This is a genomic window from Blautia sp. HCP3S3_H10_2 (genome assembly GCF_052122375.1).
Classification (GTDB): domain Bacteria; phylum Bacillota; class Clostridia; order Lachnospirales; family Lachnospiraceae; genus Blautia_A.
In genome coordinates this window covers 57,672-108,440 of record NZ_JBQKCL010000016.1, presented here as the reverse complement: position 1 = coordinate 108,440, position 50,769 = coordinate 57,672, and the positions used below count along the sequence as shown (strand labels likewise).

Below are 50,769 nucleotides of genomic sequence, written 5' to 3'. Positions count from 1 at the left end.
CTCTCTGTATAATAAGATTTTTACTAACCTGCCAGTCAGTAGTCTTATTGTACTCTGAGGTATTTTCAATTTTCAACATCCACGCTTTTTATTATACAGGAAGCTCCTTTTTTATCTGAAATCCCATACTGCCGCACCGGAATGGTGCGGCAGTATTTTACCTTATTCTGTAACAATTATTTTTTCAAAATATGTCTTTACGGAAAAATCAACTTCACCTGTTTCAGAATCATCTGCTTCTTCGCCGTCATCAGATTCCTCTGCATCATCTTCTGCTATCAAACACAGTTTTCCATCATCTAGTAAATTGAACTTCATATTATCAAGACTGAAAAACATAGTTCCTGCCTCATCCTCTGTTACAGCCTTTAATACCAGTGCGTTTCCTTCCACGTCGCCCTGAAGTTCTACTTTTGTCTCTTCTCCGCTCTCTATTAAGATAATTTCAGCCTTTCCGTCTTCCACAGACATACTCATTTCAAATCCTGTAAAGTCAGCATTAACCGGCATCTGCATTCCAAATGCTTCCATCAGAGTACAGCTCCATTCTCCTTCAAAATCCTTCATAGTTGGATTTTCTACCGGTTTGCCCGGTACATAAGGCTCATACTCTTCCTTTTCCTGACTCAGGATCATTGTCGTTCCATCTGCTGTTAAGGTTATCTTACCGTCCTTGTACTCACATTCTTCTGTCTGATCATTATGAGTCATCAAAATTTTATCATTTTCTATTTTCCACTCTGATTCATCTACCTCAGGCTCTTCCCCATAAACAGAACTTGTTGTTTCCATTTTACCGTCTTCTTTAATGTCCACGGTCACTTCCATTCCTATTGCCCCCGGATGAAAGGATGCACCTTCGCCCATAGAAAGCTCATTTACATACCAGGTTCCAATAACATCCTTTTCTTCAAGGGCATAAACACTTACGCTCATAAAGCCTGCCATTAAGACTCCTACTGTTCCTGCCATCCACAACCTCATTTTTTTACTCATACAAACATCTCCTTTCTTTTTTAATGTACTCCCCGGACTCTTTTTACTTAATTTTGTGAGAAGATTTTTTGTTTATCTACATTATACGTGAACGCTCAGATATTTACACTAGCACTTCTAACAGTATGCATGTAATTTTTTTGGATAAATTAAAACCTGCTGAAAAGTTTTTAACTTTTCTCAGCAGGTTCATTAAAATACTTTCTGTTTTGGCGCATTCTCTCCAGATTTTCCAGAATTATATCTACACTGATTGGTTTGGCAATATGAGCGTTCATACCCGCCTTGATTGCCTTTTTGCGATCTTCCTCAAAAGCATTGGCAGTCATCGCAATGATTGGTATATTGGCGCATTTCGGATCATTCAATGTACGGATTTCCCGGGTTGCGGTATATCCCACATTTGCAGCCAGCCGTTCACAGCTTATGCGCTCTGCAGATGCAGCCCTTTATGAAATAAAACTTCACGGAAAAAACGGGTGTATGGCCTACAGGGAAGGTCTTCAGTCCGGAATCCGTAAACAACTGGGATTCGCATTTAAAGATATCTCTGAACACCTTCCGGGTGCATTTATCATATACAGAGCGGACAAAGACGATGACGAACTCTTTTATGCAAACCATGAGTTCCTTCATATGACCGGATATAAAGATATGGACGAGCTCTTCAGACTCACCAATAAGCGCTTCCGCAACCTGATCCTGAAAGATGAACAGAAACAGATAGAATCCAGCATCTGGGAACAGGTTGATAGTGATAATGAAAATGACTATATTCACTTTCACCTCCGAAAAGCTGACGGCTCCTATCTTTCTGTCCTCGATCACGGAAGGATCGTAGAAAGCCAGCAATATGGAAGGGTGTTCTATGTATTATTCATGGACTGGGAAGATATGCATATTCATTACAGTGATAAATTTTCCGGATAATAACAGACATACGACTGTTTTTCTCGAAAAGGCTTATTTTTCAACTATAATGGAATACTTTGTGCTGCACAAAGCGCCCCATACCCAATCTCCTCATTGGGATACCTCCCAAACGCCGGAAGTGGCTTCGCTCCTCTCCTCAGATATGCCTTCACTTTTTCCCCATATAAATAGGGATCATTTCCACGCACGATTCCCCATTCCATCAGTAAAGCTGCCGCCCCGGTTACAAATGGAGTCGAAAATGAAGTACCCGAAAACCGGGCATACCTACCACCAGCTCTTGGCGCAAGAATATCCACCCCAGGTGCCACCAGATCTGGTTTGGGATAAGGTAAAAGACTGCTGCCTCTTCCTGAAAAATCAGCGTAAGCGTTTAGCCGGGCATCATAAGCCCCTACACTGATCACTCTTCTGGAAGTAGCTGGAATTGTTAACGTTCCCTGGGCCCGTGGAAGGTAAAATGCAGTCCCGGGATTCAAAGTTTTGCTGCCGGGAAGCCAAAGCGAATAATTTCCATTTTTGATCTTTTCTGCTGTCAGAATAATTTTCCAAACGCCGCTGTCTACATAGCCATTTTCTACCAGAAAATCCACATAAATCTCCTGCGTCACATGATACGGTGCTGGTTTTCCATAATATACCAACAGCTTTGTATTCCCGAGCAGCCAGCGTTGCGCTCCCAGTATTTCATCCAATGGACCAACCCGCTCACCAGCTGGATTTTCTATATAAATTTCCATTTCATCTTCATAATCTTTCCACAATTGGACATTTAAGGCCGGCTCAAACGCACCTACTCCCAATTCAATTTCCTGCGTTTCCCCATTTGAAATTTTCCCGCCATAATGAAGGGCATCATTTCCATTATTTCCCATCCCCACGCAGAGTACTGTTTTCCCCATACTTGAAACTGAATCCAGATAAGTTTCCACCAGGGAATCCCCTCTGTGTGATCCATAATTATTCCCAAAACTCAGATTGATCACAATAGGACGTCTCATCTCCAGCGCCTGCCTTACCAGGTAATCTACCCCTTGCATCAGTTCCGTTGTCCGTGGAAAAGAATCCTCTCTTGGAATTCCCATTTTTACAACCAGAAGATCACTTTCATAAGCAACTCCACGGTTCCTTGCCCCTTTTGAAAAATCACTTCCGGCAGCTACCCCAAGTACAGCAGTTCCATGTCCACTTCTGTCTTCAGACGCAACAAGGCGCCGCCCCTCCTGTATCGGAAGAGACAACGCCTCATTGATTTCCTCATTCGTATATTCAGTTCCTGTCAGATAGCCATCTGGCGGATTGCCTGGAATGCCCTGATCCCACAGACGCAAAATCCTGGATTTTCCATCTGCTGTGAGAAATGCAGGATGCCGGTAATCCACGCCGGAATCCACAATTCCCACTAATATGCCCTTTCCACTCAGCTGCAGGTTTCCGGGCTCATCACGCTGCACCTGGTTAATGCAGCTTGCCTCTTTGGAAAAATAATCTTCAAAATATAACCTGGCAGGCTTTTCTATAAACTCGATCTGTGGCCTTTTTGAATATTCATCCAGCATACTTTCCGGAAGTGTAACAATTGCATATCCGCCAAGCAGCGGTACTACGGATATTCCAGATCCGCCAAGTATGGAATTTATCGTATTTTCGAATTCGCGAGATATAGAAATTGCATTTTTTCCTGTTTCATCAAGGATAGATGGTACAACATTATTTATAACATTTGAACCTCCCCCCAAAGATATATCTGCCTCTCTCTCTCCCACCATACTGTATTTTACTATCACATCCCACATACGTGTCTGCTGGTCATAACCAACATTCAGATTTTCTGATTTTTCCCGCTCTTCTGCTGTGGAATTCAGGGCAAGATTTAAAAGATTATCCAGTTTCTGATCTGGCATCTGTATTCTCCCTATAGCAATTTTCTATTTTATTTTATGCAATAGCCCGATTACAGAATTCAATCTTCTTGTTGACACACTTTCGGCTCTACCACATTTCCCTGTACAACGCCTCCCTGATTTTTCCCTTTTCGCATTCCTCTGACTACCTGCACATTTCCAAGAATCAGATAATCCATCTCTCTCTTGGAAATCTTTGCGAAATTTTTCCTGGAAACAAAATAGAAAGTAACTCCCATAAGTACCCACACGATCAATGCAGCAAATGACTGTGGTGCCATAAATGCCGGTGAACCAGGTACGATCAGAAGGAGCAGGATCAGCACGGAAATAATGCAGCCGCCCATGGCTACCGCCGGATGAATTCTGTTTGTATCTGTAGCGTCGCCGTATTTTTTCAAAAGAATATACGCACCTGCACAGGTAAAGAAATATCCAAAAGCAGTACCAACAGAACACATATCAACAACCCATCCGATTACTTCCCGTCCAAAGAACGGACAAATACAGCAAATGATCATTGTGAAAACAACACACACAGACGGTGTTTTATGCTCCGGATGAACCTTTTCAAAGGCAGATGGAAGCATCTTTGCTCTTGCCATGCCAAATAAGAGACGGCTGGACGTCATAAAGAATCCATTCATTCCTGTGAAAATACCCATACACACAGCCAGTGCTACGAAGCATACACCAATTTTTCCCATTGCCAGATCAAGAATTGCACCGGTATGCCATTTTACTAGTACTCCACTTTCATCTGTCATTGTCAAAACCTGCTGCCAGGGAATAACACAATCTGTTACAAGTGCCATTGCCCCATAAATCAAAGCGCCTACAATAAGAGCTGAAATAATCAACAGCTTGCATTTTTGTGGTGGAAAATCATATTCTTCTGCTGCCTGTGGAATACAATCAAATCCAACGTAGAGAAATGGTGCAAGTGCCAGAATTGAAACAAAACCGCTTCCCAGTGTTTTTCCCTCTGCGCCATAGGCAGGCTGAAGATTTGCCGCATCAAAATGACCAGTTACAATTACACCGGCTACCGATACAACTACAGCTGCACACATAATAAGAACCATGATCAGCTGAAGATTTCCAACTGATTTTGCACCTTTATAATTCATGATTCCAAAGAGAATAATGAAAAACAGAGACAATCCAACTTCGCCCATATATACATCATATCCGGCAATGGTGTACAGATAACCTCTGTTAAAGACTCCTGGGAAAATATAGGATGCCAGTACAGGAAGTGCCGTTGCATTCAGTGCTACGATTGACAGATAGCCAAGAGACAGCATCCATCCACATATATAAGAGGCTGTCCTTCCAAATCCTTTATAAGCATAAGCAAATTCTCCGCCCGCTACCGGGAACTTTGCAATCATATAAGAATAACTATAACCGACTACGATCATAAGTAATCCACCTGCCAGGAAGCCAAGGAACAAAGGAAGTGGTCCGCCTGCACGTTCAGTCCAGAGACCACCCTGTATGAAACAGCCCCATCCAATAATTGAGCCAACTGCTACAGCCCATATGGAACCAGGCCCCATAGATTTTTTTAATTTTGTCCTTTTCTTTTTTTCACCCATATGCAACCTCCTGATGCGTCATTCGTCATCATCTTCTCTTGTCTCTTCACTAATCGTATATGCCTCGGCAATATCTGAAACAAAAATCTTTCCGTCACCATAATGACCATATTTGCCGCTTTTCGCGCTGTTGATGATAATATCTACAACTTCATCCTTTTCTTTATCCCCGACTGTAATATATAACATACTTTTTGCCATTTCCTGATAAAGCACATCTCCTACCTGGATTCCTTTTTCTTTTCCCCTTCCGGAAATAGCCCATTTGGAAAAAGCATAATACCCTTCTGCTTCCAAAGCTTTGATAACATCCATAACCTTTTCCGGGCGGACAATCGCTGTGATCAACTTCATAAATTTCTCTCCCTTCTTCTCATCCATAAATCACCCAATCGCGCATATCTGCTTGTGCAGACATCCCTGTGAATGCAAAAAGAGCCCAGATACCTCGTATCCGGACTCCTTTGTCACTTTTTTATGGTACTATTATTATCCGTAAATTGCAAGTCTTTTTCTTTTATTTATTAGATTCATCCGATTTATTTTCCAGCCAGATACCGGTACATCTCATCTAACATTTCATCTGTAATTTCTACCGGGTTGTTGTATAGATTTGGATGTCTGCTAATGTGAACAAGTTCTGCTATCTGAGCATCATCCAGTTCTAAATCTTTCAGGTCACATCTCAGTCTCATTTTCTTCTTTAATTCAAAAACTGCGTCTGCCATCTCATCTGCATCTTTAAAGCCTAGCTTTTCGGCAAATTCCTGTACCCGTTCTTTGCCTTCTCCCTTTGCATTGATTCTTATAAAGTAATCCAGTGTAAGACCACAGGCCTCGCCATGAGGAATATGATAAATATTGGTCAGCGGAAAAGAGCATGCATGGGAAGAAGTTGTTTTGGGCAGAGTAAAAGCTAATCCGGCAATCAAAGATGCCTCACACATTTTTTCCCTTGCTTCTTCATCCTCAGGATTTTCATATACTCTGTAAAGATATTTAAATACCAGATCTGCTGCATGCATCGCAAGTACATCACAGATTGGCTGATGTCCTTTGCTCCAGTATCCTTCGATTGCATGGGAAAGAACATCAATTCCGGTTCCCGCAGTAATATGAGGGGGCATCGTATACGTCAGCTCCGGATCAATAATAGCTGCTTCCGGATAAAAGCCTTCTGACACGATAGGCGCCTTTTTCCCATTGGCATGATCTGAAAGTACAGACACACAGGTTACTTCGCTTCCGGTTCCTGCTGTGGTTGGAATTGCAATCAGAGGTAAATGCTCCTGTGGCATTGCCACTCCTGTTCCGTGATATTTACGGATGGAATCCGGGGTTAGAGCCACACTTGCAGCTGCTTTCGCACAGTCCATAGGGCTTCCGCCTCCAAGGGCGATTACAAAACCGATATTTTTCTGACGGATTACTTCTGCACAGGCATCTACCTCTGTAACGTCCGGATTCGGTGAAACATCTCCGAAGGACGCTACGATCAATCCGTCTGATTCTTTTATGAGCTTTTCTGCCAGACCGCTTTTAAAGAAAAACGGTCCGGCTACCAGAAGGCCTCGTTCACATCCAAGTTCTCTGGCTATTTTCTTAATTTCATGTACTCTGCCTTTGCCGAAATGAATTTTCACCGGCTGTAGATAATCCCAGTTCATAGGCTGCCTCCGTTTAGTCACAGAATTTCTCGTCCACCATAGTAAGTACTTCATCAAGGATCGGAAGATATTCTTCCAGTTCCTCTTTTGTGATGATCAGTGGCGGGCAGATTTCAATAAAGTTCTCACGTCCAAAGGTTGCAAATCCACGTTTCTTTAACTCTGCAAAAATCCAAGGCATTACAGGTCCAGGTACACCATATTCCTGCATTGGCTCTCTGGTTTCTTTGTTTTTCACCACTTCAAGTGCGCCAAACAAACCGATGCATCTTGCCTCACCAATACATTTATGTTTCTTTACCATTTCATCCATAAATGGTGCTACGATTTTATGCATTTCGGCTACATGACCTTCAATGTCATGTTCCTGGTAATATTTCATTGCAGCTACACCAGCAGCACATGCAAGAGTATGTCCACTGTAGGTAAGTCCGCACTGAAGAACATGGTCTTCAAAATATTCTGCCACTTTTTTGCTTACGATGCATCCGCCAAGCTGTACATAACCACAGGTAACACCTTTGGCAAATGTAATAATATCTGGTTTGATATCAAAGTTCATAAATGCGAACATTTTTCCGGTACGGTAAAATCCTGCCATAACCTCGTCACAGATTAAAAGGATTCCATATTTATCACACAAAGCACGTACACCTTCCATATATCCGTCTGGCGGAAGGATTACGCCGTTGGCACCTACAATAGATTCCATCAGGATTGCTGCAACATTTCCCGGGCCCTCATATCTGAGCTGCAGATCCAATGCATCCAGATATTTCTTTGTTACTTCAGCATCATCTACCCCTTTTGTATATCCGTCACGATACATCTGTGGGTTCATGAAGTGTACGAATCCGTTGGCACCACCGATTTCAGCAGCATATCTTCTCCAGTCACCTGATGCATTGGAAGCTCCCAGTGTAGCTCCATGATAACTTCTGTAGCAGGAAAAGATCTTGGTTCTTCCAGTTACCATACGTGCCATTTTGATCGCATTCTCATTGGATTCTGCGCCGCCATTTGTGAAGAAAACTCTTTTATAGGTATCTGCACCGGCAGCTTCTACCAGCATTTTTGCCAGTGTACTCTTTGGTTCTGATGCATAAGCCGGAGCCATAAAGCACATCTTGTCAGCCTGTTCTTTAATTGCTTCTACTATTTCAGGCAGCTCATGTCCAAGGTTTGAGCAGACCAGAAGGGATGCCATATCAGCATATTTTTTTCCATCATAATCGTAAAAATAAATTCCCTGGGCTCTTTCTACCGGTAAAGCATCAACTCCTGATTTTGACCATGACTGCATTACATAATCTTTGTGCATCTGTGCAATTTCTTTTCCTGTTAAGCTCATAGTAATTTCCTCCTCTTTATCTCTGCTTTCTAATTTCTCATTCCAGATTCAGGGTTTGTTTTGCGGTAAACAAACTTATTTTTAATGATAAAAGCAAGAAAGGCGCCCGGTTCACATTTGCTTGTGAACCAGACGCCTTTGTCTTATCTGAGTCATATATTACTCTTAACACAGGTAGCCCGCAATAGACATGTATCCAATTATTTTTGTGCTACAGCACAATTCCCGGGAGATTTGTATATCAATTGTCTACAATATCGCCTCTTCCCATCTCATACAAGAGAAATCCCAGATTCAGCTGAAAACGGACTTCAAAGCTGGATAAATCCTTTTCTAATATTTCTGACACTTTTCCAATCTTGTAGTTAACCGTATTTCGATGAACAATCAACTCCTGTGCAGTATCTTTAACACTGCAGTCATGCTTAAGATAGCACCTTAATACATTAACCAGATCCGTATGATTTATTTCATCATATTCATACAATGGAAATACGGTATCTCGCATATATTCCAGTACCACATCTTTATCGGTAAGTGTGAGCAACACTTTATAAATCCCCAGATTTTTGTAGAAAAGCAGTTTTCCGGAATCTGTTTTGATTTCTCCCGGAACATTGCAGGAAGTCAGCAGATCAGCCATCTTTTCTCCAAATCCATAGCTTTTATAGAGCTGCCGGATTCCGTTAACAGGCTTGCTTACACTTACAAAAACCTGTTCATTTCCATGGGTTACCAGGCATAATCTATCAAAAATCCGCTCCACTGTTTTCTGGCAGATTTCTGACGGATAATCACATAAGACCATCAGAATCTGTTTTTCCTGTGCACAGCATAAAATTCCGCTGTAATTGCAGCGCAGATGACTGCTTAAGGTGGAGGCAATCTGCTCCAGGCGCGCACCTGTCACCTGACTTTTCTCTTCTTTTACACGGATATTCACAACCGTGTAATCACTTTCTACAAAATAGCCTTTACGCATCAAAGCGGAAACATACAGTTCTTCCTGTCCAGGACAAAGAAATGCATTGTTTAATGCCGCAGTTACTTCAATGGTATTCTGCTGTTCTTTCGTTATGGCAAAACAAATGATCCGCATGATTTCAGCCATGTGGATCTTCCATGGGACACGAAACACCGGAAATCCTTTTTCATTGGCAAAATCAATTACATCCTGGCCGATTTCACTAATATACGGGCCAATGTTGATCACGATTCCACTTGCATGATTTCTCCAGACTTCTTTTACCAGTCTGAGCAATGTCAGATTTTCATTCAGTCCAAGTCCGGTTGTGAAAGTCAGCTCCTGTCCCTGAAGGAATTCAGAAATCGTATCACTGTCTACCATATGAGTCCAGGATACCTCATGATCCAGGCCTTGTTCTCCTGCTACCAGCTCCATTTCCAGATGCTGTACCTGTTTCATAATCTCACGCAATATTACAGCCATTCCCATACGCCTTTCTTTTGTGTCTGATGCCACAATGCCATGGATTGTTCTGCGGCTATGCTACTCCCACAATCCTTCAATCATGAGGAATCTATACAATTAAGGATATTCCGGATATTAACAAGAGTGCATATGTCAGATTCAGAAATACCTTCTGCGAAACTCTCTTCACCAGTTTCTTTCCGATCCAGGTGGCTGCAAATAAGGGCACAATACTTATTAAAATCAGACGGATATCAGCCGGTTCCACCAGTCCGTTTCGTACCTGCGTAAACATCAGACAGGTGTTTAATACCACCCAGATTGGCGCAACAGTTGCGCGAAATTCTTCTTTATCCTTTAAGACCTGTGTTGCATAAATCACAAGCAACGCTCCGCCAGATACAAACATTCCATGAATAATTCCTGCCAAAAGTAAAATAATTCCAAGCATAACAGGCGGAAGCTGTTTCTGGCTGTGGATGCATAGATTCTTCAGGGCAACTGCCACGATCACAATACCGTACATTGTTAAAAGGACTTCTTCTGACTCTACAATCTGGCAGATCTGTATGCCGGCAAACATTCCCACCAGCATAAAACAGGACATTTTTATAAATTCTTTCCAGTTAATATGCCTGTATCCGGTCACTGCTATCATCAAACCAGAAAGCCATGCCATAACATTCAAAACCACTTTCGCATGATCCAGCCCCAGTAAATATACAGATGGCGGCATGGCAAGCACTGTACCTGCAAATCCTGTAATTGCCTGAATTACATTAGAAACAAACAACACGATCAAAAAAAATAGTTCTCTCATAACATTCTTCCTTTTCTGTGTCGTCTGTTCACCGCAAAACCAATATAACTATTCAGCTATGGTGATGTCTGCGTAAGCAGACATGTCCGTTTAGTTATTCGTGTAATAGTTATAATTTGACTTATTATAGCACTAACGTGTTAAAGAATCCACATAAAAATTAATCAAGCTACATACTTCTTGATTCGTTTTTGCCATTCTTTTCCATCTCCTCTCAGTTAAGACGATTTACTTTATTTTTCAGAATTTTCTTTAAGAATTTATAGCCAACCAGGCAGGAAACCGCCTCTGTTATCGGAAATGCCCACCAGATCAGAGAAACTGTGGTCTGCCCATTTCTTACAAAAATGGAAAAAATTCTAGCCAGCGGCAAGATGATAACCAGCTGTCGCAAGAGCGAGATGAGCAACGATTCCAGACCACCGTTCAGTGCCTGATAAATCCCCTGATATGCCACATTAATTCCTGCAAACAGGAAACTGATGGAAATAATCCGCATCGCACTGATAAAATATTCTCTTGAAGAGCCGGCATTAAATAACGTTGCAAATGCCCCTGGGAAAATTTCCGTGATCGCAATTCCCAGTATCATTAATGCGATGGTATACATAAGGCCATATTTGATTCCATCCTGTATTCTCTTTTTGCTCCGCATTCCATAGGCAAATGCAATGATCGGGGTAATCGCATCCCTAAGGCCAAAGGCAAGGAAAAGAACAAACTGCTGTACTTTATAAAACAGACCATATGCAGTCTGTGCAAACGGGCTGAATTTCAGGATCAGGTTCATAGCGTAAACCATAATAGACATTAATGCCTGCGCAATGATTGCTGGAAGTCCAATCGCATAGATTTCTTTTATAATGCCGCCCTCCGGCTTCATGTATTTCACTCCATGTTCAAACTCTTTATTCAGTTTTGTATGGAAAATAAACAGTAAAACAGCGGACGCCACCTGTCCGATAACGGTTGCATATGCTGCACCTTTTACGCCCATTTCCGGAACCGGTCCGAGACCATAGATCATGATCGGGTCAAGAATTATATTAACAACAGCACCTGTAATCTGTCCGATGGTAGAATAAAGGGAACGTCCTGTTGCCTGTAATAACTTTTCAAATAAAGAAAAGAAGACGATTCCAAAGGAGATCACACAACAGATTCTGAGATAATCAACTCCCATCTCCAATACTTCCGGATCTACTGTCTGAGATGAAATGTATGCTTTCACCCCAAAGATGCCAAACAGCAGACATACTGCATAGATGATCACTCCCAGAAACAGACTGTTTCCAGCCACCCTGGCAGCTTTTTTACTGTTTCCCTGTCCCAGTGTCCTTGCCAGAAGCGCATTGGTTCCTACTCCGGTTCCAACTCCCAGGGCAACCATAAGCATCTGAACCGGGAATACCAGAGTCAGCGCGTTAAGTGCTGCCTCGCTGCCCACTCTCATGTTTCCTACAAATGCACTGTCTACAATATTATAGACAGCCTGTAATGCCATGGATAAGATCATGGGAATTCCCATCTGGATCATCAGTTTATTCACTGGCATATCCTTCATCTTGTTACTTTTCGCCATTTTGTTATAACTCCTCCTTTTTCTGCATAAAAAAAGTGTGCACTTATCATATAAGCCGGACTTACGCTGATAAGCAACACACTTTCTAATGGCAAATATAAAAAAACGAATAGCAAAAACTGGACTTACGCTGGTTCGCTACTCGTTTGTGTTTATTATATTTCCTGATTCAAAAAAAGTCAAACAAATTTTTTCTTACGTTCAATACAGATTCCATCTGTCACATACAGAAAACAAGTCAAAACGAAAAGAACTGGTAAAACAATATTCGGCTTTACAAGGGACGTTTCTGCTCTGGAAACAATAAACAAAGTCATTCCAATACATGATTTCCCAGCATTATTTTTTACAAAACCAGCCCGGAATATGTTATAATGGGAACATCTATTGAATAATCGTTGAAAAAGACATTTACGAGGTGTGATATTTATGAAATACAAAGACGAGTTCCACATAGCGTCTACTGCAATTTTACTTAGCGTGGCCATGGCTGGGATTTCCATTGTGGTTCCCAAGGACAGCCGTGTCCCCACAGCCAAAACTACTTTAACGGAGGCCCCGGAGACAGCCGCTGAAGCAGAAGCTGCACAGCAGGCTGAATTTCCTATTTACAGCCAGGACAGTAACTATGATGATTCTTCTGATTACAGCCAGGATGACTCATCCTATGATAATAGCGATAGTTCCGATACATCGGACAGCGAAGATTCCGAAAGTGACCAGATCACTTATCCAACGGATGACTCATCTGATGGATCTGGCGACGATTCCTCCAATCTTCCTGATTACACAGAAGATCCTTCTGAAGACTATGGACAGGATGATGGTGACAACTCAGATTCCGGAGAGGACAGCTCTGACTCCGGAGAAGATATTTCTGGAGAAGATACTTCTGAAGAAGATATTGAATACTATGAATAGCTGATAATCTTTTATGTAATAGGAGATTCCAACAGAATTTCTTATTACATAAAAAATCCCCAACATAAGGTTTCCTTACAAATGCCAGAATTGCTGCAGAAACCCTACGTTGGGGATTTCATTTTTTATTATTTTTATTGTTTTCTTATTCTTGTTTTTCTCATTCCAGATTATTTTATCTGGTTCAAAAATGCAAAGGGCTCTTTATCCTCCAGAAAATGCATCAGCATATATGCTGTCATAATTGCCACATTCTCTTCCTTCAGGATTCGCTTTACCTCTTCTTTGTCAGCCAGAACTACCTCTATCTCCTCTGTATCCTCCTGAGCCTTGGAACTGATCTCGCCACTGGCATATCCATATACAGTTGCACAGGATTCATCTGTCATTCCCACGGTAGTAAAGTATGGCTTCTGATATGCTTCTGCTACCGGAATAGGCTCCAGCTTCAGCCCTGTCTCTTCATACATCTCCCGGATGGCACCTTCATGGTAATTCTCACCGGGCTCTACAAGTCCAGCTGGAAATTCATAAATATAGTCTCCCAAAGTATAACGATATTGACGGATCAGAACAATTTTGTCATGTTTTTCGCCATAAATGCTGTAAATAATCACACCATCCGGATTATTCTTCCTGGTAACCATTTTCAGGCTGTCCACATCCTTAGCCCGGGAAGCTACGAAATAATTTACCGGTGTATTATGGACGCTGGTAGCTTTTACATTGTAAAGGTTTACATAACGATTATCGGTCTGCTTGGTAATGCTGTTGATTTTTCCCATATTAGGAACCTCTTTTCATCATTCATCACTGTCCACCCGGGGAAATTTCCTCTGCTGACAGCGTGGGTATCAGTCACCGCGGAGAACCACGCGGATTCTCTTATAAATAAAGAACACGATCACTGAAGTCAGTGTGTATTTAAATAAGTTGAATGGTACAAGGATCATAATTGCAAAAGTAAGAAGGTTGGTCACACCGCTGTGTACAGCTGCTCCCATCTCAATAAACGCCTCAATAGGCATTCCAAATGCTTTCCCATATGCAGGAAGCAGGACAAATGCATTCACAAAGCATGCAAGAACCGTAGTAAGAACAACACCTGCTGCCATACCTGCTACTGCGTGCGCTCTTGTCTTCTTATGCTGGTAACGGTAAATAAGACCTGCCGGAACTACATAGGAACAGCCGAAAAGAAAGTTTGCAATATCTCCTACGCCTGCTGTCACCGTACCCTTGGTTACCAGATGTACCAGAATCTTCACCAGCTCGATCAGCATACCTGCTACCGGCCCCATCGCAAAAGAACCGATCAGTGCCGGAATCTCTGAAAAATCCAGCTGATAAAATGATGGTGCAAGAAATGGAAGCGGTATCTCAAAATTCATCAAAACACCTGCTACTGCTCCAAGCATTGCCACCTGGGCAATGGTTCTGGTACGGCTTCTTTCCATTACGTTTCCATTTCTGATTACTTGTTCGCTCATACTCATCGCTCCTTAAATTATAATATTGTAACTGTTCAGAGCCAAGCGGATTTATGTACAAAAGTGTGAATCATGCTTGCATGAATGAACACTTTTGTACATAAATCCATTTGGCGGATACGCCACACCGACGAAATGCAAAGCATTTTGGAGGTTGGCTCTGAACAGTTACATAATATTTAAAGAAAATTTCTGCAAGTATGTGATTAAATGACCTGTACATTTCTCTCATCGAAATATTGTTTCTCAAAACAACATCATTTTCAAAATGTAGCAAAGTACTTTCAACCACAAAAAGCCCCGGAATCTCTTCCGGGGCAGTGAGCACGTACAAATAACTATCAACTTATCTGATTATTCTGCGCGTTCTTCTCTCATCCAGACTGTACTGTCGGTTTTGGAATCTCACCAAATCAGCCGCCAAAGCGGGTCGCGGACTATACCGCCGGTAGGGAATTTCGAAATCCGAAAATGAAGGTTCAACGCTTTCTATATCAAAAACGCGTTTCCCTCAAGGACTTGATCACCCTGCCCCGAAGAAATTTTCTTTGTTCATGGTGGATTATACTATATATAAATGCACATTTCAATAGGTTTTTGGTAAATATAGAATTTATATTCATTCTATTCTTTTTTCCACCACATGTACATCCATCTGGGGATAGGGAATGGAAATTCCATTTGCATCAAAGGCTTCTTTAATCTTCTCATTCAGACGCCATTTCGTGTTCCAGTACTTATCTGTTGGAACCCACACACGAAGTCCCATGATTACCGCGCTGTCAGCCAGTTCATCCACAAATACCAGCATATCCTTATTGGACTTTGTGCCTGGATCTTCCTGCAGAATATGCTGCAAAAGCTTCTTGGCTTTTTTGATATCCGAATCATAGGAAATTCCTACTTTAATTTCCAGGTTCCGCAGATTGCGGGCAGTTACATTAATGATCGTACTGTTGGACAATTTTCCATTTGGAATGATCACATGTTTATTGTCAATGGTGATCAGTGTGGTGTAAAACATCTCGATTTTATAAACTGTCCCTTCTGTACCACCACTTTGATCCTGAATGATGTAATCTCCAATCTGAAATGGTTTGAACAGAAGTAACATCACTCCGCCAGCCAGATTCTCCAGGCCACCCTGCAGGGCAAGACCGATGGTTACACCGGCGGTTCCAAGAAGAGCCGCTACCGAGGATTCTTTTACCCCGAAATTAGTAGCAATATTAAAAATCAATATGAGATAAAGCAGGAATTTACCAAAGGAGCAGATAAACTGGGCCACACCCTTGTCGATTCCGGTTTTTTCCATGGATTTTCTGGCTACCTTAAGAAACCATTTGATCAGCTTCGTTCCCACGTAGAACGCAACTATAGAAAGAACGACTTTCATCCCGAAACTGATCAGATCTGGAATATGACCATTAAAGTAAGTTTTAATCTGATCCCAGTTGGAGCTTACTTTATTCACTGTATCCTGCACAGTTTCCTGAACTGCGTTTTCTATTACCTGTCCTTCCAAATTCTCATCTCCTGTTTTCCACAGACACACTCTTATTTTCTGAGGTTATCCACCATCTACTGCACCACTCTCCACAGTATTAACTGTGCAGCCAGTATCAGCGGCACCCCGATACGGAATTTCCACTTCCTGGTCTTGTGATGGAAAAACTGCATTCCAAGAAGCGCTCCGGCAGAACCGCCAATGGCAGCTACCGCCAGAAGCTGGGCTTCCGGGATACGCCACTGCTTCCTGATTGCTTTTTGCTTATCTATGCCGTACATCCCGAAAGCGACTATGTTTATTATGATAAGATATATGATAATTACATTTTGAATCATAGATTTACCAACTCATTCTACAAACATTGAATCTGTAACATAATATTTTTTATTTATTCAATCCCTTCATGGAAAGGCTGATACGGTTCTTCTTCTCATCAACTCCGAGAACACGTACTTCCACGATATCACCAACACTTACAGCCTCCAGCGGATGCTTAATAAATTTCTCACTCATCTGGGAAATGTGAACAAGTCCATCCTGGTGAACTCCGATATCAACGAAAGCTCCGAAATCAATTACGTTGCGGACAGTTCCCTTCAGGATCATGCCCTCTTTCAGATCCTTGATATCCAGTACGTCCGTACGAAGAATCGGTTTCGGCATTTCGTCACGCGGGTCACGGGCCGGTTTCTCAAGCTCTTTTACAATGTCGCGAAGGGTAATCTCACCGATTTCCAGCTCTGCTGCAGTCTTCTTGTAATCCTTAATCTGTCTGGAAAGTCCTGCAAGCTTACCTCCTTCAATATCCTCAGCTGAATATCCCAGCTTCTCAAGAAGCTTGGAAGCTGCCTCGTAGCTCTCCGGATGAACGCTTGTAGCATCAAGAGGATTAGAACCGCCTGTAATACGCATGAAACCTGCGCACTGCTCGAAAGCCTTCGGTCCAAGCTTGGCAACCTTGAGAAGATCTTTTCGGCTTGTGAAACGACCATTTTCCTCACGATAAATTACAATATTTTTCGCAATTGCCTTGGAAACACCGGAAATATACTCAAGAAGGGAGGCGGAAGCAGTATTTAAATCTACGCCGACTTTATTTACAGAATCCTCTACCACACCAGTCAGTGCCTCACCCAGTTTCTTCTGGTTCATGTCATGCTGGTACTGACCTACACCGATGGATTTCGGGTCAATCTTAACAAGCTCTGCCAGAGGATCCTGCACACGTCTTGCAATAGATGTGGCACTTCTCTGTCCTACATCAAAATTAGGGAATTCCTCTGTTGCAAGTTTACTTGCGGAATATACAGAAGCACCTGCCTCATTGGTGATAACATACTGTACTTTTGCTTCCGGAATCTCTTTCAGCATATCTACAATAACCTGCTCAGATTCTCTGGAAGCTGTACCATTTCCCACAGAGATCAGGGAAATACCATACTTTTTGATCATAGCTTCCACCGTATCCTTGGCAGCACGGATCTTCTTCTCATTGGTTGGTGCAGTTGGGTAAACAACAGTTGTATCCAGCACCTTTCCGGTAGGATCTACAACAGCCAGCTTACAGCCGGTACGGAAAGCCGGATCCCAGCCGAGGACAGTCTGTCCTGCGATTGGAGGCTGCATAAGAAGCTGCTCCAGGTTTTTGCCAAAGACTTTAATCGCACCGTCTTCTGCCTTCTCAGTCAGATCACTTCTGATCTCACGCTCAATAGCCGGCGCAATAAGACGCTTATAGCTGTCCTCTGTTACCTCTTTCAAAATTGGTGTAGTAAACGGATTCTCACGAGTGATCACCTGTTTCTCCAGATAACGGATAATATCCTCCTCTGGTGCTGCGACCTTGATTGTCAGGAATTTCTCCTTCTCACCACGGTTCAATGCCAGTACACGGTGACCAGCAAGCTTCTTAACCGGCTCTTCAAACTCATAATACATCTCATAAACAGACTGTGCCTCCGGATCCTTTGCCACAGAACTGATCGTTCCTTTCTTTGCAGTAAGGTCACGGATGTGAATTCGGTAATCTGCCTCATCAGAGATATGCTCTGCAATAATATCCTTTGCCCCGGCAATGGCATCTGCCACGGAAGCAACCTCTTTTTCCTCAGAAACAAAGGCTTCTGCTTCTTCCTCGATAGACTTGTTTGTCATCTGGAGCATAATGATATTTGCCAGCGGCTCCAGTCCTTTTTCCTTGGCAATGGTAGCACGGGTACGTCTCTTCGGACGGTATGGACGGTAAAGATCCTCTACCACTACCAGTGTCTGTGCAGCCAGAATCTGTGCCTTCAATTCTTCTGTCAGCTTGCCCTGATCCTCAATGCTGGAAAGCACCTGATTCTTCTTGTCCTCCAGATTGCGAAGGTAGGTCAGTCTCTCATTTAAGTTACGAAGCTGCTCGTCGTTTAAAGTTCCGGTAGCTTCTTTTCTGTATCGTGAAATAAAGGGAATGGTGTTTCCCTTATCAATCAATTTAACGGCAGCTTCAACCTGCCATTTTTCCACCCCAAGTTCCTGGGTGATTACCTGTAAAATATCCATTTTTTCATTCTCCTCTTGTTGCTTGTATTTCTGTATGAACATTCTTAGTCACAGAATCAATCAATAATTGATAATTCTTTCGAAATTTCCTACATGCTGTAGTATTCCAGATATTCTATGCCTCTGAATTATAATCATCATTTCTGTCATTTCTGTAACCATCACTATTTTCTGCATTATATCTGCTTCCGAAATTTGTCTCTTCGTTAAATCCATTTCCGTCTGCATTATAATAACTACCCGCGGTGAATCCGTCGCCTGGCAGTCTGTGATCCAGTTCTCCGTTCAGATCCCGGTAAAATGCCACCATGGACATTTCCATATACGGCATGATCCAGAAAAGTGCAATATAAAACGTAAACACTGATAAAAATAAAACTGGGATAAAACTAAGGTTCAGCTTGATGTATCTCCACATATTTCCTTTCATCAGTACAGCACTCTCCTTCAAAGCCTGTATTCCTCCAAGCATTGGATCATCTGCCATAAGGAAATAAGTCATGGCGAATGGAATGGAGATCAGGAAATTCAATACCGTACTTACTGCCAACAATACCATTGTAGTGGATAACCACTGGATCTGTGATTCCACAGTAAGTCCCGGATCGGTTGTATAGCTCACATAATAATAAGGAATTGCAGTGATCACCTGAATCAGCGCCAGCACAAACCCTGCAATGATCACTCTGTCTGGCTGATTCCGGAAAAAGTATCCCAGGTCTGACAGGGAAAATTCTTTTCCCCTGGAAATATTCAGCATCATGTAGCCCATTCCAGCCGAAACAATTCCCACGATCAGAGATACGATCAGCATAAAGATTTCGCTAAGTGCAAGATCCAGGGCAGATGTTCCGGAAAACAGATTCGTGGAAAGAACTGTTCCCAACAGATTTAATCCATATACCGCCAGAAGCCCAAGGATCACCGTGCCATAATGCCCCTGCAATGCGGTTTTCGCCTGTCTTTTTATCTCTTTCGTTGTTCTTTTTTTCATAATCATCATTCTCCCTTGCAGTGAAACAGCAGGCCGGGACTTTACTGCATCCCGGCCATCTTGCTTTCCACTACGCAAAAGCATTTCCATTAAAAGTTCTTTTATCCAAACTATCCCAAAGGCTTTCTGCAAGCTATGCTATGCAGTCCGTTTACTTCCCCAGAAAAACAGCGCTACCGTACCAGGACCAGTATGGCTTCCAATGGTGGTTCCAATGTTGTTGATCTCAACCTTACCATTCAGCTTCGGGAAACGCTCTTCCACCATCCTTGCCACTTCTCTGGCATCCTCTATGCAGGCAGACTGGGAAATATAACATTTTCCAGAATAATCAAGTCCACCCTCTGCGTACTCTTCCATTTTATCCACAATTGCACGGATTACTTTCTTCTTGGTGCGGATCTTATATCTTGGAATCAGTTTTCCCTGATCATCCATATTTAAAAGCGGGCAGATATTCAACATAGTACCGAAAAAGCCGCTGGCCTTGGAAATGCGGCCGCCTCTGATATAAAACGTAAGATCTGTGGAAAAGAACCAGTGGTGCACATTCAGCCTGTGTTCCTTGGCCCATGCAAAAACCTCTTCTATAGATTTGCCCTCATCTCTGAGGTCTGCCAGGCGGTCCATGAAAAGTCCATATCCGGAAGACGCTCCAAGAGAATCCACAACCAGGATCTTCCGGTCCGGATATTTTTCCTCCAGCTCTTCCTTTGCAATATTGGCAGAATTGACAACACCGGAAATCCCGGAAGACAGACATACATGAAGCACATCCTTGCCTTCTTTCAGAAACCCTTCAAAATATGCTTCAAATTCCTCTGCGTTTACCTGTGAGGTCTTCGTCATAGCTCCATCCTGCATGGCTTTGTAAAACTGGTCAAAGGGCATAGACTGCCCCAGATCATCTGCATATTCTTTTCCATCCAGTTCATAATGAAAGCAGATATAGGAAATATTTCTCTTCTCAAAATGTTCTTTTGTAAGATCTGCTGTAGAACAGCAGCTGATCACATAGTCGCCCATATTTCCCCTCCTGTTACTCTTAAATTCCTGATTAGATTACCGGAATCTGCCTTTTTGAAAATGCTCCGGTAATACTTATTCTGGTAAAATTTCATTCAAGTATTCAACACTTGCCACGGTATCCGGATCTTCGTCCTTGTTGAACCAGAACTGGGCACGGTTATCGATTTTTGTATCTGCTGTTTTGTAGATATTCAGATAATCCCCATCCTCTGCATATTCATAGCCTTTCGCCTCTGCTGCAGCGATCAGATCTGCCTTTTTCGCACCCAGGGTATAACCACCTGAAAGCTTCAGGGTAAGTGCCTCACTGTCGTAAGAACCAATCTCCAGATCACGTACAAAGCAGTTCTCAATGGAAGTTGCGTTCTGTGTAAAGTTATATACGCTGAAGTGTACACTCTGGTTATTCTTCATCATATCTACAAATTCCAGATCCCGGCCAGCAACATAAGCATCGTCTGCAACATCCTGAAGCTCCCAGCCGTTTGCCAGAAATGCTGATACAGGTGCCGGAAGTGAATACAGATCACCACAATACTCAACCTGTGGTGCCAGTATATCATCACTCAGCTCAGTTGGAGCAGTATAGGAAGATACGATTTCCGGAACCTCATCACTTACGCTTCCCTTGTCAAATCCCTCTGGTTCAACATAGTTGCGCAGATCTATTTCCTTCAGGGTATTGTCATCTTTATATACACTCAGACGGATTTCCTCATAATAGTCCTTGGAATAAGTATACTGGGTATACAGATCACCCTCGTATGTGTCACTTGGATCCCCGTATGCAGCTTTAATATCTTCCAGTGAGGATTTTCCCATTATGATTCCACCTGGCAGTTCCACAGGTGTGGAGCCTGCATCAAAATCGTAATTTGCATTAATATCAATACCTGCTACCAGACATTGATTCACAGGTACTTCATTAATTCCAAGATTTATAACATCTACAGAAATCCGGTCATCCCCTTTATAGAAGCTGATCGAGCCATAAGAATTGGTACTGACTCCCATTTCCGGATCCTCATTTTTGCCAAGGGTCCAGTCCTGCGCTGCAAACTCTTCATAATACATTGGGAACTGGTAGACCTTATCCCCGATCTTAATCTGAAAGTCATAGAGATTATCTGACAGCTCAGTGGCAGATGCCTGGTCTGTACCTGTTTCTTCACTGGCTGCTTCCGTTTCGCTGGCTTCTGCGTCTTCACCAACAGCCTCCGCTGCTTCTGTCGTCTCTGTGTCCTGTGCCTCGGCATAGCTCATTACCGGTGCCGCACACAGACACATTGCTGTAAAAAACACTCCCAATACCTTTCTTTTCATACAGAAATTCCTCCTTAGTATGTTTATACTTATCATTCATGACTTTTCCAGAAAAGCTGACACCCCTATCAGCTTCATTTATGAAGATAACCTTCTACATACATAATCCTGGAATCAGCCAAAACAATACATACATTACGGTCAGTCGGCAAGCCCGAATGCGTCATGTACCGCGTTCATGGCTTTGATTCCGTCTTTTTCATTGATCAGTACTGTAATACGGATCTCGGATGTGGAAATCATATTGATGTTTACTCCTTCATTGTAAAGGCTCTCAAACATCTTCGCTGCCACACCTGGATTGCTGAGCATACCGGAACCTACAATAGAAAGCTTGGCGATATTACGCTCAGAATGAAGCTCCTTAAAGCCAAGGCGCTCCTGATTTTCTTCCAGGGCTGCCACAGCGTCCTCCAGATCATCCTTATTTACCGTAAATGAGATATCCTTTGTTCCTGCCCGTCCAATGGACTGCAGGATCACATCTACATTAATATTTTTCTTTGCAAGGGTATCAAATACCTTAAACGCAACTCCTGGAACATCCTTAAGTCCAAGCACTGCGATCCTTACCGCATCTGTATCCAGCGCAACTCCGCTGATCAGCATTCTTTCCACGCTAACAACCTCCTTAACTACCGTTCCTTCACTGTTATTCAGGCTGGAGCGAACCACAAGAGGTACTCCATATTTCTTCGCCATTTCCACAGAACGGTTGTGAAGTACGCCCGCTCCTGATGTAGCCAGATCCAGCATCTCATCATATGTGATCTCTTTCAGCTTTCTGGCATTTGGAACTTTACGGGGATCGGCTGTATAAACGCCGTCCACATCTGTATAAATCTCACAGGCATCTGCATGAAGTGCTGCCGCCAGTGCTACTGCAGTCGTATCCGAACCGCCCCTGCCCAGAGTGGTATAATCATCATACTTATCAACCCCCTGGAATCCGGTAACGATCACGATCCTGCGTGCATCCAGCTCACGGCGGATACGCTCTGTATCGATTCTTTTTAATCTTGCATTCTGATGGCTGCTTGTGGTGTGCATAGTCACCTGAAAGGCATTCAGGGAAACAGCCGGGACTCCCAGCTTATGCATCACCATTGCCATCAGGGATACGGACATCTGCTCGCCAATGGTAAGCAGCATATCCATCTCACGCTTCGGTGGCTTATCGTCCATATCATGAGCCATACTGATCAGCTCATCTGTATACTTTCCCATGGCAGACAAAACAACTACCACGTCGTTTCCTTTTTTATATTCTTCGATACAGCGGTTGGCAACATTATACATCCTCTGCTTGTCGCCAACAGAAGTACCGCCGAATTTCTTAACTATCAGCATAGTTTATCCTTTCACGCTGTCAGTTTCCGTTATTTTATTCTATTATCTGCCGGTGCAGATGTTTCTTTGGTTCAGTCTTTTACACGGATCATGCCAAGCACATTTTCTCCGAGAGCTTTCACACGCTCTTTGTACTCGCCCTGTGTCATCTTTGGAGTTACGAAACCAAACTCCTCTGGAAGGGAATCCAGCTCGATCACTGTATCAACCTTGCCAAATGCTTTATCCACTTCGTCAAGGGAGGTATCCTTCACACGGACAAAGAAACGTCCCTCTACAGAATCCGGATCCATAAGAGTCATTTCTTCATTGCTCCAATTGGTAGCAATAGTGTCATGAAGATGACCAGCTGCCTCAACAACATCAGCAACGACCGCACTTGCAGTAGGAAGCTTACCAGCTCCGCTTCCATAGAACATAGCGTCTCCAAGCATATTTCCATGAACGAAAATACTGTTAAATACACCGTTTACACTGTAAAGCGGATTCTCCTGTCCTACAAGAAATGGCGCTACAAGTGCATAGAAAGAATCTTCTCCTAAACGTCTGCTTGTACCAAGAAGCTTGATGCTTCTGCCCATTTCCCTTGCGTATTCCATGTCCTCAGGTGTGATCTTTGTGATCCCTTCTGTATAGACCTTTTCGAAATCCAGGAATCTGCCATAGGCAAGAGAGGAAAGGATCGCGATCTTACGGCATGCATCCTGTCCTTCCACATCAGCAGTAGGATCCGCTTCTGCATAGCCTTTTTCCTGGGCTTCTTTCAGAACGGTGTTGAAATCTGCACCTTCTGTATTCATCTTATCCAGCATGTAGTTGGTCGTTCCATTTAAGATTCCGGTAACCTCATCAAGCACATCTGCTGTAAGAGAACCATTTATCGCGCGGATAATGGGGATTCCACCGCCGCAGCTTGCCTCGAAAAGGAAATTGATCTCTTTCTCTTTCGCGATTTCCATAAGCTCAGGGCCATACTTGGCAACCAGGGCCTTATTGGAAGTGCACACGCTTTTGCCAGCTTCAAGTGCTCTCTTGGCAAAAGTATAGGCAGCACCGGTTCCACCCATAACTTCCACTACAATATCAATTTCCGGATCATTTACGATCTGCTCAAAATCATGAACAAGGATCTCTTCTACCGGGTCTCCAGGAAATTCCCTGAGGTCCAGAACATATTTGATTCTGATTTCTTCTCCGGCTCTTTTGTTAATGATCTCATGGTTGGTGCGGATGACTTCTACTACACCGCTTCCAACTGTGCCATATCCTAACACTGCAATATTTATCATCTGTCCGTTACTCCCTGCCTAATATTTTTAAATAATGGATTCCTTCCATCTGTTCAATGTCATCCACCATTGCCTCTGCATCCCCCTCTCCCTGAAGGATCTGTACACTTAAGGTAAGAGTGGCAATACCACTAATGGGAATACTCTGATGTATGGTCAGAATATTGCCATGATTCTCTGCAATAGCCCGAAGAACATTCGATAAAATTCCTGGTTCATCGTCCATCTGTATAATGAATGTGATGGTTTTCCCCTTGGCTTCCTCATGGAATGGGAAAATGTCATCTTTATATTTATAGAAAGAACTCCGGCTGATTCCTACGGCATCTGCCGCCTCCTGAACCGTCGCTACACGCTTGGACTCTAAGAGCTTCTTCGCAGCGACCACATTCAGGAGTACTTCTGGCACAGCCCGTTCCCGCACCACAAAATATTTATTCTTATCTGTCGTCTTTGGCATTTAAATTTACTCCGCCGGTTTCTTGGCAAGCGCGATCCATTTCAGATAGGCATTGATGAAAATATCAATACCACCATCCATAACCGCATCAACATTTCCGGTTTCTTCATTGGTACGATGGTCTTTCACCATGGTATATGGCTGCATAACGTAAGAACGGATCTGGTTACCCCAGCCGATATCGGTTACCTCACCACGGATTCCGGAAAGCTTGGCTTCTGCCTCCTGCTGTTTCAGAAGATATAACTTCGCTTTCAGCATCTGCATAGCCTTATCTTTATTCATATGCTGGGAACGCTCATTCTGACACTGTACCACGATTCCTGTAGGGAAATGGGTGATACGGATAGCGGATGAGGTCTTGTTGATATGCTGTCCACCGGCACCGCTGCTTCGATAGGTATCAATACGGATATCCTCGTCATTGATCTCTACATCCAGGTCTTTCTCAATATCCGGCATTACATCGCAGGATACAAAGGAGGTCTGACGTTTTCCGGCCGCGTTAAACGGGGAAATACGCACCAGACGGTGTACACCCTTCTCTGATTTCAGAAGTCCGTATGCATTCTCTCCATTTACCTGGAAGGTAACGGATTTCACACCTGCTTCATCGCCATCCAGATAGTCCAGCACTTCAATGGAAAAGCCCTTGCGGTCAGCCCAGCGTGTGTACATACGATACAGCATGCTGCACCAGTCACAGGCTTCTGTACCACCGGCTCCTGCATTCAGCTTGATAATGGCGTTCTCACTGTCATACTCTCCTGAGAGAAGAGTCTTCACGCGGATGCTGTCAAACTGAGCCTGGAATTCATCCAGCATTTCCTGGATTTCCTCGATCATGGACGGATCATTTTCCTCATAGCTCATCTCGATCAGGGTCTCCATATCTTCCATCTGTGTCACCAGATTCTGATAGGTTTCCATGTCGTCCTTCATGCTCTTTAATTCTTTCATTTTCTTCTGGGATACTTCTGCATTGTCCCAGAAGTCTGGCGCTTCCATTTCGCGCTCTAATTCTTCAACCCGCTTCTCCTTGTTAGCCAGGTCAAAGTGAATCCCTCACTTCCACTAATGGTTCTGTGTATGTTGCAAGAATGCTCTTGAACTGGTCTAATTCAACCATAGCTTCACCTTCTTTCTTATATTTCTCCAACAATGCCGCCTTTTAGAGGATGGTTAAAAGCCCCCGGACGACACACAGACTTTCAAACTATACAATAGCATATTTAGGGGCAAATTACAATAAAAAGCCGCCAGTGGACTCTATTGCAATTTTTTCTCAAATATGGGTTTTACAATTACTTGAAAAATCCCTTTATTTCTTTTATCATTAAGGAATGTTCCTTTCATGATCCGTAACGCCCAAGTATAACAAAATTAGACATGTTATCTTAGAGAGACTATTTCTGAATTGCTTTTTGGAATTTAGCAAAAATGAGGTATTTTATTTGAAAAAGAAAGAATTTATATTTATTAGTGCACTTCTGGCATTTTCAATACTGCTTTGTCTGTATGTTTATGTAGTTCCCCATGGCAAATACGGTTCTATCCATATCACGGTAAATGGAGAACTTTATGGTACTTATTCCCTTGGAAAAGACCAGGTAATCCAGATTGGTGATACAAATGTCTGCGAGATCAAAAATGGGGAAGTAAAAATGACAGAAGCCGACTGCCCGGATCATCTTTGCATGAAACAGCCTGCAGTTGGCAGTTCAGGCGGTTACATTGTATGCCTGCCGAACAAAGTGGTAATTCAAGGAGAGGGCGGTTCAGATTCCCAGGATTCTTCTGGCGGATTTGACGCAGTGGTGTAATGTGATGAATCAGAAAAAAACAGCATATCTTGGGCTGTTCGCAGCCATTGCCATTATTTTCGGCTATGTAGAATCCCTGATTCCTTTTTTTGCCGGAATTCCCGGTATGAAGCTTGGCCTTGCCAATCTTGCCGTACTTTTTGTCCTGGAAAAATACACCTGGAAGGAAGCAGCCCTGGTTTCCCTGGTGAGGATCCTCATCATTGGATTTATGTTTGGAAATGGTTCCAGCATTATGTACAGTCTGGCAGGCGCTACCCTTAGTCTGATGGTAATGGTATTCGTAAAGAATAAGATTGGCTTCGGACATCTGGGCGTCAGCGTTGCCGGCGGTGTTTCCCATAATATCGGACAGCTTCTGGTGGCGGTTCCTGCCACCCATACAGTTGGATTGTTATATTATTATGCACCGGCGCTGATGGTGTCCGGAGTGGTCACGGGACTGCTGATCGGAGTATTGACAAGGGAAGTTCTTAAAAGAATCCCCTAACTACGCCGACCGGACTCCTGCTTATGTCGAAAAAAATCCTCCAGGCAGTAATTTTTACTGTTCCCTGGAGGATTTTTTCTGTTTCCGCATTAATAGATAGCTTCTTACTTATAGATAACTTCTTTTTTATTTTATTTCCAGTCCGCTTACTTCGTATCCATCTTTCATCAATTCAAACTGATCCATCATTCCGTCTGTCACATACACATTTTTGTCCTCATCCACAAATACGGCTTCTGCCCCATATTTTTCCAATAAGGGACCAGCCTTTTCCATGCCAAGAACAAAGCAGGCTGTAGAAAGTCCATCTGCCAGATATCCCTGGTCGCAAACGATTGTCACAGAAGTCAGCCCATTCCATACCGGATAACCGGTTTCTGGATCCAGAATGTGGTGGTAACGCTTTCCATCTTCCATAAAATATTTCTCATAATCACCGGAAGTAGAAAGGAACTGTCCGTCTTCCAGAGTGATCACCCCAAGATAATCTCCTTCTGTATCCCTGGGATCTGTAAGAGCAATCTTCCAGGCGCTACCGTCGGGCTTTTGCCCATAGGTTAATACGCTGCTGCCCCCAAGATTCAGGATCATACCGGAAACCTCCGGCTGGGTTTTCAGGTAGTCCACGATCAGGTCACAGCCCATTCCCTTTCCCACCGCCCCAAGATCCAGGGTACAGCCATCCAGAAGCGTCACCTTGTTTCCATCCAGCTGGATTTTTTCATAGCCAACGGCCGGAAGGAGCTGGTCAAGCTCAGATTGCTCCGGTATGTGGGCATTTTCGCCGCCAATATCCCACAGGCGGATAATTTTCCCAAGAGTGGGGGCAAATGCCCCATCCGAATCCTCCGACAGCTGACGGATTTTCCCAAGATCTGCTGCAAGCTCGTCGGAAACCTCTACGGTTTTACCATCTGCCGCATTTAACCGGGAAATCTGGGAGCCTTCATCTGTCCATGACAAAAGGCTTGTCTCCATTTCCCGCAGCTTTTCTCCAATCTGTGTGTTAATATCTTCCCCAGAAGTATATAAGGTTTCTGAAACCACCGTATCCATTGCAAAATCTGTGTTTGTGTATTTTTCAACGTCATCCGCATACGCAACTGTAGTTGTCTTTACGGATGAAACTGCTAATAATGATGCGCCCGCCACACCTGCAAGCATTGCCTTACCAGCAATGCCTCTAAATGCTGGTTTTCCTGCCTGGTGCAATTTTAGTGTATTCTTTTTTTTGTGTTCCCCTGGAACCAGTTCTTTTCTTTTACTCATTTTCCATTCTTTCTACTATGGCATTGTTCTGCTATGTCATTTTTCTACTATATCTTTTTTTCTTTCCGTCTTGCTCATCCTGTCTTTCAAGAATTCCGATCCTTATATTTTTCTTCGGACAGATTCCCTGGCATGCATGACAGCAGATACATTCTCCTGAAAAGGGAGTATCACCGTCAATGTCAAGATGAGCCGGGCATCTTTTTTTGCATGCACCGCACTTCGCCGGACAAATACTTCTGTCACGATTAAATAATGCAGACGGTACTATAGGCATTATAGCAAAAACTGCTCCCATTGGACAGAGAAACTGACAGAAAAATCGTTCCTGGGTACACATCCCGATCATAATCAGAATCAGTAAAATAATCCCAATTTTGTATGCTGCTCCTGGTATCCTTCCTGCTGTCAGCATGGAAAACACATCCCATGGGCTCATTCCCTGAAGCCTGCCATACCAGCCTGTCAGAATGGAACCAAGCAGGATCAGAAGCCAGATATACTTCACCTTCTGGAGAACCCGGACCGTCTTTTCAGAATAGCCGTGACGCCCCTTTTTATGGAACAGCTTCTGTCTGATAAATACTGTCAGCTCATACAAGGCATCTCCCAGCGACCCAAAGGCACAGGCATATCCGCAGAAATGCCTGCCAAATAAACAGGTAAAAACAAGCAGCACTGCAGTCACATCCAGAAAGGAATTCCATGTAATAGCTTCATGAGCCGCAATTGCCTGGAAAATAGATTTCACCCCTGCAAATGCTGTTGAAAATAATGCAGGTGCAAAGATGAAAAACAGAAGCTGTATCACGGCGCGGAGCAACCGGATTTTTCTCTGTCTTTTTTTCATGGATTTTCCGCCTTTCCAAGTGCATCATTTACAGCATTGATGATACCTGTAGAACTAAAGGTAGCTCCGGAAATGGTATCTACATCTGTGCTTTGTGCCGCCAGGATCGTGCTGATCACCCCTTGTCCCTGGGCAAGATATGCAGAATCTTCCCCCGGTGCACTTACTACCTGAATATCTGTTATGGTATCATTCTCAAGAGTAACCTGAACCTGGATATTCCCTCCAAATCCCTGGCCATCTCCTGTGTAGGTTCCATTTTTGTAGGCAAGATCAGCATCTTCCTCTGTTTCTTCTGAAGAATCATTCCTTGTGCCATCGGTATCTTCTTCCGTTTCGTCATTTCCATTCCCGTTATCATTATTCTCTTTATCTGTGCTATCCTTCTTTTTCTCTTCTTCCGCCTTTTTCTTCGCTTCTTCCTGGGCTTTTGCCGCTTCCTCTATTGCACTTAAGATTTCATCCTGCTGCTTTTCCAGAGCTTCCACTTTCGTAGTCAGACTGGCCAGCTGCTGGTCTTTTTGGGTATCGCTGTCTTTTTTTTGCATGGAATTATATCCCAGGACAGCGCCTATGATCAGAATAAGACATAAAACTCTCATAATAAAACTCTGGTATTTCATGGGTTAAGCTCCTTTTGCCTGATTTAATGCGTTTTTGAATGCCTGGATAATTCCCTTGGAGGAATAGGTGCAGCCAGATACGGTATCTACACCATCTGCAGACTGATTTCCCAGCACCTGTCCAAGGATTCCATTCCAGGCATCTTCTACATAATCCTCGTCATCATAGGAGGTATATGTGGCGCTTGCGATCTGACCTCCCGCTATGGTCACGGTAACCTGTACGCTGTCAGGTCCGTCATTGCCTTCCCCGATACCAGTGTAGGTGCCATCTTTATACACGCCTGCCGGAACAGGTTCTGGCGCTTCTGTTGGTTCCGGAGTTCTTGTGGGCTGCGGGGCTTCGGTCGGCTGCGGCACACTGGTTGGCTGTGGGACATCTGTTGGCTTCGGTGCGTTTGTTGGCTGCGGGGCTTCGGTTGGCTGTGGCGCACTGGTTGGCTGCGGCGTATTCGTCGGCTGTGGCGTATCCGTCGGTTTCGGGGTGCCCGTCGGTTGTGGTGCGCTTGTGGGCTGTGGCGTTACAGATGGCTTCTCTTCTGTATTTCTCGCCTGCTCCAATGCAGCTTTCGTGGCGTCCAGAATACCAGTGGAAGAAAATGTGGCTCCGCTGACCGTATCAATTCCTTCTGCACTTTGTTTTTCCAGGATCTGAGGCTGTATTTTTCTCCATGCTTTATTAAAAAAGCTTCTTGTGTCAGAATTGGTATTTGCAATTTCTGTAATTTTGCCGTCTTCCACTGTCAGACTTATGTTAACCATTCCGGAATATCCATAGGCCGACGCAGAATAGGTACCATCCTTCCATGTTTTTACCTGTGATGGATAATCTGACGGAACATCCGGATTCTCATTGCCAGAATCATCTGCCGGAGCATCTGGGGACGCAGTTGGCTGCGGTGCTTCGGTTGGCTGCACAGTGACAGGAATCTGTGTAGGTACAGGCGTGATTTCCCCTTTTTCCCCAGCTGTGGAATCTGCATTTGCCTGGGAAAGAGCCTGGGAAAGGGCTCCTAGAATTCCGTTGGAGGAAAAAGTAGCTCCACTGACCGTATCTACACCGGACAGACTTTGTCTGGCAAGCACATCTGCCTTGATCGTACTCCATGCCTTATTGAAAAATTCCGGCGTATCGGTATTGGTATTGGTTATTTTCTTAATTTTTCCTTTTTTAATGGTAACCTGTACAGTTACAATGCCATCAAAGCCTTCTGCCTGTCCTTCAAAAACACCATCTTTATAGTTTACAGTTGTATCCTGCTTAGGCTTTTTGGATGGCTTGGGCGTCGGTGTAGGTGTGGTTTTTTTGCCACCAGCAGCTTTTCCAAGAGCGTTTTGTACGGCCTGGATGATTCCATTAGAAGAATATGTCGCGCCACTGATTGCATCCACATTGGGTGACTGGCTGGAAAGAATCCTGCTGATCACTCCTGTTGCGGAAGACAGATAAGACCCCGTTTCGCCAGAGGCACTTAAAATATCTATTGCAGTGATTTTTCCTCCAGATACCGTCACCTGAACCGTGATCGTACCCCCGAAACCAGTTCCACTTCCCTGATAAGTTCCATCTTTATAGCCATCCTCTGGTACTTCTGTGGTGGGTGTGGTAGTAGTCCCCTGCCCTTGTCCGGACGCTTCGGCTGATTTTACAGGCAAAATCTTTGAAGCACCTTTTTGTATGCCTCCCTTTTTTAACGTTGTTTTCGAATTCTTTTCATCCGTTGAAGACGATTTATTCTTTCCACTTTCTGTTTCATCCTCATCTTCATCGGAATAAGCGGTCTTCATCCAGCTTCCCAGTTCCTGGGAGTTTACAATCGTTTTTTCTTCCGTAGCTGTCTGGGGCTTTACCCCCATAATCTGAGTTCCTGCTGCTGCCACTGCTGCGATCACCACCGCAGCCGGAGCAAGCTTCACCAGATTTTTTTTATCAAAAGGACTTTTATTGTTGTCTGTGTTTTTCATGCTGTCTCCTGTTATTTTTCTTCTGCCGGATCATCCAGCTGCTTTTCCTGTTATTTACAAAAGCCGCAATTTCCTTATACAAGCAAAAGCAGGGGCTGTAAAAAAACGGCCCCCGTTTCTGCTTGTTTTCTATTTCCTGTTTTGTGTTTCTTCCTTTTTATTTTACTTTCACTTTGAACTTTTTGGATACTCCATTGCAGGTAACTGTGATGGTTGCAGTTCCTTTCTTTTTGCCCTTTACAACACCCTTTGCAGTAACAGTTGCTACTTTTTTATTGCTGGTTTTATAAGTTACTTTTCCAGATGGTGTGGCTGTTGCCTTGATGGTTACTGTCTTGCCCTTTTTGATAGTTGCGGAAGACTTCGCCAGCTTCAGAGCCGGATTCTTAACCTGGATGGTAACCTTCGTGCTGTATTTTCCAACTTTTACAGTAATGGTTGTTTTTCCTGCTTTTTTAGCAGTTACAACACCTTTGGAAGAAACCGTTGCAACCTTTTTGTTGCTGGAAGTATATTTCACAGTTCCACTGATCGCATTTTTGGTTGCTGTGATCTTCGTAGTCTTTAAGCCCTTTGTATAGATAACTGCATTGCCGGCTTTTGCTGTAACACCTGCCTGAACAACAGTCACATTAACCTTTACAGAAAGCTTTCCGGCAGTTACGGTAATGGTTGTGGTTCCTGCTTTCTTTGCAGTTACTTTACCATTTGCATCTACTGTTGCCACTGTAGGATCGCTGCTGGTAAATTTAGCTGCTTCTGTGATTCCGCTCTTTGTGACACTGATCACAGTTGTGCTGCCTGTTGTTCCACCAGCATAAATTGTAGAAGCCTGTGCTTTCGCTGTAAGAACCGGTGCAGGAGTTGGGGTTGGCTTTACAACCTCTTTTACAGTAACCTTGCTGGAAGCGCTCTTTCCGCCAAGAGTTGCAGTAATCGTAGCGGTACCTGCTTTTACAGCTGCCACTTTACCGTTTGCATCTACTGTTGCAACTTTTGCGTCACTGCTTGTCCAGGTAACGGTGCCTGTCAGGTTCGTAGTTACCTTTAATGTTGTAGTTGTGTTTTTGTCTGTATCTAATGCTGATGTTTCTGCACTTAAACTAAACTGGGCTTTCACAAGAGTATCCAGAGCTTCTCTTAAATGACCGATCTGCTCTTCCACACCATAAGTGGTCTGCTCTTTGATGTTGGCAAGCATATCCTCGCATTCTTCCAGCTCATTTGCAATGCTGTCCTTGGCTGCTGCCCAGCTCTCTGGTGTATAATCTGCTTCATTTAATGCTTTTGCTTCTGCGATGATATTTTCCAATGGAGTGGAATCTGCATCTCCGGCAGGTTTTGCAATATTTTCCTCTGTTGCCTGGAATCTTACTGTATAATCTGCATATCCAAGGCCATATACGGTTAATGTCCAGTAACCAGTTCCATCATAACCTTCCGGAAGCTCACATCTTAAGGAATCGCTAAGTCCCAGCTGGATTCCCTGTGCTTTATGCATCCAGTTATCTGCTGCAAATTTTGTTCCATAAGACTGAAGCGGGGTGCTGTAGCTGCTGTCGTTTCCGTAGTAAGTCCATTTAACAGCCTGCATTGCAGCTCCAAGTCCGCCGTAGTTTCCAGTAAGGTCAACCCGGAGGAATTCTCCATAGGAACCATTTCCTGGTTTTACAGTAGCTGTGATTCCATCTGCTGTCTTCTGTGCCGCATCTTTCAGTCCAGAGTCAGAACCGTTTGCCCTTGCACTGAAGGTAAATGTTCCGTCTTCTGATTTTACTGCTGTTTTTAAGCCGTTGGTGTTTCCGTTTACTGCTGCAACTGCGCTGTAAGAAGCCAAATTACCTTCTCCATATCCACCAAATAACGTTCCGCCATTTTCAACTACTGTATAAGTATCTTTGAAAGCAGTATAATCAGCTCTCTTCACTTTTACCGGAACATATTTAAGTCCAGTCACTACATAATGGTCGATTGTTTCCCCATTCACGGTACCTCTTCCGAAAGCAACTGTGCTTCCATCTGTGAGGATCATAGTCGCCTGGTCTTTCCATCCTGCCAGCTTATAGGAATTTCCAGCTGTTGTATAAACAGTTGCAATTGTCTGGAAGCTTCCTCTGTGAAGTCCATGGTTGGATGTAGCTCTTGTAACCGTATCAAATGCTCCAAGGTCTTTTTCTCCATGTCTGTCGATCAGATCTGAGGAAGCACTGCTGCCTGCGTTGAGAACATTTTCAGCAGCCCAGTACTGTGCCCAGGTAAGACCTGCATATACATATACACTTTCGCTGTAGGTAAAGGTTACATTTTCGTAGCCAGTTGCATACACAGTAACAGTATCGCCTTCTGCTACAGGTGCATTTGAAAAATCAAGTGTACCATCTTCTTTGACAACTGTTACCGCGCCTCTTCCTGTTGCAGCGTACTCTTTATCTCCGATCTTTACTTTGGAGATGGCCTTAACGTATACCTCAAACTGCTCTGCTGTAATATCTTTTGCTGCAGCCAGCTTGATTTCATATTCGTTATATACTGCAGGCTTAACATCTGTTTTAGCTTCAAATGTTGTGCTTATAGGAGCATATTTTCCATTTGCATCTGAAATAACAACTTCATGCTGTCCCATTGCAAGATCTGCAATTTTTACAGTGTCATTTTCAGCCTCAGCTTTCACACCGTCTACCGTGTACACTTTACTGAAATCAGCCGGAAGCTCTGCGGAAAATTCAACCTTGAGTGCAGTATCAGAGGTTTTTACGTCTGCTGCTGTTGCTGTTACTCCGGTAATTACCGGTACATAGGTATCTTCAACATCAAAATTGATAATTCCTTTACTTGTATAATAAGTCACGCTGGAAATTGTTTTTCCCATCATGGATACATAATGTGCAGAGCTTACCGGGCCGCCATGAACGGTTGTTGTAAATCCCGTACTCCATGCCAGATGTCAGCCTCTCCAGATATTTTCCAGATGACGGAGGGCATATGTTGTTCCATCTGTAGTATTGATCACAGCGCCATAAATCTGGTCTGTGGAGGTATTTATGATGCTGCTTAATGCATCATCATTCAGATCAAGCTCATAGTCTCCATACGTGGTGTCTGTTGTAAAGGTGGAAGCAATAGATACGGTCTGCGTATTCATTCTCTGTATTGGCCCGAATGAAAAGTTTCCGTTTTCATCTACAGTCAGTTCTTTGTAATAAGAAGGTTCTTCCGTTAATGGATAGTAAGAATAATCTTCACTTTCAATCAGGGCATCTTTTCCGGTAAAAGTATTGGAGCTTGTCTGACCTCTGTTTGTAACTGTAATCGTCACGGAAGAATCATCCGTAATCTGCTTCAGATTTGCCAGAACAGACGGATCACTGATCTTTACCGGGAATGTCACACCTGCAAGATTGGTACCTTGGGCATCTGTATGATAAGCTGCATTTCCATTCATCATTCCTGCTGTTCTTGATTTATTCAGAGTAGCAGATGTAAATGCATCAACTTTTACATTATTATTGTTAAGCTGGGATCTGTAGAATGCTTCATAAGGAATATTCATCAGCACATATTCAATGCCTTCCACAGACTGAGCCTCCGACTGTGTTTCTGGCTCTGTTTCCCCGTCAGAAAAAAGCTCTGCATCAGAATCAGAAGTAAATTCCTCCTCAGTCTCCCCAGACTCAAATCCACTTCCTTCCTCTGCAGCTTCAAATCCGTTTTCAGCTTCTTCATAGCTGTCACTGTCATCAGTGCTCTCTTCGTATATGTCAGTAGCTTCCTCCTGGGTATATGCCTCTACAATGGCAGTTTCACCAGATGTAAAATCTTCTGCCATTACGCCAACCGGTGCGCTGGTCATTGCCACAACCACACTCATGATAATTGGAGCAATTTTCCTAAATAACTTTTTGTCAGTCATTTCGTTCCTCCTTTAACTTATGTTAGTTTTTACTAACCGTTGTTTATTTTACAAAATTGTGTTAGAAATGTCTACCCATTTTTCTTCTTAACATTGTACATTTTTTATCAATAAGAGGATGCTAAAATTCCGAAATCCGATATAAAAAGAACCCAGATACAGAAGTCTTCTTACTTCCATACCCAGGTTCTATATTCAGAAATCCATTATATTTTAAACAAATCATTTTCTTTTATGAAAAAAAGCTCTCTGCTACGCTTACATCTGCAATATATCCAACTGTCCCGGTCATAAAAATGGTTCCGTCCTCTTCGATGTCCACCTGAATCATGCCTCCAGGCTGGTTTACGTTAATCCGGTTTTCCATCAGACCTCTTCTGTAGGCTGCGATAGCCGCTGCGCAGCTGCCTGTTCCGGAAGCTTTCGTATATCCAGAACCCCGTTCCCAGATTTCAATCTCCAGATTTCCTTTGTCGATCTGACGGCAGATCTGCAGATTTACCCGTTCCGGAAAATCGTCCGCGTTTTCCACATAAGGTCCCAGCGCTTTCACTTTTTCCGGGGAGATCTGATCCATGAAAATAATGCAGTGTGGATTCCCAATCGTAAGACAGGTTGCCTTGTATTCTTTCTCATGGAATGTAAACGGCTCATTGACTACTTCCCGGATTTCGCCTGTTACCGGAATTTCCCTGGAGAGAAAAGATGCCTTTCCCATATTTACCCGAAATTCTGTAGCTCTGGCATTCAGACATTCGACTTCAATGGTTCCGGATAAAGTTTCAATGGCAAATTTCTTTTCTTTCACGTATTCATTATCCAGCAGATATTTTGCAAAAATACACACGCCATTTCCACTGATTGCAGCTTCGCTTCCGTCTGAATTAAAAATGCGCATTCCCATTTTTCCATTGATTTCTACCGGTCCATATAACACACCATCTGCCCCAAGACCAAATCCACGCTGGCAAAGAAGTGCTATTTTTTTGCCTTGCAGCTGCAACTGGTTTTTATTTGCATCCAGAACCAGATAATCATTTCCTAAGCCCTGATATTTCGTCATGATAATGCTATCTCTCATTTTCCCTTTTCCTTTCCAGCCTGATTTCTATTCTCGTTTTATTTCCAGAAGCGTTTCTTTTATATATAGTATATCGTTTATTTTTCCAATGTATATAGAAGAACTTGCTGATAATATTGCAAAAAATGCACTTTTTAACTTGTAAATAATGCACAGAGCGCATACAATGCTATTAAGAATAAAAGCTGTTTGGCTCTTGCCGGGGCAGTAATCGTGAATTCACCAGACTTACATGGTAGATTCATGTACAAAAGACTTTCTGTGATCTATAGCGCCAAAGAAAGGAAATAAAAATGGAATATTTCAACGAACCTACCGAAAAAACAGGTTATCTTGACCAGGAATTCCGGCTTTTTCATATCAAGGACCAGACCAGACAGGAATTTTCTTATCATTACCACGATTTTCACAAGATTATTATCTTTCTCTCTGGAAAGGCAGCTTACCATATTGAGGGGAAATCCTATTACCTGAAGCCCTGGGATATCCTGCTTGTAAACCGTCACGCCATCCACAAACCTGAAATTGATTTTTCCCTTCCCTATGAGCGTTTTGTATTATGGATCCGTGATGACATCGCATCCGTTGAACTGCTGCGCTGCTTCCAGAAAGCAGTTGACCGGAGCTTTAACCTGATCCGCCTGGATTCCGGAACACAGGAAAAACTAAAACAGCTGCTTTATGAACTGGAAGCCGCTTTAAAGGATCGGCAATTTGGAAGTGAACTTCTTGGGAACGCCCTGTTCACCCAGTTTATGGTTTACATAAACCGTATTTTTCTGGAAAAGCAGTATATTTTTGACACACATTCCTATAGCTGTGACTCCCAGATTGAAGAGCTTCTCCGCTATATCAACCATAATCTTGCAGAGGATCTGTCCATTGAGACCCTTGCCAGAAAGTACTATCTCAGTAAGTATCATATGATGAGAAAATTTAAAGAAGAGACAGGATACACCCTTCACAACTACATTGTAAATAAGCGGCTGCTTCTGGCCCGGACAAAAATCAGCGAGGGCATGCCCGTATTAAAAGCGGCGCAGGTCAGCGGTTTCGCAGACTACACCACATTTTCCCGCGCCTATAAGAAACAATTCGGCGCTCCACCAAGCCAGATGCTATAAATAACAAAAGAACGAATTTCCAAAGACATTATCTCTTCAGAAATTCGTTCTCTTTTAATTACACGTTAGCGGTCTTTCTTCCACAACACTGTTTATACTTCTTACCGCTTCCACAAGGACACGGATCATTTGGATAAACCTTAATTTCTTTTCTCTGAACCGGCTTGCGGACGCTGGAATCATCTTTGTTGGTTCCGGTAACCTTGGCAACCTGCTCACGCTCGATCTTCTGCTCCACATGAACATGATACAGCATTCTGACTGTATCTTCCTGAATGGAAGTGATCATGTTATTAAACATGTCAAAAGCAGCCATCTTATACTCAACAACCGGATCTCTCTGGCCATATGCAGTCAGGCCGATACCCTGGCGGAGGATCTCCATATCATCAATGTGATCCATCCACTTGCTGTCAATGCTCTTCAGAAGGATAACACGCTCAAGCTCACGCAGCTGCTCTGGCTCCGGGAACTCAGACTCCTTCGCTTCGTAAAGCTTCACAGCCTCTTCCTTGATGAGATGCTTCATCTCATTCTTTTTCTTGCCTTTTACTTTCTCTTCTGTAAGCGGCTCGATCGGAATGATCTGGCGAAGTACGGTATTGAACTCGTTCAGATCCCACTCTTCAGAATCCACATCATCAGAGAAGCACATATCTACTGCATTATCTACGATATCTGTGATCATCTTGTAAATGGCATCGCGCATGTTCTCACCGTCCAGAACCTGACGGCGCTCTTTATAAATAATCTCACGCTGCTCATTGTTAACCTGGTCATAGTCAAGAAGATTCTTACGGATACCAAAGTTATTAAACTCGATCTTCTCCTGGGCTTTCTCAATCGCATTGGAAAGCATCTTGTGCTCGATCTGCTCATTCTCAGCAACACCGAGAGAAGTAAATACCTTCATCAGACGCTCAGATCCGAACAGTCGCATCAAGTCATCCTCAAGGGAAATGTAGAAACGGGATTCTCCCGGATCTCCCTGACGTCCGGAACGTCCACGCAGCTGGTTATCAATACGTCTGGACTCATGGCGCTCAGTACCGATAATTTTCAGTCCGCCAGCTTCTCTGGCTACATCATCAAGCTTGATATCCGTACCACGTCCAGCCATGTTGGTAGCGATGGTAACTGCTCCGGCCTGACCTGCCTGGGCTACGATCTCCGCCTCAAGCTCATGGAACTTGGCATTCAATACGTTGTGCGGAATTCCCTCTCTCTTCAGCATACGGCTGAGAAGCTCAGAAGTCTCAATGGTGATCGTACCAACCAGTACCGGCTGCTGTTTCTCATGGGCTTCTTTTACAGACTGGACAACTGCATTGAACTTCTCTTTCTTCGTCATGTATACAGCGTCTTCCAGATCCTTACGCTGAACCGGCTTGTTGGTCGGGATCTCAACAACGTCCATGGCGTAGATATCACGGAACTCTTTCTCCTCGGTAAGGGCAGTACCGGTCATACCGCCTTTCTTATCATACTTGTTAAAGAAGTTCTGGAATGTGATGGTCGCAAGGGTCTTGCTCTCACGTTTTACCTTAACATGCTCTTTCGCCTCGATTGCCTGATGGAGACCATCTGAGTAACGGCGGCCCGGCATGATACGTCCGGTAAATTCATCGACGATCATAACCTCGTCATCTTTTACAACGTAGTCCTGGTCGCGGTGCATCAGATTGTGGGCACGGAGTGCAAGGATGATGTTGTGCTGGATCTCAAGGTTCTCCGGATCTGCAAGGTTCTCAATATTAAAGAATTTCTCAACCTTCTTCACACCCTGCTCGGTAAGGTTGACGATCTTATCTTTCTCATTTACTACGAAGTCACCGGTCTCGATAACCTCCTCGCCCATGATCGCGGCCATCTTGGTCATCTCATGGCTGGCTTCACCACGCTCTAACTGCTGTGCAAGGATATCACAAACCTCATACAGCTTGGTGGATTTACCACTCTGACCGGAAATAATAAGAGGTGTACGTGCCTCATCGATCAAAATAGAGTCGACCTCATCGATGATACAGTAGTGAAGGTCACGCTGTACCAGCTGCTCCTTGTAGATAACCATGTTATCACGAAGGTAGTCGAATCCAAGTTCGTTATTGGTTACATAGGTAATATCACAGTTATATGCCTCGCGGCGCTCTTCCGGCTTCATGTCATTCAGGACAACACCTACTGTCAGGCCAAGGAATCTGTGAACCTGTCCCATCTCGTCAGCATCACGCTTCGCCAGGTAATCATTGACGGTTACAACGTGAACACCTTTTCCCTCCAGGGCATTTAAGTAGGATGGTAAAGTAGCTACAAGGGTCTTACCTTCACCGGTTTTCATCTCAGCGATACGTCCCTGATGAAGAACGATACCACCGATCAGCTGTACCTCGAAGTGCTCCATTCCAAGTACTCGCTTGGCAGCTTCACGTACCGTAGCAAATGCTTCTGGCAAAAGATCATCCAGTGTGGCTCCCTCTTCAAGGCGTTTCTTATATTCTCTTGTCTTACCGCGAAGCTCTTCGTCGGTTAATTTCTGCATTTCGGGACGCAGATCCTCGATTTTCTTAACAAGCGGCATAATACGCTTAACTTCTCGCTGGCTGCGGGTTCCGAAAACTTTTGAAAACATATTCATTTAGTTTTTAACTCCTGTCTGTGTGTATTTGATCATTTATGGAAATACCTCCATCCGGATACATTTCCCTTCACGCGCCATATTGTGAAATATGACGGATTATATTTCTTGTAGAATTACACATTTTGTTTAACATACCAGTCCATTTTAACACTTTTTAGCGTGGAAAACAATAAATATTTGATGAACAAAATATGTCCGGAAAACTTTTTCTGGAAAACGATATCTACTTGTGATACTCTAAAATAACATTCCTAATAAATGGACATGTCTGCTTACGCAGACATTACCATAAATGAAAGCCTATCAAGGAGTACTCGCCATGATCTATCTTTTTCAGGATTTTTCCTCTTTTTCAGATGAATGTCTCAGGCAAAGCCTTTCCCAGATGCAAAAGGACCGCAGAGAATATATTCTCCATTTCAGGCAGATAGATGACCGGAAACGCTCTGCTGCCGCCTGGCTGCTTCTTGCCTATGGATTAAAGCAGGAATACCATTTAGAAGCTATCCCGCCCATCCTGAGAACTGCCTCTGGCAAGCCTTTTTTTTCTGGGGATAATATGCCTTTTTTTAATCTCAGCCACAGCGGCACTTTCGCAGGATGCGCACTGCACTGCGGGGAGATCGGACTGGATATCCAGAAATCCGTACAGCCCCGTCCTTCCCTTATCCGCTGTATCTGTACGAAAGAAGAACTGGCTTCTTTAAAATCAGCTGACGATTTTTGCAGGATCTGGTCTATGAAGGAAAGTGCAGTAAAGCTGACAGGCGAGGGGATCACTGGGAATTTCCGGGATATTCTTAAGCTTCATCCGGATATGCATACTTACACCTCTCCCTTAGAAAATGGCTCTGGCTTTCTTTCTTACAGTATTTATGAAAAAATGAAGATTCCGGTTTATACCGTATCTTTCAGTGAACTTTTTTACCGCCTTCCTGCCCTTCCATGACACTCCAGGCATAAAAGTCCCGGAAGCATATGCCTCCGGGACTTTCTTATTTTCACATATTAAATTTTCAACATTTAAGGAAACAATTCTCTTTAATCTTCCGGCTCGATCAGTCCATAGGTATTTCCTTTACGTTTATAAACAACGTTCACCTGATCGGTTTCTGCATTGCAGAATACGAAGAAATTATGTCCAAGAAGCTCCATCTGTACGCACGCATCTTCCGGATACATAGGCTTGATATCAAATTTCTTGGTACGGATGATCTTAACATCCTCGTCCTCTTCATAATCCTTATCCAGGTAGGCCTTCTGGAAGTTCGCTGCTGCCTGCTGCTTGTCCACGATTTTATTCTTGTATTTCCGAAGCTGACGCTCGATTACTTCCTCTACAAGGTCGATTGATACATACATATCATTGCTGACCTGCTCGGAGCGGATGATGTTGCCCTTAACCGGGATCGTCACCTCGATTTTCTGTCTTTCTTTTTCTACACTAAGAGTTACGACAACTTCAGTGTCAGGAGTGAAATACCTTTCCAGTTTACCGAGCTTATCTTCAACTGCTGTACGAAGCCCGTCGGTCACTGTGATGTTCTTTCCGCTGATAATGAATTTCATGCTTCCATCCCCTTTGCTGTTTGATGGGTATATTATAACACATTAATCCGAGAATTAACATCATTTTCTGAAAAAATTACGAATTTTTTCACCATTTTTTCACAAACCAAAGCAGTTATGACAGTTTTTATAGTTCTCCCACCAATTTCTCAAACGGAATGGTTCCGCCGAACAGATCCAGGGCACTGCCCACTGTCACATCCACCTTTCCTCCTGACGACTGTTTCAGGATCTGGATATCTTCCATACTTCCCACGCCGCCTGCATAAGTCACCGGATGCCCCTGGTATTCTCCCAGAAGCTTTGCCAGCGGAACCTCCACGCCTTTTGCCTTTCCCTCCACATCTACTGCATGGATCAGAAATTCATCGCAATATCCGCCTAATCTTTCCAGCAGTTCCAGGGTTACCTGTTCCCTGGTAAATTTCTGCCAACGGTCTGTGACCACATAATACCCGTGATCCCGTTTCCGGCAGCTAAGATCCAGAACCAGATGCCCCTTTCCCACAGCCTGGACCATTTTCTCCAGATTTTCCCAGGAAATATGTCCATCACGAAATACATAAGAAGTAACGATCACATGGCTGGCACCAGCGTCCAGATAACCAGCTGCATTTTCCGGATTTACCCCGCCTCCGAGCTGAAGTCCCCCGGGGTAGGCCTGTAATGCCAGAAATGCCTGTTTTCTGGTTGCTTCGAAATACTCGGAATCCGCGCTGTTCAAAAGAATAATATGTCCTCCTGTAAGCCCCTTTTCTTTATATAAAGATGCATAAAATGCACCATCCTGCTCTGACACAAAGTTCTCCTGTGCCTGATTTCCGGCGTCTTTAAGGCTTCCCCCTACAATCTGCTTTACTTTTCCATTATGTATATCAATACATGGACGAAATTTCATGATCTTCCCCCTTGCTTTTCCACCTATTACCGCATGCCAAACCCGCTCTACTACGCCAACCGAAAGAGAGCCAAAACTCCCTTATTGCGTCAAAGCCCATCATTGCCACATACAGTCTTGAAATATCTTGTAAAATCATATCATAAAAGAGCACCAAATGAAATACATAGCTTTCATCTGATGCCCTTCTTTTATACTTATTGATTCGTATTCATCATCTGCAAAAAACACTTGTGATTACTGTTTATGACCTGCCTGCAGCCATCTGTTATCTTCCATCTACAGCACCTTCAGCAGCGTCCCCCACATCTTCAACAGCGTCTCCGACGCCTTCCCCTACATCGCGGACTCCATTTGCCACACCGTCTCCAAGCTCTTCCACGCCCTCTCCGATCGCACCTGATACGGAATTGTTATTCTCTGTGGCATTATCTCCTGGTACTCCGGCATTGTCACCATTGCCATTATTATCCGGTGTCGCAGTATCACCATTTACATTGCCGTTATTTGTATCATTTGCATTATTATCATTGCCATTACCTGCGTCATCCACCATATTATCGTCTACCGCGGTTCCATCTCCCACGTTATCCATGGTATCCTCATTTGTGTTATTTGGAACTTCATCTGCTGCATTGTTGTCATTTCCACAGGCTGTGAGCATACATAATGTAAATACCAGCAAAGCACCTATGAGCACACGTTTCATTTTTTTCATCTCATCTGTCTCCTTTTCTTAAGAAATACTTTCAGCTGAAAATACTGCTGTGTATTCCTAATATGTACAGATGGATGAATTTTATTCTGGAAAAAATTACATTTCAGCTAAAGTGGAATTTTCCAGGCCGCTTTCACTCAGCCTTCGATCACGTCACTCATATCGTATCTTCCTGCTGACTTTCCTGCAAGGAATTTAGCAGCCTCTACAGCACCTTTGCCAAATACAGCTTTGGAATATGCGGTATGCTTAAATTCGATCACTTCATCCTGGCCTGCAAAGATCACTTCATGCTCACCTACGATAGAACCACCACGAACTGCAGAAATACCGATTTCCTTCGCATCACGTTTCTCTCTTCTCTGGCTGCGGTCATACACATAATGATACTGGTTATCCATAGCCTCATTCAGGCTGTCAGCAAGGGCAAGGGCAGTTCCGCTGGGGGCATCCACTTTCAGATTGTGATGTTTCTCTACAATTTCCATATCAAAGCCAGCTGTTGCCAGAACTTTGGCTGCATCCTGAACCAGCTTCAGAAGGGTATTAATTCCAAGAGACATATTGGCAGATTTCAGCACAGCGATCTTTTTCGCACTCTCTTCTACTCTTGCAAGCTGCTCCTCGCTTAATCCGGTAGTACAAAGAACTACGGGCATATTTCTCTTCTCGCAGTAATCCATCAGCTTGTCAAAAGCCTTCGGAGAGGAAAAATCGATAACAGCGTCTGCCTCAACCTGGCACTCGTCAATATTGGTAAATACCGGATAACTGTTTTTCCCCTGGTCTGCAATATCAATTCCTGCCACGATCTGGGCATTTGGATCTTTCTCTACGATATCGGAAATAACCTGTCCCATATGACCGTTACATCCGTGCATGATAATTTTTACCATTTTAATTTCCACCTTTCTTTTCTTATGTGAATCTTTATAACTAATGGACATGTCCGCTTATGCAGACAGCACCATAAATGAACGTCGATTGCGCCCCACCTTTGGTGCTCCTACAAGTAGCCACCATATTCGTAACCCGGGCTATCGCTCTGCCTACTCATACATGAAAGAAATCCCGGCAGCCCATTGTCAGACAGCATGCTGCCGCACACCAAAACTGACCGTCTCTATCCGGGATTCCATGATCATCCTTTATGCAAGCTTGATTCCATAATCTGCAAGTGCTTTTTTCAGTCTTTCTTTATTCTCCGGCTCCATCTCGCAAAGCGGCATACGGGTCGGTCCTACATTCCAGCCCATCAGATTCAGGGCAGTCTTAACCGGAATCGGGTTTACTTCGCAGAACAGCGCATTGATAAGCGGGATTGCTTCAAGCTGAAGCTTGGCAGCGCCAGCAAGATCTCCCTCCAGGAATTTCATGACCATATCATGTGTGTTCTTCGGAGCAACATTAGATAAAACAGAAATAACTCCAAGTCCGCCAAGGGAGAGGATCGGGAGCACCTGATCATCGTTTCCTGAATAAAGCTCAAGACATCCGTCAGCCATAGACATCATCTTAGCGATCTGGGAAAGGTCCCCGCTTGCAGCCTTGATTCCTACAATATTTTTCACATTCTTGGCAAGTGTGACAGCGGTAGCCGGCTGGATATTGCAGCCAGTACGGCTTGGTACGTTATACATGATGATCGGAGTATCCGGCACGGAATTGGCAATCTCTGTATAATGACGGATAAGTCCCTTCTGGCTTGCCTTATTATAATAAGGAGTTACGATAAGAAGCGCATCAGCGCCATAAGAAGCTGCTTCCTGTGACATCATAACAGCTGTCTCAGTACAGTTAGAACCTGTGCCGGCAATAACCGGAACTCTTCCTGCCACCTTATCAATCGCAAACTTGATGGTCTGGAGATGCTCCCCGTGAGTCAGTGTAGAAGACTCTCCTGTTGTTCCACAGATAATGATCGCATCTGTACTGTTTGCAATCTGATACTCCAGAAGCTCTTCCAGTTTCTCATAATTTACCTTTCCATCTTCATGCATCGGTGTTACGATCGCAACACCTGCGCCTTTGAAAATTGCCATCTTATTTCCTCCTATTCATCCTTCTGTATTATTTCAGCTGATTTCACTCACCAGCAGGTAAAGCCTGCTCTCTTCCAAGAGTGGTTATGGTAGTCACACTGTCCACATAGTCCAGAAGACCGGGTGCCACCTTATTCCCTGTAAGAATAATATGCATGGATTCATCCTTATGCTTCAGAAGCTCTGCAACCATATCTACAGTCGCAATGTGCTTATCAAGAAGTCCCAGGATCTCATCCAGTACCAGAAAATCACATTCCCTGGTAGCAATTACCTTACGGGCAAAATTCAACCCATTAAGAATATTGCGTTTCTCCTCTGCCTGTTCTTCCTCATTCAGCTGGTCGTAACAGGTCTCCATCTTCTCAAAGCGGAAGATCTTAATATCCAGCTGATCCAGCTCTTCCAGAAAATCCAGCTCACGCCGTTCATTTCCCTTCAGGAACTGAATGATGATCACGCTTTTCCCCTGGGAGGATGCACGCAGAGCCTGACCGATTGCCAATGTGGTCTTGCCCTTGCCGTTGCCGCAATATACTTCTGCTATTTCTTTTTCCATACTGATTCCTCTTATTGTTAAAAATAATGCTACCGACCGGTAACATTTCCCGCAATGCAGCCATTCGCAAATTGCGCCATTTTTAATATGCTTATATTACCGCAAAACGAATAGAAATGCAAGCAGAAGAAATTTTCTATACATATTCCAGTTTGCTCACGGAAACTTCATATGCAGTTCTCTTCTGGGTCTCATTTTCCCCGATCCGCTTCATGTATTCACGGCTCTGTATCCTGCCCCAGATCAATACATGGCCTCCTACCTCAAAAGCTGATGCATAACGGGCATTTCTTCCCCAGCAGATACATGGTATGTAGTCTGATTTTCCATAAGGACGGTTCACTGCAAGGAGCAGATCTGCAATTTCTCTTCCCAGAGGCGTTTTCCGGTAAACCGGCGGCTTACAGATATAGCCATCCAGGAAGATCTGATTTACCGGTGTCTGGGAATCCTCCTCTTCCAGAAACTTCAGTTCTCTGGCAAAAGCCGAGAGCACCAGCCGGTTATGCTTTTCTTCGTGACGGTTATAAGAACGGAACTGTCCATGGATTTCCACATACTGTCCCACATAATCCTGGGTAACATCCACCAGCCTTTCGGATATCATCACCGGAATCCGGTCCTCGGAATCACTAAGCCTTTTTACCAGAAGCTCCATTGTATAGAAGCCTTCTCCATAGACCTGATGGCTGAATGAAAAACCTGTTACGATTTTTCCTGTGATGGAAACCTGATTGTTTTCAATAATTTTATCTGCCATGATGTAGTTCTCCTTCCTCTTTTTCACTTTTTTTCTGCAGACGATTCCAACGCACACTTGTTGGTCTATAATATCTATGAAAAAATCAGCCACTTTAGAACCACAATTTAAAAAAATTTTTCCTGACACCTTGTAATCTGCGAAAAATGTGGTAAACTGGAAAATCGGACATATAATGACAAAAACACATTAATAAGGAAAGAATGTGGCGGAATTCCCGCCCGGTAAAGAAAGGATTTCGATTTTTATGAAGACGAAACGCGAAGATGTACGTAACGTAGCCATCATTGCCCACGTTGACCATGGTAAAACCACTCTTGTAGACCAGCTTCTGAAACAGAGCGGTGTTTTCCGTGCCAACCAGGAGGTTCAGGAGCGTGTCATGGACTCCAATGATATCGAGAGAGAGCGTGGTATCACAATCCTCTCCAAAAACACAGCAGTTCATTATAAAGACACCAAGATCAATATTATCGATACCCCAGGACATGCTGACTTCGGCGGCGAGGTTGAGCGTGTACTTAAAATGGTAGATGGCGTTATCCTTCTGGTTGATGCTTTCGAAGGTGCTATGCCACAGACCAAATTCGTTCTGAAAAAAGCTCTCGAGCTGGATCTGCACGTAATCGTCTGCATTAACAAAATAGACCGTCCGGAAGCAAGACCAGATGAGGTCGTTGATGAGGTTCTGGAGCTTCTTATGGATCTTGGAGCTTCCGATGAGCAGCTTGACTGCCCGTTCCTCTATGCTTCTGCAAAAACAGGACATGCTGTTCTGGACCTTAAGGATACTCCGGAGAACATGGTTCCTCTGTTTGAGGCAATTCTGAAATACATCCCGGCTCCAGAGGGTGATCCGGACGCAGATACCCAGGTACTGATCAGTACTATTGATTACAATGAATATGTAGGACGTATCGGTGTTGGTAAGGTTGAGAGCGGTACCATCGCAGTCAACCAGGAGCTCACTCTTCTGAACCATCACGATCCGGACAAAAAACAGAAAGTTAAGATCAGCAAGCTTTACGAATTTGATGGTCTGAACAAAGTTGAAGTAAAAGAAGCAACAATCGGATCAATTGTTGCAATTTCCGGTATTGCTGAGATTCATATCGGAGATACCCTTTGCGGCGGAGATAACCCGGAGGCAATTCCATTCCAGAAGATTTCTGAGCCTACCATTGCCATGAATTTCCTGGTAAATGACAGCCCGCTTGCAGGACAGGAAGGTAAATATATCACCTCCCGCCATCTCCGCGACAGACTTTACAGAGAGCTGAACACAGATGTCAGCCTTCGTGTAGAGGATACCGAGACAACTGAGTGCTTCAAGGTTTCCGGCCGTGGTGAGCTTCATCTTTCTGTTCTGATTGAGAATATGAGACGTGAGGGTTATGAGTTCGCTGTCAGCAAGCCAGAGGTACTTTATAAAATTGACGAGCGCGGCAAGAAATTAGAGCCAATGGAAATCGCTTACATCGACGTTCCGGAAGAATTTTCCGGTACTGTTATCCAGATGCTCAGCGAGCGTAAGGGCGAGCTTCAAGGAATGAGTACTGCAAGTGACGGTTCTGTCCGTCTCGAGTTCCACATCCCATCCCGTGGACTGATCGGTTTCCGTGGAAACTTCCTGACTTCCACAAAGGGAACTGGTATCATCAATACCATTTTTGACGGATATGCTCCATACAAGGGAGATTTCCAGTACCGTAAACAGGGCTCCCTGATCGCATTCGAGGGTGGCGAGGCTGTTACTTATGGTCTGTTTGCAGCCCAGGAGCGTGGTACCTTATTCATCGGACCTGGCGAAAAGGTTTACAGCGGTATGGTAATCGGACAGAATGGTAAAGCAGAGGATATCGAGCTGAATGTCTGCAAGACCAAGCACCTGACCAACACCCGTTCCTCTTCTGCCGATGAGGCACTGAAGCTGACTCCGCCAAGAGTTCTCAGCCTGGAGCAGGCAATTGAATTCATCGATACAGACGAGCTTCTGGAGGTTACTCCTACCAGCCTTCGTATCCGTAAGAAGATCCTGGATTCCCGTGACAGAAAGAGAGCTTCTATTAAGAAGAATGCGTAAGATTTCATAAAATACAAAAGAGATCAAAATATACCGCAAAGTGGGGCGTGCAGATCGCAGGAATGATTTTTCAAACACGCTCTAGCCAAAGAAAATCGCCCAGACTGTAAGTCTGCGCGATTTTCTTTTTTATAGACTCTCAATTTCTTTCTCTGCCATTCGAAGCTTTTCCAGATTATTTCTTCCTTTTACAATTGGTTTCCTACAGCTCTTTCTTCAACCTGTAAAAATCCTTCACAGCTTTCCAGCCGATCTTCACGATCTTCTTTACATTGATGGAATTGGTTCCACCCTGCCTTGGCTTGAAACTAATTTCGATGAACTTCACTTTCTCCTTATAATGGACAAAGTATGTAGTAAACATAATATTCGGAATGTTGAAATCTTCCGGCAGTTTCCCGATATACTTCGACACCAGATCCGCCTTCATCAGACGGTACGGTGCATTCGCATCGGAAACCTTCACTCCAAAAATGATTCTCAGCAGCAGACATACAACATTCTCCACAAATTTCCTGGATTTTCCATCTCCGCGGACAGTCCGGTTACCGATTACTGCATCGTACCGGCCTCTCTGATTCCAGAAAGGCTCAAATTCATCTGGATTTGTCTGTCCGTCTGAATCTGTCTGGAAAATGTAATCAGCTTTCTGGCTGATGGCATAGCGATAACCGTAAAGAACAGTCGGCCCATGGCCGCCATTTGGCTTGTCCAGCGGGATAAGAAGCGGTCTTGTGGAGGCACACTTTTCAAGAAGCTCATAGGTATTGTCCCTGCTCCCGTCGTTAATGATCACCAGTCTTGATTTTCCCTCATCGTTATGCTGTTCTACCACCGGGTACCATTGGTCGATGGTCTTTTCAATATTCTCAGATTCATTATACGCTGGAATTACGATATATAAACTGGACATAACTTTCTCCACCTTACTCTTTTTTTATTGCTCTTGTAACTATTCTCCTATAATCGCCGCTCTCTAAGTATATTCTGCACTCAGTTCCAAGCACGTTCTGACCTCAGGCTTTCAGTCCAAATTCTTCTGCCAGTTTCTTAAACTGTGGTAAAGAATTCACAATTGTCTCATAAGATACACAATATGCCAGTCTTACATATCCCGGGCAGGCAAAAGAGCTTCCCGGAACCATAAGAATGTTATATTTCTTACCAGCTT

The 50,769-nt window shown here is 43.7% G+C and carries 47 protein-coding genes and 1 riboswitch (1 of these 48 cut by a window edge); of the genes, 8 read left to right on the top strand and 39 right to left on the bottom strand.

The genetic code is table 11. The features are described from left to right. Positions 1-162 precede the first annotated feature (162 nt). Both ACTQWB_RS15770 and ACTQWB_RS15765 read right to left on the bottom strand, forming a co-directional pair. Positions 163-996, bottom strand: a complete 834-nt coding sequence (locus ACTQWB_RS15770) for a hypothetical protein (protein ID WP_349056107.1) — start codon at positions 994-996, stop codon at positions 163-165. Between the two features lie 170 nt (positions 997-1,166). Continuing rightward, positions 1,167-1,397: a response regulator gene (locus tag ACTQWB_RS15765; protein WP_349056106.1), complete on the bottom strand. Its 231-nt coding sequence runs from the start codon at positions 1,395-1,397 to the stop codon at positions 1,167-1,169. Between the two features lie 82 nt (positions 1,398-1,479). Between ACTQWB_RS15765 and ACTQWB_RS15760 the strand changes: the two genes are divergently transcribed. Continuing rightward, a complete protein-coding gene (locus ACTQWB_RS15760) occupies positions 1,480-1,926 on the top strand; it encodes a PAS domain-containing protein (protein ID WP_441502305.1) in 447 nt (148 codons plus the stop codon). A 44-nt stretch (positions 1,927-1,970) separates the two neighbouring features. Here the strand turns inward: ACTQWB_RS15760 and ACTQWB_RS15755 are convergent, their stop codons facing one another. From ACTQWB_RS15755 to ACTQWB_RS15720, 8 genes are all read right to left on the bottom strand, one after another. Further along, complete coding sequence (locus tag ACTQWB_RS15755; RefSeq protein WP_441502306.1) at positions 1,971-3,833, bottom strand: S8 family peptidase; 1,863 nt, start codon at positions 3,831-3,833, stop codon at positions 1,971-1,973. A 59-nt stretch (positions 3,834-3,892) separates the two neighbouring features. Beyond that, on the bottom strand, positions 3,893-5,434 hold the full coding sequence (locus tag ACTQWB_RS15750) for an APC family permease (RefSeq protein WP_441502307.1): 1,542 nt from the start codon (positions 5,432-5,434) through the stop codon (positions 3,893-3,895). An 18-nt stretch (positions 5,435-5,452) separates the two neighbouring features. After that, complete coding sequence (locus ACTQWB_RS15745; protein WP_441502308.1) at positions 5,453-5,788, bottom strand: P-II family nitrogen regulator; 336 nt, start codon at positions 5,786-5,788, stop codon at positions 5,453-5,455. A 185-nt stretch (positions 5,789-5,973) separates the two neighbouring features. Continuing rightward, a complete protein-coding gene (locus ACTQWB_RS15740; RefSeq protein ID WP_441502309.1) occupies positions 5,974-7,101 on the bottom strand; it encodes an iron-containing alcohol dehydrogenase family protein in 1,128 nt (375 codons plus the stop codon). A gap of 13 nt (positions 7,102-7,114) precedes the next feature. After that, on the bottom strand, positions 7,115-8,452 hold the full coding sequence (locus ACTQWB_RS15735; RefSeq protein WP_441502310.1) for an aminotransferase class III-fold pyridoxal phosphate-dependent enzyme: 1,338 nt from the start codon (positions 8,450-8,452) through the stop codon (positions 7,115-7,117). A gap of 241 nt (positions 8,453-8,693) precedes the next feature. Further along, positions 8,694-9,902 carry a PucR family transcriptional regulator gene (locus ACTQWB_RS15730; RefSeq protein WP_441502311.1) on the bottom strand — a complete coding sequence of 403 codons (1,209 nt, stop codon included), beginning with the start codon at positions 9,900-9,902 and terminating at the stop codon, positions 8,694-8,696. A 91-nt stretch (positions 9,903-9,993) separates the two neighbouring features. Continuing rightward, a complete protein-coding gene (locus ACTQWB_RS15725; protein WP_441502312.1) occupies positions 9,994-10,704 on the bottom strand; it encodes a sulfite exporter TauE/SafE family protein in 711 nt (236 codons plus the stop codon). 214 nt (positions 10,705-10,918) lie between these two features. Then, positions 10,919-12,286 (bottom strand): MATE family efflux transporter, encoded by a 1,368-nt coding sequence (locus ACTQWB_RS15720; RefSeq protein ID WP_441502313.1) that lies wholly within the window; start codon positions 12,284-12,286, stop codon positions 10,919-10,921. 429 nt (positions 12,287-12,715) lie between these two features. On the opposite strand from ACTQWB_RS15720, the gene ACTQWB_RS15715 reads away from it, so the two are divergent. Next, positions 12,716-13,207 carry a hypothetical protein gene (locus ACTQWB_RS15715; protein WP_441502314.1) on the top strand — a complete coding sequence of 164 codons (492 nt, stop codon included), beginning with the start codon at positions 12,716-12,718 and terminating at the stop codon, positions 13,205-13,207. 170 nt (positions 13,208-13,377) lie between these two features. Here ACTQWB_RS15715 and ACTQWB_RS15710 read toward each other — a convergent pair whose 3' ends face one another. The 12 genes from ACTQWB_RS15710 to prfB form a co-directional block, all read right to left on the bottom strand. Next, complete coding sequence (locus ACTQWB_RS15710) at positions 13,378-13,992, bottom strand: NUDIX hydrolase (RefSeq protein ID WP_441502315.1); 615 nt, start codon at positions 13,990-13,992, stop codon at positions 13,378-13,380. Positions 13,993-14,061: 69 nt separating this feature from the next. Then, a complete protein-coding gene (locus ACTQWB_RS15705; protein WP_441502316.1) occupies positions 14,062-14,697 on the bottom strand; it encodes an ECF transporter S component in 636 nt (211 codons plus the stop codon). A gap of 362 nt (positions 14,698-15,059) precedes the next feature. Then, positions 15,060-15,174, bottom strand: a riboswitch (FMN riboswitch). A 142-nt stretch (positions 15,175-15,316) separates the two neighbouring features. Next, positions 15,317-16,222 (bottom strand): mechanosensitive ion channel family protein, encoded by a 906-nt coding sequence (locus ACTQWB_RS15700; protein WP_441502317.1) that lies wholly within the window; start codon positions 16,220-16,222, stop codon positions 15,317-15,319. A gap of 56 nt (positions 16,223-16,278) precedes the next feature. Then, a complete protein-coding gene (locus ACTQWB_RS15695) occupies positions 16,279-16,542 on the bottom strand; it encodes a DUF1294 domain-containing protein (RefSeq protein WP_441502318.1) in 264 nt (87 codons plus the stop codon). A 49-nt stretch (positions 16,543-16,591) separates the two neighbouring features. Beyond that, the gene (locus ACTQWB_RS15690; RefSeq protein ID WP_441502319.1) at positions 16,592-18,751 is read right to left on the bottom strand and encodes a Tex family protein; all 2,160 of its coding nucleotides are present in this window, start codon (positions 18,749-18,751) and stop codon (positions 16,592-16,594) included. A gap of 115 nt (positions 18,752-18,866) precedes the next feature. Next, positions 18,867-19,745, bottom strand: a complete 879-nt coding sequence (locus ACTQWB_RS15685; RefSeq protein ID WP_441502320.1) for a DUF975 family protein — start codon at positions 19,743-19,745, stop codon at positions 18,867-18,869. A 138-nt stretch (positions 19,746-19,883) separates the two neighbouring features. Continuing rightward, positions 19,884-20,771, bottom strand: coding sequence for a DegV family protein (locus ACTQWB_RS15680; protein WP_441502321.1), 888 nt, complete (start codon positions 20,769-20,771; stop codon positions 19,884-19,886). 75 nt (positions 20,772-20,846) lie between these two features. Then, on the bottom strand, positions 20,847-22,097 hold the full coding sequence (locus tag ACTQWB_RS15675) for a hypothetical protein (RefSeq protein ID WP_441502322.1): 1,251 nt from the start codon (positions 22,095-22,097) through the stop codon (positions 20,847-20,849). Positions 22,098-22,238: 141 nt separating this feature from the next. Further along, entirely contained in the window at positions 22,239-23,447 is a 1,209-nt protein-coding gene (locus tag ACTQWB_RS15670; RefSeq protein ID WP_441502323.1) for an aspartate kinase, read from the bottom strand. A 71-nt stretch (positions 23,448-23,518) separates the two neighbouring features. Further along, a complete protein-coding gene (locus ACTQWB_RS15665; protein ID WP_441502324.1) occupies positions 23,519-24,736 on the bottom strand; it encodes a homoserine dehydrogenase in 1,218 nt (405 codons plus the stop codon). 7 nt (positions 24,737-24,743) lie between these two features. Next, the gene (locus tag ACTQWB_RS15660) at positions 24,744-25,196 is read right to left on the bottom strand and encodes an ACT domain-containing protein (protein ID WP_117851203.1); all 453 of its coding nucleotides are present in this window, start codon (positions 25,194-25,196) and stop codon (positions 24,744-24,746) included. Between the two features lie 6 nt (positions 25,197-25,202). After that, a protein-coding gene (gene prfB / locus ACTQWB_RS15655; RefSeq protein WP_441502396.1) for a peptide chain release factor 2 occupies positions 25,203-26,325 on the bottom strand; the annotation gives its coding sequence in 2 pieces (ribosomal slippage) (positions 25,203-26,249 and positions 26,251-26,325; 1,122 coding nt in all). A gap of 325 nt (positions 26,326-26,650) precedes the next feature. Between prfB and ACTQWB_RS15650 the strand changes: the two genes are divergently transcribed. After that, entirely contained in the window at positions 26,651-27,019 is a 369-nt protein-coding gene (locus tag ACTQWB_RS15650) for a NusG domain II-containing protein (RefSeq protein ID WP_441502325.1), read from the top strand. A gap of 4 nt (positions 27,020-27,023) precedes the next feature. Continuing rightward, a complete protein-coding gene (locus ACTQWB_RS15645; RefSeq protein WP_441502326.1) occupies positions 27,024-27,509 on the top strand; it encodes a Gx transporter family protein in 486 nt (161 codons plus the stop codon). Positions 27,510-27,635: 126 nt separating this feature from the next. On the opposite strand, the gene ACTQWB_RS15640 is transcribed toward ACTQWB_RS15645, so the two are convergent. From ACTQWB_RS15640 to dapF, 7 genes are all read right to left on the bottom strand, one after another. Next, entirely contained in the window at positions 27,636-28,778 is a 1,143-nt protein-coding gene (locus tag ACTQWB_RS15640) for an FAD:protein FMN transferase (RefSeq protein WP_441502327.1), read from the bottom strand. A 31-nt stretch (positions 28,779-28,809) separates the two neighbouring features. Beyond that, positions 28,810-29,628 carry a 4Fe-4S binding protein gene (locus tag ACTQWB_RS15635; RefSeq protein WP_441502328.1) on the bottom strand — a complete coding sequence of 273 codons (819 nt, stop codon included), beginning with the start codon at positions 29,626-29,628 and terminating at the stop codon, positions 28,810-28,812. Then, on the bottom strand, positions 29,625-30,251 hold the full coding sequence (locus ACTQWB_RS15630) for an FMN-binding protein (RefSeq protein ID WP_441502329.1): 627 nt from the start codon (positions 30,249-30,251) through the stop codon (positions 29,625-29,627). The genes ACTQWB_RS15635 and ACTQWB_RS15630 overlap by 4 nt, the downstream gene beginning before the upstream one ends. A gap of 3 nt (positions 30,252-30,254) precedes the next feature. Continuing rightward, positions 30,255-32,216, bottom strand: coding sequence for an FMN-binding protein (locus ACTQWB_RS15625; protein WP_441502330.1), 1,962 nt, complete (start codon positions 32,214-32,216; stop codon positions 30,255-30,257). A 157-nt stretch (positions 32,217-32,373) separates the two neighbouring features. After that, positions 32,374-35,088 carry a penicillin-binding Tp47 domain C-containing protein gene (locus ACTQWB_RS15620; protein WP_441502331.1) on the bottom strand — a complete coding sequence of 905 codons (2,715 nt, stop codon included), beginning with the start codon at positions 35,086-35,088 and terminating at the stop codon, positions 32,374-32,376. Between the two features lie 72 nt (positions 35,089-35,160). After that, the gene (locus ACTQWB_RS15615; protein ID WP_441502332.1) at positions 35,161-36,126 is read right to left on the bottom strand and encodes a hypothetical protein; all 966 of its coding nucleotides are present in this window, start codon (positions 36,124-36,126) and stop codon (positions 35,161-35,163) included. Between the two features lie 232 nt (positions 36,127-36,358). Next, the gene (gene dapF / locus ACTQWB_RS15610) at positions 36,359-37,207 is read right to left on the bottom strand and encodes a diaminopimelate epimerase (RefSeq protein WP_441502333.1); all 849 of its coding nucleotides are present in this window, start codon (positions 37,205-37,207) and stop codon (positions 36,359-36,361) included. A 293-nt stretch (positions 37,208-37,500) separates the two neighbouring features. Here dapF and ACTQWB_RS15605 point away from each other — a divergent pair, with 293 nt between their 5' ends. Beyond that, a complete protein-coding gene (locus ACTQWB_RS15605) occupies positions 37,501-38,331 on the top strand; it encodes a helix-turn-helix domain-containing protein (RefSeq protein ID WP_441502334.1) in 831 nt (276 codons plus the stop codon). Between the two features lie 58 nt (positions 38,332-38,389). On the opposite strand, the gene secA is transcribed toward ACTQWB_RS15605, so the two are convergent. Beyond that, on the bottom strand, positions 38,390-40,966 hold the full coding sequence (gene secA, locus ACTQWB_RS15600) for a preprotein translocase subunit SecA (protein WP_441502335.1): 2,577 nt from the start codon (positions 40,964-40,966) through the stop codon (positions 38,390-38,392). Between the two features lie 322 nt (positions 40,967-41,288). Between secA and ACTQWB_RS15595 the strand changes: the two genes are divergently transcribed. Further along, a complete protein-coding gene (locus ACTQWB_RS15595) occupies positions 41,289-41,918 on the top strand; it encodes a 4'-phosphopantetheinyl transferase family protein (RefSeq protein WP_441502336.1) in 630 nt (209 codons plus the stop codon). 92 nt (positions 41,919-42,010) lie between these two features. On the opposite strand, the gene hpf is transcribed toward ACTQWB_RS15595, so the two are convergent. The 7 genes from hpf to ACTQWB_RS15560 form a co-directional block, all read right to left on the bottom strand. After that, positions 42,011-42,538, bottom strand: a complete 528-nt coding sequence (gene hpf, locus ACTQWB_RS15590) for a ribosome hibernation-promoting factor, HPF/YfiA family (RefSeq protein ID WP_441502337.1) — start codon at positions 42,536-42,538, stop codon at positions 42,011-42,013. Between the two features lie 127 nt (positions 42,539-42,665). Next, a complete protein-coding gene (gene hisA, locus ACTQWB_RS15585) occupies positions 42,666-43,436 on the bottom strand; it encodes a phosphoribosylformimino-5-aminoimidazole carboxamide ribotide isomerase (RefSeq protein WP_441502338.1) in 771 nt (256 codons plus the stop codon). Between the two features lie 268 nt (positions 43,437-43,704). Continuing rightward, complete coding sequence (locus tag ACTQWB_RS15580) at positions 43,705-44,154, bottom strand: hypothetical protein (RefSeq protein ID WP_441502339.1); 450 nt, start codon at positions 44,152-44,154, stop codon at positions 43,705-43,707. Between the two features lie 137 nt (positions 44,155-44,291). Next, positions 44,292-45,050, bottom strand: a complete 759-nt coding sequence (gene dapB / locus ACTQWB_RS15575; protein WP_441502340.1) for a 4-hydroxy-tetrahydrodipicolinate reductase — start codon at positions 45,048-45,050, stop codon at positions 44,292-44,294. A 252-nt stretch (positions 45,051-45,302) separates the two neighbouring features. After that, positions 45,303-46,196 carry a 4-hydroxy-tetrahydrodipicolinate synthase gene (gene dapA, locus ACTQWB_RS15570; protein ID WP_441502341.1) on the bottom strand — a complete coding sequence of 298 codons (894 nt, stop codon included), beginning with the start codon at positions 46,194-46,196 and terminating at the stop codon, positions 45,303-45,305. Positions 46,197-46,239: 43 nt separating this feature from the next. Further along, positions 46,240-46,755: a cob(I)yrinic acid a,c-diamide adenosyltransferase gene (locus tag ACTQWB_RS15565; protein ID WP_441502342.1), complete on the bottom strand. Its 516-nt coding sequence runs from the start codon at positions 46,753-46,755 to the stop codon at positions 46,240-46,242. Between the two features lie 136 nt (positions 46,756-46,891). Next, the gene (locus ACTQWB_RS15560; RefSeq protein ID WP_441502343.1) at positions 46,892-47,515 is read right to left on the bottom strand and encodes a single-stranded DNA-binding protein; all 624 of its coding nucleotides are present in this window, start codon (positions 47,513-47,515) and stop codon (positions 46,892-46,894) included. Between the two features lie 247 nt (positions 47,516-47,762). Here ACTQWB_RS15560 and typA point away from each other — a divergent pair, with 247 nt between their 5' ends. After that, positions 47,763-49,598 carry a translational GTPase TypA gene (gene typA, locus ACTQWB_RS15555; RefSeq protein WP_441502344.1) on the top strand — a complete coding sequence of 612 codons (1,836 nt, stop codon included), beginning with the start codon at positions 47,763-47,765 and terminating at the stop codon, positions 49,596-49,598. Positions 49,599-49,609: 11 nt separating this feature from the next. Further along, the gene (locus ACTQWB_RS15550) at positions 49,610-49,708 is read left to right on the top strand and encodes a DUF6783 domain-containing protein (protein WP_441502397.1); all 99 of its coding nucleotides are present in this window, start codon (positions 49,610-49,612) and stop codon (positions 49,706-49,708) included. Positions 49,709-49,800: 92 nt separating this feature from the next. On the opposite strand, the gene ACTQWB_RS15545 is transcribed toward ACTQWB_RS15550, so the two are convergent. Both ACTQWB_RS15545 and ACTQWB_RS15540 read right to left on the bottom strand, forming a co-directional pair. After that, positions 49,801-50,511 (bottom strand): glycosyltransferase family 2 protein, encoded by a 711-nt coding sequence (locus ACTQWB_RS15545; RefSeq protein ID WP_441502345.1) that lies wholly within the window; start codon positions 50,509-50,511, stop codon positions 49,801-49,803. A gap of 103 nt (positions 50,512-50,614) precedes the next feature. Beyond that, positions 50,615-50,769, bottom strand: partial view of a pyridoxal phosphate-dependent aminotransferase gene (locus ACTQWB_RS15540; protein ID WP_441502346.1) — the 3' portion only. 1,039 nt of this gene lie beyond the right edge of the window; only the last 155 of its 1,194 coding nucleotides appear in the window; the start codon falls outside the window, past its right edge — the gene reads right to left on this strand; its stop codon occupies positions 50,615-50,617.

Coding starts and splice junctions, on each gene's coding strand:
- ACTQWB_RS15770 (WP_349056107.1), bottom strand. CDS start 996: ATGAGTAAAAAAATGAGGTTGTGGATGGCAGGAACAGTAGGAGTCTTA.
- ACTQWB_RS15760 (WP_441502305.1), top strand. CDS start 1,480: ATGGCCTACAGGGAAGGTCTTCAGTCCGGAATCCGTAAACAACTGGGA.
- ACTQWB_RS15755 (WP_441502306.1), bottom strand. CDS start 3,833: ATGCCAGATCAGAAACTGGATAATCTTTTAAATCTTGCCCTGAATTCC.
- ACTQWB_RS15750 (WP_441502307.1), bottom strand. CDS start 5,434: ATGGGTGAAAAAAAGAAAAGGACAAAATTAAAAAAATCTATGGGGCCT.
- ACTQWB_RS15745 (WP_441502308.1), bottom strand. CDS start 5,788: ATGAAGTTGATCACAGCGATTGTCCGCCCGGAAAAGGTTATGGATGTT.
- ACTQWB_RS15740 (WP_441502309.1), bottom strand. CDS start 7,101: ATGAACTGGGATTATCTACAGCCGGTGAAAATTCATTTCGGCAAAGGC.
- ACTQWB_RS15735 (WP_441502310.1), bottom strand. CDS start 8,452: ATGAGCTTAACAGGAAAAGAAATTGCACAGATGCACAAAGATTATGTA.
- ACTQWB_RS15730 (WP_441502311.1), bottom strand. CDS start 9,902: ATGGCTGTAATATTGCGTGAGATTATGAAACAGGTACAGCATCTGGAA.
- ACTQWB_RS15725 (WP_441502312.1), bottom strand. CDS start 10,704: ATGAGAGAACTATTTTTTTTGATCGTGTTGTTTGTTTCTAATGTAATT.
- ACTQWB_RS15720 (WP_441502313.1), bottom strand. CDS start 12,286: ATGGCGAAAAGTAACAAGATGAAGGATATGCCAGTGAATAAACTGATG.
- ACTQWB_RS15715 (WP_441502314.1), top strand. CDS start 12,716: ATGAAATACAAAGACGAGTTCCACATAGCGTCTACTGCAATTTTACTT.
- ACTQWB_RS15710 (WP_441502315.1), bottom strand. CDS start 13,992: ATGGGAAAAATCAACAGCATTACCAAGCAGACCGATAATCGTTATGTA.
- ACTQWB_RS15705 (WP_441502316.1), bottom strand. CDS start 14,697: ATGAGCGAACAAGTAATCAGAAATGGAAACGTAATGGAAAGAAGCCGT.
- ACTQWB_RS15695 (WP_441502318.1), bottom strand. CDS start 16,542: ATGATTCAAAATGTAATTATCATATATCTTATCATAATAAACATAGTC.
- ACTQWB_RS15690 (WP_441502319.1), bottom strand. CDS start 18,751: ATGGATATTTTACAGGTAATCACCCAGGAACTTGGGGTGGAAAAATGG.
- ACTQWB_RS15685 (WP_441502320.1), bottom strand. CDS start 19,745: ATGAAAAAAAGAACAACGAAAGAGATAAAAAGACAGGCGAAAACCGCA.
- ACTQWB_RS15680 (WP_441502321.1), bottom strand. CDS start 20,771: ATGGGCGACTATGTGATCAGCTGCTGTTCTACAGCAGATCTTACAAAA.
- ACTQWB_RS15675 (WP_441502322.1), bottom strand. CDS start 22,097: ATGAAAAGAAAGGTATTGGGAGTGTTTTTTACAGCAATGTGTCTGTGT.
- ACTQWB_RS15670 (WP_441502323.1), bottom strand. CDS start 23,447: ATGCTGATAGTTAAGAAATTCGGCGGTACTTCTGTTGGCGACAAGCAG.
- ACTQWB_RS15665 (WP_441502324.1), bottom strand. CDS start 24,736: ATGATAAATATTGCAGTGTTAGGATATGGCACAGTTGGAAGCGGTGTA.
- ACTQWB_RS15660 (WP_117851203.1), bottom strand. CDS start 25,196: ATGCCAAAGACGACAGATAAGAATAAATATTTTGTGGTGCGGGAACGG.
- ACTQWB_RS15645 (WP_441502326.1), top strand. CDS start 27,024: ATGAATCAGAAAAAAACAGCATATCTTGGGCTGTTCGCAGCCATTGCC.
- ACTQWB_RS15640 (WP_441502327.1), bottom strand. CDS start 28,778: ATGAGTAAAAGAAAAGAACTGGTTCCAGGGGAACACAAAAAAAAGAAT.
- ACTQWB_RS15635 (WP_441502328.1), bottom strand. CDS start 29,628: ATGAAAAAAAGACAGAGAAAAATCCGGTTGCTCCGCGCCGTGATACAG.
- ACTQWB_RS15630 (WP_441502329.1), bottom strand. CDS start 30,251: ATGAAATACCAGAGTTTTATTATGAGAGTTTTATGTCTTATTCTGATC.
- ACTQWB_RS15625 (WP_441502330.1), bottom strand. CDS start 32,216: ATGAAAAACACAGACAACAATAAAAGTCCTTTTGATAAAAAAAATCTG.
- ACTQWB_RS15620 (WP_441502331.1), bottom strand. CDS start 35,088: ATGATGGGAAAAACAATTTCCAGCGTGACTTATTATACAAGTAAAGGA.
- ACTQWB_RS15615 (WP_441502332.1), bottom strand. CDS start 36,126: ATGACTGACAAAAAGTTATTTAGGAAAATTGCTCCAATTATCATGAGT.
- dapF (WP_441502333.1), bottom strand. CDS start 37,207: ATGAGAGATAGCATTATCATGACGAAATATCAGGGCTTAGGAAATGAT.
- ACTQWB_RS15605 (WP_441502334.1), top strand. CDS start 37,501: ATGGAATATTTCAACGAACCTACCGAAAAAACAGGTTATCTTGACCAG.
- secA (WP_441502335.1), bottom strand. CDS start 40,966: ATGAATATGTTTTCAAAAGTTTTCGGAACCCGCAGCCAGCGAGAAGTT.
- ACTQWB_RS15595 (WP_441502336.1), top strand. CDS start 41,289: ATGATCTATCTTTTTCAGGATTTTTCCTCTTTTTCAGATGAATGTCTC.
- hpf (WP_441502337.1), bottom strand. CDS start 42,538: ATGAAATTCATTATCAGCGGAAAGAACATCACAGTGACCGACGGGCTT.
- hisA (WP_441502338.1), bottom strand. CDS start 43,436: ATGAAATTTCGTCCATGTATTGATATACATAATGGAAAAGTAAAGCAG.
- ACTQWB_RS15580 (WP_441502339.1), bottom strand. CDS start 44,154: ATGAAAAAAATGAAACGTGTGCTCATAGGTGCTTTGCTGGTATTTACA.
- dapB (WP_441502340.1), bottom strand. CDS start 45,050: ATGGTAAAAATTATCATGCACGGATGTAACGGTCATATGGGACAGGTT.
- dapA (WP_441502341.1), bottom strand. CDS start 46,196: ATGGCAATTTTCAAAGGCGCAGGTGTTGCGATCGTAACACCGATGCAT.
- ACTQWB_RS15565 (WP_441502342.1), bottom strand. CDS start 46,755: ATGGAAAAAGAAATAGCAGAAGTATATTGCGGCAACGGCAAGGGCAAG.
- ACTQWB_RS15560 (WP_441502343.1), bottom strand. CDS start 47,515: ATGGCAGATAAAATTATTGAAAACAATCAGGTTTCCATCACAGGAAAA.
- typA (WP_441502344.1), top strand. CDS start 47,763: ATGAAGACGAAACGCGAAGATGTACGTAACGTAGCCATCATTGCCCAC.
- ACTQWB_RS15545 (WP_441502345.1), bottom strand. CDS start 50,511: ATGTCCAGTTTATATATCGTAATTCCAGCGTATAATGAATCTGAGAAT.